The sequence below is a fragment of the Nostoc sp. genome (assembly GCF_036919595.1).
Taxonomy (GTDB): Bacteria; Cyanobacteriota; Cyanobacteriia; order Cyanobacteriales; family Nostocaceae; genus Nostoc.
This window is the reverse complement of record NZ_JBALCO010000157.1, coordinates 57,672-115,342: the sequence shown is the minus strand read 5'-3', so window position 1 is coordinate 115,342 and position 57,671 is coordinate 57,672. Positions and strand designations below refer to the sequence as shown.

At 40.8% G+C, this 57,671-nt stretch carries 49 protein-coding genes and 3 pseudogenes (2 of these 52 cut by a window edge); 22 read left to right on the top strand and 30 right to left on the bottom strand.

Going from position 1 to position 57,671, the window contains the following annotated elements; all coding sequences use genetic code 11:
• Both V7K21_RS24505 and V7K21_RS24500 read left to right on the top strand, forming a co-directional pair.
• Positions 1–1,078, top strand: the 3' end of a protein-coding gene (locus V7K21_RS24505; RefSeq protein ID WP_335177827.1) for a GAF domain-containing sensor histidine kinase. Its footprint begins 1,673 nt before the window's first position; only the last 1,078 of its 2,751 coding nucleotides appear in the window; the start codon falls outside the window, past its left edge; it ends in the stop codon at positions 1,076–1,078.
• 479 nt (positions 1,079–1,557) lie between these two features.
• Complete coding sequence (locus V7K21_RS24500) at positions 1,558–2,328, top strand: hypothetical protein (protein ID WP_335177825.1); 771 nt, start codon at positions 1,558–1,560, stop codon at positions 2,326–2,328.
• Between the two features lie 284 nt (positions 2,329–2,612).
• On the opposite strand, the gene V7K21_RS24495 is transcribed toward V7K21_RS24500, so the two are convergent.
• On the bottom strand, positions 2,613–3,467 hold the full coding sequence (locus V7K21_RS24495) for a phosphate/phosphite/phosphonate ABC transporter substrate-binding protein (protein WP_335177863.1): 855 nt from the start codon (positions 3,465–3,467) through the stop codon (positions 2,613–2,615).
• Between the two features lie 181 nt (positions 3,468–3,648).
• Between V7K21_RS24495 and V7K21_RS24490 the strand changes: the two genes are divergently transcribed.
• Entirely contained in the window at positions 3,649–4,557 is a 909-nt protein-coding gene (locus tag V7K21_RS24490; RefSeq protein ID WP_335177823.1) for a Tll0287-like domain-containing protein, read from the top strand.
• A gap of 147 nt (positions 4,558–4,704) precedes the next feature.
• Here V7K21_RS24490 and V7K21_RS24485 read toward each other — a convergent pair whose 3' ends face one another.
• Complete coding sequence (locus tag V7K21_RS24485; RefSeq protein WP_335177822.1) at positions 4,705–6,084, bottom strand: serine/threonine-protein kinase; 1,380 nt, start codon at positions 6,082–6,084, stop codon at positions 4,705–4,707.
• A 543-nt stretch (positions 6,085–6,627) separates the two neighbouring features.
• Here V7K21_RS24485 and V7K21_RS24480 point away from each other — a divergent pair.
• Positions 6,628–6,882 carry a hypothetical protein gene (locus tag V7K21_RS24480; protein WP_229463410.1) on the top strand — a complete coding sequence of 85 codons (255 nt, stop codon included), beginning with the start codon at positions 6,628–6,630 and terminating at the stop codon, positions 6,880–6,882.
• A gap of 3 nt (positions 6,883–6,885) precedes the next feature.
• Positions 6,886–8,145: a murein transglycosylase A gene (mltA, locus tag V7K21_RS24475; protein WP_335177861.1), complete on the top strand. Its 1,260-nt coding sequence runs from the start codon at positions 6,886–6,888 to the stop codon at positions 8,143–8,145.
• 129 nt (positions 8,146–8,274) lie between these two features.
• Here the strand turns inward: mltA and V7K21_RS24470 are convergent, their stop codons facing one another.
• A complete protein-coding gene (locus V7K21_RS24470) occupies positions 8,275–9,144 on the bottom strand; it encodes a DUF5895 domain-containing protein (RefSeq protein WP_335177820.1) in 870 nt (289 codons plus the stop codon).
• 383 nt (positions 9,145–9,527) lie between these two features.
• Here V7K21_RS24470 and V7K21_RS24465 point away from each other — a divergent pair, with 383 nt between their 5' ends.
• The 4 genes from V7K21_RS24465 (at position 9,528) to V7K21_RS24450 (ending at position 12,468) form a co-directional block, all read left to right on the top strand.
• Entirely contained in the window at positions 9,528–9,659 is a 132-nt protein-coding gene (locus tag V7K21_RS24465; protein ID WP_334963899.1) for a hypothetical protein, read from the top strand.
• On the top strand, positions 9,656–9,928 hold the full coding sequence (locus V7K21_RS24460) for a hypothetical protein (protein WP_335177818.1): 273 nt from the start codon (positions 9,656–9,658) through the stop codon (positions 9,926–9,928). Before V7K21_RS24465 ends, V7K21_RS24460 begins: the two co-directional genes overlap by 4 nt.
• Before the next feature lie 708 nt (positions 9,929–10,636).
• A complete protein-coding gene (locus tag V7K21_RS24455; RefSeq protein WP_335177865.1) occupies positions 10,637–10,831 on the top strand; it encodes a hypothetical protein in 195 nt (64 codons plus the stop codon).
• A gap of 215 nt (positions 10,832–11,046) precedes the next feature.
• Positions 11,047–12,468, top strand: a complete 1,422-nt coding sequence (locus tag V7K21_RS24450) for a pyridoxal-dependent decarboxylase (RefSeq protein ID WP_335177816.1) — start codon at positions 11,047–11,049, stop codon at positions 12,466–12,468.
• A gap of 145 nt (positions 12,469–12,613) precedes the next feature.
• Here V7K21_RS24450 and V7K21_RS24445 read toward each other — a convergent pair whose 3' ends face one another.
• From V7K21_RS24445 to V7K21_RS24420, 6 genes are all read right to left on the bottom strand, one after another.
• Positions 12,614–13,801 carry a zinc-dependent alcohol dehydrogenase gene (locus tag V7K21_RS24445; protein ID WP_335177814.1) on the bottom strand — a complete coding sequence of 396 codons (1,188 nt, stop codon included), beginning with the start codon at positions 13,799–13,801 and terminating at the stop codon, positions 12,614–12,616.
• An 88-nt stretch (positions 13,802–13,889) separates the two neighbouring features.
• Positions 13,890–14,294 (bottom strand): L-dopachrome tautomerase-related protein, encoded by a 405-nt coding sequence (locus V7K21_RS24440; protein ID WP_335177812.1) that lies wholly within the window; start codon positions 14,292–14,294, stop codon positions 13,890–13,892.
• A gap of 22 nt (positions 14,295–14,316) precedes the next feature.
• A complete protein-coding gene (locus tag V7K21_RS24435; RefSeq protein ID WP_335177810.1) occupies positions 14,317–15,117 on the bottom strand; it encodes an SDR family NAD(P)-dependent oxidoreductase in 801 nt (266 codons plus the stop codon).
• A gap of 260 nt (positions 15,118–15,377) precedes the next feature.
• Positions 15,378–15,566 carry a hypothetical protein gene (locus V7K21_RS24430; protein ID WP_335177808.1) on the bottom strand — a complete coding sequence of 63 codons (189 nt, stop codon included), beginning with the start codon at positions 15,564–15,566 and terminating at the stop codon, positions 15,378–15,380.
• Between the two features lie 538 nt (positions 15,567–16,104).
• Positions 16,105–17,760 carry a B12-binding domain-containing radical SAM protein gene (locus tag V7K21_RS24425; RefSeq protein ID WP_335177806.1) on the bottom strand — a complete coding sequence of 552 codons (1,656 nt, stop codon included), beginning with the start codon at positions 17,758–17,760 and terminating at the stop codon, positions 16,105–16,107.
• A 143-nt stretch (positions 17,761–17,903) separates the two neighbouring features.
• The gene (locus tag V7K21_RS24420; RefSeq protein WP_335177804.1) at positions 17,904–18,062 is read right to left on the bottom strand and encodes a hypothetical protein; all 159 of its coding nucleotides are present in this window, start codon (positions 18,060–18,062) and stop codon (positions 17,904–17,906) included.
• Positions 18,063–18,081: 19 nt separating this feature from the next.
• On the opposite strand from V7K21_RS24420, the gene V7K21_RS24415 reads away from it, so the two are divergent.
• A complete protein-coding gene (locus V7K21_RS24415; RefSeq protein ID WP_335177802.1) occupies positions 18,082–19,701 on the top strand; it encodes a cyclic peptide export ABC transporter in 1,620 nt (539 codons plus the stop codon).
• 132 nt (positions 19,702–19,833) lie between these two features.
• On the opposite strand, the gene V7K21_RS24410 is transcribed toward V7K21_RS24415, so the two are convergent.
• Positions 19,834–21,606 carry an iron uptake porin gene (locus tag V7K21_RS24410; RefSeq protein ID WP_335177800.1) on the bottom strand — a complete coding sequence of 591 codons (1,773 nt, stop codon included), beginning with the start codon at positions 21,604–21,606 and terminating at the stop codon, positions 19,834–19,836.
• 1,365 nt (positions 21,607–22,971) lie between these two features.
• Positions 22,972–23,415 carry a TOBE domain-containing protein gene (locus V7K21_RS24405; RefSeq protein ID WP_335177798.1) on the bottom strand — a complete coding sequence of 148 codons (444 nt, stop codon included), beginning with the start codon at positions 23,413–23,415 and terminating at the stop codon, positions 22,972–22,974.
• 92 nt (positions 23,416–23,507) lie between these two features.
• Between V7K21_RS24405 and modA the strand changes: the two genes are divergently transcribed.
• Positions 23,508–24,302, top strand: coding sequence for a molybdate ABC transporter substrate-binding protein (modA, locus tag V7K21_RS24400; RefSeq protein ID WP_335177796.1), 795 nt, complete (start codon positions 23,508–23,510; stop codon positions 24,300–24,302).
• A gap of 178 nt (positions 24,303–24,480) precedes the next feature.
• On the opposite strand, the gene V7K21_RS24395 is transcribed toward modA, so the two are convergent.
• From V7K21_RS24395 to V7K21_RS24385, 3 genes are all read right to left on the bottom strand, one after another.
• Entirely contained in the window at positions 24,481–25,038 is a 558-nt protein-coding gene (locus tag V7K21_RS24395) for a peroxiredoxin (RefSeq protein WP_335177794.1), read from the bottom strand.
• 51 nt (positions 25,039–25,089) lie between these two features.
• A complete protein-coding gene (gene sipA, locus V7K21_RS24390; RefSeq protein ID WP_335177792.1) occupies positions 25,090–25,338 on the bottom strand; it encodes a regulatory protein SipA in 249 nt (82 codons plus the stop codon).
• A gap of 408 nt (positions 25,339–25,746) precedes the next feature.
• Positions 25,747–26,265, bottom strand: coding sequence for a Spy/CpxP family protein refolding chaperone (locus tag V7K21_RS24385; RefSeq protein WP_335177790.1), 519 nt, complete (start codon positions 26,263–26,265; stop codon positions 25,747–25,749).
• Between the two features lie 382 nt (positions 26,266–26,647).
• Between V7K21_RS24385 and V7K21_RS24380 the strand changes: the two genes are divergently transcribed.
• Both V7K21_RS24380 and V7K21_RS24375 read left to right on the top strand, forming a co-directional pair.
• Entirely contained in the window at positions 26,648–27,913 is a 1,266-nt protein-coding gene (locus V7K21_RS24380; protein ID WP_335177859.1) for a sensor histidine kinase, read from the top strand.
• Positions 27,913–28,575: a response regulator transcription factor gene (locus V7K21_RS24375; protein ID WP_335177857.1), complete on the top strand. Its 663-nt coding sequence runs from the start codon at positions 27,913–27,915 to the stop codon at positions 28,573–28,575. The genes V7K21_RS24380 and V7K21_RS24375 overlap by 1 nt, the downstream gene beginning before the upstream one ends.
• Before the next feature lie 245 nt (positions 28,576–28,820).
• On the opposite strand, the gene V7K21_RS24370 is transcribed toward V7K21_RS24375, so the two are convergent.
• Positions 28,821–29,246, bottom strand: coding sequence for a nucleoside deaminase (locus tag V7K21_RS24370; protein ID WP_335177855.1), 426 nt, complete (start codon positions 29,244–29,246; stop codon positions 28,821–28,823).
• A gap of 88 nt (positions 29,247–29,334) precedes the next feature.
• On the opposite strand from V7K21_RS24370, the gene V7K21_RS24365 reads away from it, so the two are divergent.
• Together V7K21_RS24365 and fghA are read left to right on the top strand one after the other, a co-directional pair.
• Positions 29,335–30,126, top strand: a complete 792-nt coding sequence (locus tag V7K21_RS24365) for an ion transporter (protein WP_273764347.1) — start codon at positions 29,335–29,337, stop codon at positions 30,124–30,126.
• A 197-nt stretch (positions 30,127–30,323) separates the two neighbouring features.
• Positions 30,324–31,163 (top strand): S-formylglutathione hydrolase, encoded by an 840-nt coding sequence (gene fghA, locus V7K21_RS24360; protein WP_335177788.1) that lies wholly within the window; start codon positions 30,324–30,326, stop codon positions 31,161–31,163.
• A 241-nt stretch (positions 31,164–31,404) separates the two neighbouring features.
• Here the strand turns inward: fghA and V7K21_RS24355 are convergent, their stop codons facing one another.
• Entirely contained in the window at positions 31,405–33,018 is a 1,614-nt protein-coding gene (locus V7K21_RS24355) for a DUF1565 domain-containing protein (RefSeq protein ID WP_335177786.1), read from the bottom strand.
• Positions 33,019–33,221: 203 nt separating this feature from the next.
• On the bottom strand, positions 33,222–33,389 hold the full coding sequence (locus V7K21_RS24350; protein WP_335177784.1) for a hypothetical protein: 168 nt from the start codon (positions 33,387–33,389) through the stop codon (positions 33,222–33,224).
• On the opposite strand from V7K21_RS24350, the pseudogene V7K21_RS24345 reads away from it, so the two are divergent.
• Positions 33,343–33,637: pseudogene (locus tag V7K21_RS24345) on the top strand (IS701 family transposase); the annotation flags it as partial. The gene V7K21_RS24350 and the pseudogene V7K21_RS24345 sit on opposite strands and share 47 nt — an antisense overlap.
• 38 nt (positions 33,638–33,675) lie before the next feature.
• Here the strand turns inward: V7K21_RS24345 and V7K21_RS24340 are convergent.
• The 3 genes and pseudogenes from V7K21_RS24340 to V7K21_RS30870 all read right to left on the bottom strand — a co-directional run.
• A complete protein-coding gene (locus tag V7K21_RS24340) occupies positions 33,676–34,020 on the bottom strand; it encodes a hypothetical protein (protein ID WP_335177782.1) in 345 nt (114 codons plus the stop codon).
• A gap of 124 nt (positions 34,021–34,144) precedes the next feature.
• On the bottom strand, positions 34,145–34,600 hold the full coding sequence (locus tag V7K21_RS24335) for a hypothetical protein (RefSeq protein WP_335177780.1): 456 nt from the start codon (positions 34,598–34,600) through the stop codon (positions 34,145–34,147).
• Between the two features lie 145 nt (positions 34,601–34,745).
• Positions 34,746–35,069, bottom strand: a pseudogene (locus V7K21_RS30870) (TRCF domain-containing protein); the annotation flags it as partial.
• A gap of 106 nt (positions 35,070–35,175) precedes the next feature.
• Between V7K21_RS30870 and V7K21_RS24325 the strand changes: the two are divergent.
• The gene (locus tag V7K21_RS24325) at positions 35,176–35,646 is read left to right on the top strand and encodes a DUF29 domain-containing protein (RefSeq protein WP_335177776.1); all 471 of its coding nucleotides are present in this window, start codon (positions 35,176–35,178) and stop codon (positions 35,644–35,646) included.
• Positions 35,647–35,653: 7 nt separating this feature from the next.
• On the opposite strand, the gene V7K21_RS24320 is transcribed toward V7K21_RS24325, so the two are convergent.
• From V7K21_RS24320 to mfd, 8 genes are all read right to left on the bottom strand, one after another.
• Positions 35,654–35,863 carry a type II toxin-antitoxin system HicA family toxin gene (locus tag V7K21_RS24320; RefSeq protein WP_104908348.1) on the bottom strand — a complete coding sequence of 70 codons (210 nt, stop codon included), beginning with the start codon at positions 35,861–35,863 and terminating at the stop codon, positions 35,654–35,656.
• Positions 35,860–36,063, bottom strand: a complete 204-nt coding sequence (locus tag V7K21_RS24315; protein WP_334820094.1) for a type II toxin-antitoxin system HicB family antitoxin — start codon at positions 36,061–36,063, stop codon at positions 35,860–35,862. Before V7K21_RS24315 ends, V7K21_RS24320 begins: the two co-directional genes overlap by 4 nt.
• Before the next feature lie 190 nt (positions 36,064–36,253).
• Positions 36,254–37,075 carry a hypothetical protein gene (locus tag V7K21_RS24310; protein ID WP_335177774.1) on the bottom strand — a complete coding sequence of 274 codons (822 nt, stop codon included), beginning with the start codon at positions 37,073–37,075 and terminating at the stop codon, positions 36,254–36,256.
• A gap of 72 nt (positions 37,076–37,147) precedes the next feature.
• On the bottom strand, positions 37,148–37,498 hold the full coding sequence (locus V7K21_RS24305) for a DUF5615 family PIN-like protein (RefSeq protein ID WP_335177772.1): 351 nt from the start codon (positions 37,496–37,498) through the stop codon (positions 37,148–37,150).
• A complete protein-coding gene (locus V7K21_RS24300; protein WP_335177770.1) occupies positions 37,495–37,824 on the bottom strand; it encodes a DUF433 domain-containing protein in 330 nt (109 codons plus the stop codon). Before V7K21_RS24300 ends, V7K21_RS24305 begins: the two co-directional genes overlap by 4 nt.
• A gap of 41 nt (positions 37,825–37,865) precedes the next feature.
• Positions 37,866–38,003: a hypothetical protein gene (locus tag V7K21_RS24295; protein ID WP_335177768.1), complete on the bottom strand. Its 138-nt coding sequence runs from the start codon at positions 38,001–38,003 to the stop codon at positions 37,866–37,868.
• A gap of 26 nt (positions 38,004–38,029) precedes the next feature.
• Positions 38,030–38,293 (bottom strand): hypothetical protein, encoded by a 264-nt coding sequence (locus V7K21_RS24290; RefSeq protein ID WP_335177766.1) that lies wholly within the window; start codon positions 38,291–38,293, stop codon positions 38,030–38,032.
• Positions 38,294–38,416: 123 nt separating this feature from the next.
• Positions 38,417–41,935, bottom strand: coding sequence for a transcription-repair coupling factor (mfd, locus tag V7K21_RS24285; RefSeq protein ID WP_335177764.1), 3,519 nt, complete (start codon positions 41,933–41,935; stop codon positions 38,417–38,419).
• Between the two features lie 240 nt (positions 41,936–42,175).
• Here mfd and V7K21_RS24280 point away from each other — a divergent pair, with 240 nt between their 5' ends.
• Positions 42,176–43,504: a hemolysin family protein gene (locus tag V7K21_RS24280; protein ID WP_335177762.1), complete on the top strand. Its 1,329-nt coding sequence runs from the start codon at positions 42,176–42,178 to the stop codon at positions 43,502–43,504.
• A gap of 183 nt (positions 43,505–43,687) precedes the next feature.
• Here V7K21_RS24280 and V7K21_RS24275 read toward each other — a convergent pair whose 3' ends face one another.
• Both V7K21_RS24275 and V7K21_RS24270 read right to left on the bottom strand, forming a co-directional pair.
• Positions 43,688–44,869, bottom strand: a complete 1,182-nt coding sequence (locus V7K21_RS24275) for an aldo/keto reductase (RefSeq protein WP_335177760.1) — start codon at positions 44,867–44,869, stop codon at positions 43,688–43,690.
• A 509-nt stretch (positions 44,870–45,378) separates the two neighbouring features.
• A pseudogene (locus V7K21_RS24270) lies at positions 45,379–51,288 on the bottom strand (amino acid adenylation domain-containing protein); the annotation flags it as partial.
• Positions 51,289–52,999: 1,711 nt separating this feature from the next.
• Here V7K21_RS24270 and V7K21_RS24265 point away from each other — a divergent pair.
• The 4 genes from V7K21_RS24265 to V7K21_RS24250 all read left to right on the top strand — a co-directional run.
• Entirely contained in the window at positions 53,000–54,442 is a 1,443-nt protein-coding gene (locus V7K21_RS24265; protein ID WP_335177756.1) for a sugar transferase, read from the top strand.
• A gap of 424 nt (positions 54,443–54,866) precedes the next feature.
• Positions 54,867–55,964 carry a glycosyltransferase family 4 protein gene (locus V7K21_RS24260; RefSeq protein ID WP_335177754.1) on the top strand — a complete coding sequence of 366 codons (1,098 nt, stop codon included), beginning with the start codon at positions 54,867–54,869 and terminating at the stop codon, positions 55,962–55,964.
• Positions 55,965–56,112: 148 nt separating this feature from the next.
• Complete coding sequence (locus V7K21_RS24255) at positions 56,113–57,339, top strand: O-antigen ligase family protein (protein WP_335177752.1); 1,227 nt, start codon at positions 56,113–56,115, stop codon at positions 57,337–57,339.
• Between the two features lie 173 nt (positions 57,340–57,512).
• On the top strand, positions 57,513–57,671 hold the 5' end (the start) of the coding sequence (locus tag V7K21_RS24250) for a glycosyltransferase family 4 protein (RefSeq protein WP_335177750.1). The gene runs 900 nt beyond the window's last position; the window shows 159 of its 1,059 coding nt (coding positions 1–159); its start codon is at positions 57,513–57,515; its stop codon lies beyond the right edge, outside the window.

The following is a 57,671-nucleotide window of genomic DNA, read 5'->3' as shown; positions in this document are numbered from 1 at the left end:
ATGGGGGTTACTAATTGCCCATGAGTGTAAGGCTCCCAGAAATTGGCAGGATGCAGAAATTGATTTATTGCAACAGCTAGGAGATCAGGCTGCGATCGCCATTCAACAAGCAGAACTCTACAAACAAACCTGTGATGCCGAAACTGAAGCCAGAAATCAAGCTGCACATTTAGAGCATACCCTACATGAACTCCAAGAAACACAGACAAAATTGATTCACACCGAAAAAATGTCTGGCTTAGGACAGTTGGTAGCGGGTGTCGCCCACGAAATCAACAACCCCGTTAACTTTATCTACGGTAACCTGTGCCACGCCTGTGACTACACCGAACAACTGCTAGAAATTTTACGCCTTTACCAGTTACACTATCCCCTCCCACATAGTGAAATTCACGTTGCGATCAAAGCGATCGATTTTGAATTTTTGGTAGAAGACCTCCCGAAAATCATGAGTTCAATGCAAGTAGGAACTGAGCGCATCCGCTCAATAGTGCTGTCGTTACGAAATTTTTCTCGCTTGGATGAGGCTGAAAACAAGCGCGTTGACTTGCATGAAGGCATTGACAACACCTTATTAATTTTGCAACATCGCCTGAAAGCAAATGCTGAATTTCCAGGTATTCAGATAATTAAAGACTATGGCAACATCCCCAGGGTGGAATGCTATGCCGGCCAAATGAATCAGGTATTCATGAATATTTTCAGCAATGCCATAGATGCCCTGATAATGGGGGCTGAGGACTGGAGACTAGGGACTGGGGAACTGAAGACTAGGGACAAGGTGGACAAAAGGAATACCTCATGCCCAATACTGACTATTTATATTTCCACTAAAATCTCAGTAGACAACTCTCGTCTGTTGATTCGTATTTGTGACAATGGCCCCGGAATGACTCAAGAGGTGAAAAAGCGAATTTTTGACCCGTTTTACACTACCAAACCTGTGGGCAAGGGTACAGGACTGGGACTGGCAATCAGCTATCAAATTATTGTCGAAAAACATGGTGGAATAATGGAGTGTATTTCAGAACCTGGCAAAGGTACAGAATTCTGGATTGAAATTCCCGTCAAGCCTTAAACCAAAATCAATAGACTTCTTGCATAAATAATTCATGGTACAATGATTAAAAATTCTTCAAAAGTAAAGTTTCGTTGCAAAAAAAATTCCTCCCATCCCCAAATGATAATCTAATAGTTAAAGCCACTAAATAAGCATTCACTAGCAGATATAACAGCTACATTTGAAATGTAATAAGAGGTAAAAAAAGCTGTTTAACTTATTACATCTGTCTCGTAAAAAGACAGCAGCACCCAACGCGAAAACTGCTATTTCCTCAAATATGGAAGATTAGGGGACGCCGTAACTGATTTTCATTACTTGTTTACAGAAGCGATGAAAGTGATTACATCCCTGGATAGAATAAAGAAGAGGAGGAAATAGTTCAGCATTTAAAGGTTTGGGTGTTGTTGTATTTAAAGAAAAGTCTGAGCTAGGGTCTCCTCTGGGTGTAAGATTATACGAAGTTGAATAGTGAGAAATAGTTTAAATAGCGCCTTATGTCAATTATTGCGCTTAGAGCGTGGTATCTACAGGATTACGAGCCGATTCCAGAACTGGAAAAACGTCTGCCAGACATTCGCTTAAGCAAAAAAAGCCTGTTGAAATCAGCATTGCGAGCAGACTTTTTGGAAGAAAGCGACGAAGTTAAGAAATCAACTTGGTTTGGACGCTATTTAGAAGGGGAAAATATTGAATTTTATATTGAAGGTAGTGGTGGCTATTGCGTAGCTAACATTGACTTAATTAGTCATGAAATTTATTTCACCAAGCAGGCGGTGTTAGCTCAGTTAGAACCAACGATTTTTTTGTGCTATCAAACTGAGTATGCCGCAGCGACGAATGTTTTAAGAGAAGAACTGCGAAAAAGTTTGGACAGTTTAAACAAGCGATCGCGCTTTCCCCTAACATTAGTAGAATCCTCTCGTCCCAGCGGTGCGCCTGTACGGATTAACCGGACAGTCATGCGAAAAATCCGTAAGAGTTTGTTATTTATCGCTGACACCACGCCCATTGCTAGTATTGATGGTAAAGAAACTCCCCAACTAATTCCCAGTCCTAATGTCTGTATTGAGATTGGCTATGCTATTCAAAGTAAGCGGTCTGAACAGATTTTACTAGCGCAAATGCAACGCCCAGAGTTTGAAGGGGAATTTTCCTTCGACTTACCCACACAGCAAATTTTGCAATTCCAAGACATCACAGAATTAAATAAAATCCTCACAGGAACCATTGAAAATCAGCTAGCACGATTCAAATTGTTTTTTTGAGCAAGATAATATTACTTACCAAAAATCGAACTATAGCACTCCTCACTGAACTGTTTTGACTTATCAGGAGCTTTTTATATTTAGAGTTTTTTATAATTATTTCTTTTTATCCTTATCTAGCTTTTCTTGGATAGCTTGACGGCAAAACTCTGGCGGGTCTTCTTGTGCCTTCACCTCTTCCTTCATCTTTTCAGTAGCACGAAAACTAATTGAGAAGCAGGATTTTGAGTATTATTTGAGGATTTAAATAAGAGTAAACGCTAAAAAGGTTGATTTTACGTTGATTAAAATAAACGAACAGGTTTTTTTTGTAGCTGAGAAGTAATCGAACTCAGCCGATCAACCACAGAAATCATGTATTTGTAATCTGGTACTTGTCCATTGGATATATACCCTACTTCTTGAGCTAAACCTGAAGGTGCATCACTCATAACTTTGCGGATGAATTCTTGACGGTTACGTTCTACATTCGGTCCAATCAAGACCACACCTAATGGTACATAGTGAGGGTCTTTAAATAATATGCGAAATTCGGTTGGGCCCAACTGTGAACCGTAGAGAGCCAATTCCGCCTCCGAGACAGCACAGGCGATCGCTTTTCCTTGGGCAACCAATTCCAGCCCGGCTTTGGGTGTGGGTGCAAATAGGATCTCTGCTAGTGTTGTACCATAAAGATTGTAAAGTGGGAAATAATATCCTGTTGCTGAACCTAACTGACCTAAAGCCACTGTTTGACCTTGCAGCTGTTTTAAGTCAGATATTGGATTGTCTTTGCGAACAACGAAGATTGAACGCAAATTACTAATACCTATTAAAGGAAACAGGGGAACATATTGATGACGTGCGATCGCAATAGCCGCTAAACCTGGTGGAGCAAATACCAATGACCAAGCACGAGCCTGAAGGCGCTCAACCGCTCTATTTTCATTAAAAGCAGGCTCTAGCTGAATATATGAGTTTGTCTTTTCACCCAAGTAACTATTGAATTTAGCATATTGGCTAATTATCTGTTCGCCTCCACCATAGTTGATAACACCAATAGTTAACGTGCCTTCAAACTCCTTTGGTGATTGGCAGGCAGCAAATGTAAAACCTAGCAGATTAAATAGAAATAAACGACGGGGAAATCGCAAAAACATCATTAATTATGGTTAAAGATATAACTTGGCTTTCAGGACTAATTTAGATAAGTTTGACTGCTGCCTAAATAGGTTACATTGCAACAAAAAATTAATATTTATTTAAATATTGTTGAGATGCTTTCTAACAGGTATAAATAAATATTAGACAAACTCAGATCCCACCTTCGTTGCTTAGGTTATGTTAAACAACATTACATTAAAAAACTTAAAAATAGGTGCTAAATTTAACTTACTTTTAATATTAGTTTTCATAGTCAGTATTGTGGGAAGTGGTGTTGCCTTATCCAGTGTACTTCAAGGGAGAGCGCAAAATGAAGTCGCTTCTCAAGCACAGACTCTCATCCAAATGGTGAACGCAGTTAGAGATTATACACAAAATCGGATAGTTCCTCTATTGGAACCTAGACTAGATACTAACCCAACGTTTATGCCTGAAGTAGTACCAACTTTTTCCTCTAAAGAGGTTTTTGAGAATTTTCGTAAAAAGCCGGAATATAAAAACTTTTTTCATAAGGATGCAACACTTAATCCAACTAATTTAGCAGATAAAGCCGATAGTTTTGAAACTCAACTTGTAGAGCGTTTTCGCAACGAACCAAAGACTTTAGAAATTACTGGCTTTCGCACCTTGTCAGAAGGTGAAGTATTTTATATTGCCCAACCACTCAAGATTACACAACAACAATGTCTGCGATGTCATACTACACCAGATCAGGCTCCTAAGAGTCAACTGGTAACTTATGGATCGGAAAATGGTTTTGGCTGGAAACTGAATCAGATTGTTTCTGCCCAAATAATCTCTGTTCCCTCTCAAGAGATTTTTGCCAATGCCAAACGGACTTGGATATTGATAATGGCAATTTTAATTACTATCTTTGCGCTCGTACTTTTCTTAATTAACTTCTTAATTAAAAAATATGTTATTCAGCGGATCAGAAGAATAGAGAAAATAGCCCAAAAAGTTAGTGTGGGTGATATGAACGCTGATTTTGAAGAAAGCTCTAATGATGAAATTGGCGGGTTAGCAGAAGCATTTAATCGAATGAAAGCTAGCTTAAAAATAGCTCTGGAGATGCTGAATAATTAGAGCTAATTTCATTTTTGATTTTAGATGGCAATTCTTAGAGACGCTCTTGCGTTCGCTCAGTCAAACTATTTTGGATTATGAAAAAGTCAAGCTAAATACAACCTACCCATTTGTTGCATTTTTTAAAAATTGGTATCAACTAAAAATTTAAGAAAGTAGACGTTGCTGAAATTGCAAAGCTTTTTGAGGATCGGGAATTTGTAATGCTAAAACTTTCACAAATTCTGCACGAGAAATCTGCCCAGAAGACTTAACAGCTTTTTGGACTAATAACTTAGCTATTGGCCCAATTAAATTAGCCAATTCCCGTTCGCACTGATGCACAAAGCTATCACTGATTCCTTGAGGTTCTTGGCTTGGGAAATTATTTGACTTAATTTCCGATTTAACAGTAAGTTCCTGTAGTAGAGTAGGTTTCTCTAATAGAAACATTGTTTTCTTCTTAAAATCAATTTGTTGATTTACTCGAAGATGAAGGGCCAATTGACTAATTAATTCTTCGGGGTTGGGCGCTGATGCCGCAACTTGTCGTAGTAATCTTGAGGCAACGGGGCCGACAAATTCCAAAAGAATTGGTTCCAACCGACTGTAATTGTCTGAAGACAGGATAGAAACAGGCGAATACCCAATTGAGTTTTGTTGAGAAAGTGAAGCTTGAGGCGGTTGTGTAAAAGATAGTGGTTGAAGTGATTGCGCTTCTATTTTAGTATCGAGATCCTTAAGCGCCTGTAGAACTTCAGCCGCAGACTGATAGCGTTGTTTGAAGTGGTGTAGTACCATCTTAGATAGTACAGATGCTAACCCAGAACTGACGTTAGCCTGACGCTGCCAAGAAATTTCTCCTGTATCTGGGTCTTCCTCAAAGTTTATCGGATGTAACCCCGTCAGCGATTGAATACCAATAATGCCCAAGGAATAAATATCGCTGTTGGGGCGGGGCTTACCTTGCCCCTGTTCTGTAGACATATATCCTGGAGTACCAATGATAATAGTAGCCCCCATCTGCCCTAGAACTGTAACCAGTTGAGTTTGGACTTGTTTAACTGCGCCAAAGTCAATCAGCACTAACTTGCCGTCTTGTTGCCGCCTGATTATATTGTCCGGCTTGATATCTCGATGAATAACGTTGTGGCTGTGAATAAATTGTAGAATACCCAGAACCTGTTGGAGCAGTTGAATTACTTGATCTTCTGTCCAAGGTTGATTGGGGAATAGTTCTGCTTTGAGAGTATGCCCTTCAATGAACTCTTGCACCAAGAAGAACTCTTGGTTGTCTTCAAAATAGGCTAAAAGCCGAGGAATCTGGTCATGATTGCCCAGTTGTTCTAGTGTTTCTGCTTCACTTGTAAATAGCCGTCTAGCGGTTTCGAGAAATTCAGGGCTACGAGTGACGGGCTTAAGGTGTTTGACAACGCATTTCGGGAAACCTGGGCGATGGGTATCTTGGGCAATATAGGTTTGACCGAATCCACCTCCACCTAAGATTTCAAGGACTTGGTAACGTCCGTCTAATAATTGTCCTAACATTGTGTCACTTGCCTAAGTCCTCAAATTAATCTTGGCACAACTACCAGCTTTGGCAAGGTTTGTTGAGAAATAAATTAGGTAGGTAGTGCTGAAATACCAAAGTTTTTTGAGGATTGTACTACAAGTTCATGACTTCCTAAACTCCAGATCGGCTTGTAGCCATATTATTGTTGAAGTTTTAATTCCTCATAAATCGGTAGTGTCGCAACTTTTGAAGTACTAGTCGGTTGAGAGACTACGGTAACTTCTCCCTGTGCAGTTTTATTTATAAAGTAGGTGATTCCCCTAAAGCTCAATTTATAGGCTACTGGTGGTAGAGGAAGTTTCGCCGTTATGCAACAGCTAATATAAACATTACACTTTTTAAGGAACTGGTTAAAGGATTAGGCGTCTACAGTGAAGAGTCATGCAACATTGGTCATTGAGCATTAGTCATTTATTTCCTTTTGCCTCTCTGCTCCCCACCTCCCGTATGCTTACCCTTTTCATTCGGGGGTTACGTGGTTAACAATGGGTTGAATGTTTTTCAAACGATCCAACCTTATGCCTAGAACTGCAAATGAATATGCCGTATACCTCCTACTGGAAAGCGGTCACCGGGAAGAAGTACGTTTTCCTACTATTCAAGAGTTTCAGAAGTGGTATAGTGGCGAACTTGTGCCAAAGTCTGCTTCTAATGACTTTATTAGCGTGCCGATCAAAAATATTCAAGGGGAGTATATGGTCATCCGCCCTTCTCGGATTGTGGCAATCCGGGTAGAACCCGTTTTTAGTTCCAGTGTTGAAAGATTCAACTAAATGATGAGAAAAACCCTTGCTTTGCTTTCCTTGAGTTTGGGAATTGCCCTTATAAACCCTCTCTGGTCGGCTGTTGCTCAGGTTCCTTATTTACTGCCGTTGCCAGTACCCACAACTCCTGATCTTCCACCTCTACCAGTACCAATTACTCCTGAGTTAAGGCCACCGCTAAAACCAATCGCTATTGCAAGCGATTGTGCGTTCGGGCAGACTTGTTTGGGTTGGGATGACCAAATTTGGGGTCAAACAGGTAAAATAGGCGATCGCAATGCGTTGTTGGCTTCCATTGACAATAGTCTGCTTTACCTAACAAAGAAGGAGGCGATCGCAGCATATCAAAATTATCCAGTTAAGGAAATTACCCTTGATCGCGTCCGCACGAGTTTGCTACGTTTCCGCGAACTGGTTATCGGTTCTAAGTCAGCAGCGCAACTACAAGCCGCTGTCCGCCGTGAGTTTGTCTTTTACCAGTCTGTGGGCAACGATGGCAGAGGTACTGTTAAGTTCACTGCTTACTACGAACCTGTTTACACTGCTAGCCGTGTCAGGACTTCAATATATAAGTATCCTCTTTATCGGCTACCACCTGATTTCAGCCAATGGCGTAAACCCCACCCAAAACGAATTGATTTGGAAGGTAAGGATGGTTTACAAGGAAATAAGGGCAAGTTGCGCGGTTTAGAACTGCTTTGGTTTCGCGATCGCTTTGACGCATACATGGTACATATCCAAGGTTCTGCCCAAATTAAATTAACTAATGGCAAAACAACGTCAGTTGGCTATGCAGGTGGAACTGATTACCCTTGGACTAGTATCGGCAAAGAACTAGCCAAAGATGGCAAACTTCCACTAGATGGATTGACACTGCCACGGATGACTGCTTTCTTCCGGCGACGGCCGCAGGAGTTGAGCAATTATCTGCCACGCTGGAAACGATTTATTTTCTTTCAAGAAACTGGTGGTACCGCAGCTACAGGCTGTATTCGTGTGCCAGTGACAGCAGAACGTTCCATTGCTACAGATAAGTCTCTCATGCCACCGGGAGCGCTAGCCCTGATTCATAACTCATTTCCTTATCCTGCCAGTGGTGGCAAACTAGAGAGACGTACTGTCAGCCGCTTTGTGCTAGACCAGGATACAGGAAGCGCCATCAAAGGCCCAGGACGGGTAGATTATTTCATGGGGTCTGGTAAACTAGCAGGCGATCGCGCTGGCATCACAGGCGGTAATGGTTCACTATATTATTTGCTGCTCAAAGAATAAAGTTAATAGAGATGCGATTAATCGCGTCTGTACAGGAGTTAGGAGAGACGCGATTAATCGCGTCTGTACAGGAGTTAGGAGTTATTAATTCAAAACTCATCATTTATCACTCCTCACTCCTCACTTTTTTTAGTACGGCGGATAAGCAAAATCATCTTCATCAGCATAAACGTAAGAGTTGGAAACTCCTGCCATCGCCAATTTAGGCGTTTCTGATTTTACAGGTTCCTTCCCAAAATCTTTGTATTCTTCAAAAGTCTTGCAAATCATTGCAGACTCAAGAGAATCGGAAGCAATTAAGTATTGTGTTAAAGCTCCTACTGTCGGATGTTTATAGTCTACAGTTGAAGCTACCAGAACTGTATTTGGTTCAATACCTCTTTCTTCACACTCAATTATCGGGCAAAAAATCCCGTGAGCGTGGAACAAAGGGCCTTTTGGTGTCAAGGGTTGCTTGCGGTAAACAGCATAAGCCTTTTCTAGTTCAGCAACGAATCCACTAACTACTTTACCTTGTTGATATTCGCAGTAGGTTTTGCTGAAACTCGCTCCGGCGGCACCATTAAGAGTTAGTTGTAGTGGTGATTCATGTAACAACTTTTTATTCTCACCCACTATAAAAATTAGATAGCGAGTAAAGGTTTTAAATTTAAGTTTGTCGGCCAAAAAAGCATCATAATTTTCTTTGAGCGTACCCAGTTTTAGACCACTTTCTCGGTCTTTGACAGACAATGGCCCTCGACGCACTAAAACCAAGTGTGGACTAGTGCTAATAAACACCGTTTCGACTCCAGAGCTAAATTCATGCTCTACCTGCTGCCAATTATCATCTGGCACAAAGCCGACAGCATTGGCATTATCTAGCTTAATCGCCAAACCGTGGGATTGCATACCATCTGTGCCATACCGAGGATTAATCATCTGACACCAGGGGATGACTTGAGAAGGCGGTGCATTAAATTTCTCGTCTTCAAAGTCGAAATTAGCAGATGCTTTCATCGTTTTAGGCTATCAAAGTGTTTTATTGAACAAGTTTATCAGCACGCTGATCCTGGAGAGCCAGAAGGAGAGCGTTGGTTCGAGCGTCACCCATCCTTTGCACGTCGCGCTCAAAAGAAGGGCGAACGTGGCATCAAACTGGCGTAGTAGTTTTTCCAGATTAAGGCAGAATCAATCTATGTTGCAATCCCTGTTTCGTTTTGTAACAACAAATCCTCATCGAAATAGTGCTAGGCACTCAGCACTTATTGCTCAGTATTGTTAGAGTGAAACTGCATTACTGACCGAGAAGTAATTTAGCCTAGTTTGTGCCTATTCCTCTTGCCATTATTGCTCCCAATAACGGAATCAAACCAAAAAGTGACCAATAATTCAGATTTTCATTGACTACGAACCCACAATCATTAGCAGGGGTTGCTACTGCATTCCCTGGTGATTCCAGCTTTGACTCGGAAGAATTGGCTGGTATCAGCTTTGTTGTGGCCTTTGTTTTAAAGTTTGATGGTTGTAGATGAATATAGGAATAATCGAGCCTTACAGTAACGGGTTTTTAGAAGTTGTACCAGAGGGTGAAGACAGCGATTATTGGCAGATTGCAGCTATACATATCAATGGCCAAGCTTACTGCCCTACCCCTCGGCTTTATCGTTCAGAAAGAGCGGCATTAGCAAAAGCTACACAAATTTATGATTGGATAGCTGCCCACGAAGGAGAAATTAGTAATGGGGCTTGCAACTGCTCTGAATTGAAACTCATCCTATGGCAGCAACCAAAAGTATCTTAGTTGCGCTATGTTTTCGAGATTGTCCAGAAATACTTTATTGAATCGAAGTAAAGGCATACAGAAATCTATCTGTCCCCTTGGAAATAAAATGACTTGCAAGAGTGTTCAGCAACCCAGGTCTAATTCACTTTAACAAGGAAGAATGATTCAAAGAATTAGTCATATCACATTCATCGTCAAGCGTCTCATAGAGAGGAAATCTAGCAGTAGCGCGATCGCACAATTGGAAGTAATAGTTCAAATCCACTGAAGTTAATTCGCTAATTCTAATGTAAAGGCGATCGCTCCTTACCCATTAGTATAATTTATGCACTTGTATGAGGAATTGAAGAAGTTTTGCTTGCAGCGATCGCCTCATCACCCGAAGCATCCAGCCAAAAGGTTTTTTGTTTGGGGTAGGATACAGGGAAGGGATTAGAAGTCGGGGGTTAATTCGCGGTGAAAAATTGGCGAAAGAAAAGTTGCTGCTAGAAAGAGCGATCGCTTCTTGCGTGCAACTTTGACTCGCTTGTATTTTCTAAAGGCAAACTGTTAGCCCAAACTTTCCTCCCTACGAGACGCTGAACGCTAACGCTTGTATATTTTTAGCTGAAATACTCAGTCTTAGTGAGGAGCAATAAAAGTAAAATAATAAACTAGTATGCCTTGCTAAGAGATACAGCCAATCAGTATTGAGATTCTGATCATCGCTTCTAACTAACTTGTAAAATGTCAACCGCAAAAAATCCCTCCACCCTTATGACTGTAAAAATCCAGACCGAAAAAGACTTTTTTACTGCAAGCACTAATATAAATATCAATCAAGAAACAGAAAACGAAAAAGTTTTATGTTCTCATTGCCAGCGCACAGCTACGAACGGTATTAAATGTAAAGGAATTTGTGTGGCTGACAATGACTATTAAGGGATGATTTTCTGACAACGCATACGCTCGTGAATTGTGTGAACGGATTGCGAGGCTTGATCACTAAGCTGAAAATTTTCCTTCATATTACGTTATGAGAGTAACAATCCTCTCCTTTTTTTCACTGAGCTTGATGCAGAAACATAAATATTAAAGCTTCAGGTAACATATAAAATATGTAGTGTTAAATAAATTTTTTTATCCTGGATAAAAATATGGAAAACAATCAAGAATACCATATGTCCTCAGATGAATTTCGTCATTGGGGATATAAAACTATTGATTGGATAGCTAATTATTTAGAAACAGTAGAGCAACTGCCTGTTTTATCTCAAGTAGAACCTGGAGACATTAGAGCCAAACTACCAGAAACAGCCCCGGTAAAAGGAGAGTCTTTTGCAGACATTTTACAAGATTTAGATGAAATCATCGTACCAGGATTGACTAATTGGCAGTCTCCAAACTTTTTTGCTTTCTTTCCTACAGGTATTTCTGCACCATCAATTTTAGGAGAATTAGTCAGTGCGGGACTTGGAGTTCAGGGGATGTTGTGGGCAACTTCTCCAGCTTGTACTGAGTTAGAAACTCATGTTTTAGACTGGTTAGTAGATATGTTGGAACTTCCCTCACAGTTTAAATCTTCCACAACAGGAGGAGGAGTAATTCAAGACTCAGCCAGTAGTGCTTCTTTAGTAGCTTTGATAGCAGCTAGAGAACAGTTAAAAGTAGATATTAATCAACTGGTTGTCTACACTTCTATTCAAGCACACTCTTCAATTGAGAAAGCTGCCATCGTAGCAGGAATTAAGCGAGATAATTTCCGTTTAATTGAGGTTGATGCTGATTATAGAATGCGTCCAGAATTACTACAGCAGCAGATTATTTCAGACATTGAATCTGGGTTAATCCCTTTTTATATTGCTGCTACTGTAGGGACAACCTCATCTCATGCCATAGATCCATTAACAGAAATAAGTGCGATCGCTCAAATACATAACATTTGGCTCCATGTTGATGGCGCAATGAGCGGTACAGCAGCTATATGTCCTGAGTATCGGTGGATTCATCAAGGATTAGAACTAGCAGACAGCTATTGTTTTAATCCTCACAAATGGATGCTAACTAATTTTGATTGTACCTGTTTTTATGTGAAAGACCGAGCTAAACTAATTGATGCATTATCTATCATGCCTGAATTTCTCAAAAATCAAGCTAGCACGTCTGGTAAAGTTATTGACTATCGAGATTGGCAGATTTCTTTAGGACGTAGATTTAGAAGTCTCAAACTGTGGTTTGTAATTCGGCACTATGGTATAGAAGGCTTACAGCATTATATTCGCAAGCATATTGCTTTAGCACAAGAATTTGCTGAATGTGTAAAATCTCATCCTAGTTTTGAACTGGTTGTGAATCCCCGGTTAAATTTGGTATGTTTTCGCCATAAATTAGGTGATGCAATTAACCAAGAAATCATTAACAATATCAACTCTTCGGGTAAAATCTATCTCACTTCCACCAAGCTTGAGCAAAAATTAACTTTAAGAATGTCAATTGGACAAGCAACCACAGATAAAATACACGTACAGCACACTTGGCAATTAATTTGTGAAACTGCTGAGAACATAGAAAATCATTAACTCACTTTTCGCCACACACGCTCAACAGTTAAACCATTAAGTATACGTTGAGCGTGCAGCTTGTCTGTTGGCTGCTAACGTGTAGAAGACAAGCACGGAATACAGCGCTAACGTGCTTGTTTGTCAGAGGTTTTCCGTATTTACCTTATAAGGTTTCGGTGGACTCACCAGGCTTAAGGACAATCTTGATACAGTTGTCCTGCTTGTCCTTGAAAATTTGGTAGCCGTGGGGTGCTTGATCTAGCGGCAGACGATGGGTAATCACGAACGATGGATCGATATCGCCATTTTGAACGTGATCGAGCAACGGACGTAAGTACCGATGAACGTGTGTTTGTCCCGTTTTCATCGTCAAGCCTTTATTCATGAAAGCCCCCATAGGTATCTTGTCTACAAAACCAGTGTAAACACCGGGAACGGACACGGTGCCGCCTTTGCGACAGGCAACGATCGCTTGACGCAGCACATTGGGACGATCTGTCTCTAGACGTACTGCTTGCTTGGCTTTGTCATAAAAGCCTTCCAAACCCAAACCGTGAGCTTCCATGCCCACCGCATCCATTACCGAGTCGGGGCCACGCCCACCCGTCATTTCTTTTAGGGCTTCACCCACCTCGACTTCTTCATAGTTGAGGATTTCTGCCCCACCGGCTTTTGCCATTTGGAGGCGTTCGGGAACGCGATCGATTGCAATCACCCGCTCTGCACCGAGAAGAAAGGCGCTTCTAATCGCAAATTGCCCTACAGGGCCGCAACCCCAGATCGCCACAGTATCTCCAGGCTGGATATCACAGTTTTCCGCAGCCATGTATCCGGTGGGGTAGATATCAGTCAGAAACAAAACCTGTTCGTCTGTCAGTCCATCTGGAATCTTGAATAAACCAACATCGGCAAAGGGAACGCGGGCATATTCAGCTTGACCTCCGGCGTAGCCGCCTGTGAGATGGGAGTAGCCGAAAAGACCCGATGGGGAATGACCCAGCATTTTTTCTGCCATCCAAGCGTTGGGATTGGAGTTATCGCAAAGCGACCATAAATCTCGATTGCAGAAGAAACATGATCCGCAGGAAATAGTAAAGGGGACGACAACGCGATCGCCTATATTTACATTCTTGACAGCCTTCCCTAACTCAACGACTTCTCCCATGAATTCATGACCCAGGATGTCGCCCTTTTGCATCGTCGGGTTGTAGCCATTATAAAGATGTAAATCAGAACCACAAATCGCCGTTGAGGTGATTTTAACAATAGCATCACGCGGATTAATAATTTTGGGATCGGGTACGGTTTCGACCTGCACATTATGGGTACCTTGCCAGCAAACTGCTTTCATATGTTGAATTTCCTGAAGTTAAGTTGTTTGTTAATAGTGAAAATCATCTACCAGGACTTTTGTCAATTACCTTTCGGTGAAGCCGGGTTCACCGCAGTAGAACTGGTTGAGCGTCAATGCGGATGCGGAATAGCGTATAGGGCTTCTGACGCAGGTCTATTCCGTTTTGGTATTTCGCCTGACGATGCAACTGGTTTGCAGTAACGTAAAGATACCCATCTGCCGCAACCGAGAGCGGATCTGTCCACATAAGATACGGATCATGCACTACCGTTTCCCACTCTCCACCGGAACGGCGGCGGAGGATTGCCTGGTGTTCGTAATTTGTCGCGTAAATATATCCTGCTGCATCCGATTCGAGTCCATCTGCACCACCGCCTTTATCTCCCTCATCAGTTACCGTTGCTGCAACGGCGCTATAGTGGAGCGATCGCTCCACTAGTACGTCGGTGGCAACGCTGTAGAGCAGTCGGCTGGCAAGTGGACTGAACATATTCGATTTTACGTGTAAATTACTAGTTGCCTGATCCCGGCTCACTGAGCTTGCGATGCAGTTCAGCGCTTACGGTATCAGGTAAGACCTTGCTCACTGTGCCCAGAAGCTTCGTCTTGAGTGAACCTGCGATGATCTCATCCCTACCTGCCATCAAGGCGTCGAAACCCTGCTTGGCGACCTCAGCTGGATCGTCCTTTTCATCTGCGCCTACCTTGGTATCGTCCATATCCGCACGGTGGAAGAAGTTGGTATCGGTCGGCCCGGGCATGAGCGCGGTGACGGTAACACCTGTATCCTTCAACTCACTGCGTAGCCCCTCTGAAAAAGAATGCACAAACGCTTTTGAGGCGGCGTAGACTGTCTCGAACGGCCCGGGCATCAAAGCGGCGATCGACGATGTGAAAAGGATTCGACCCTTGCCAAGCTCAACCATATCTTTTACAACTAGTTTGGCAAGATGGACGGATGACACAACGTTCAGATTAATTAGATTGAGTTCGTCCTTCAGGTCGGTTTCACGGGCGAAGTCGCCGCTAACACCGACACCGGCGTTAATGGCGATCGCATCCACTGGTCGGCCAGTCGCTTTAATCTGGTTATAGAGCGTCTCAACACCGTCATAGTTAGCCAGATCAGCCTGCACCGTCTCAACCTGAGCACCTAGATCCTTGAAAGCTTGAGCAGCTTCATTGATACTCGATCCGGTGGCTGTGACTAGAAGATCAAAGCCGTTTTGGGCAAACTGTTTGGCAAGTTCGTAGCCAATACCGTTTGAGGCACCCGTCACGACAGCAAGGGGTCGGGTCAAAGAACTGTTCATAACCGTTCGTTCAAACTCCTATATAACTGCTCCACGCTCGTAAGTATTGGCAAGCTTCTGTCTCATTACCAGACCGTCTGCGTGGACTGTAGGCTTTCAATTCTTATAATTTTAGGGAGACAGCAGTGTAGTTACGTCTTTCCCAGGAAATATCGCTCCTGTGTCTTTAAGGTTACTTTTATGGAATTTTGGATATATTTTTAGCCTTCATTTAGTCGGATAGTCTGTGCTTAACTTCTACCTCTAGCAAACCTGAGATTTTAAAGGACTAAGTACAGGTTTGCATAAAATCGTATTTTAAATGCAGAGGGACGCAATGCCATTGCACAGAGACGCATTGCCATTGCAGAGGGACGCATTGCCATTGCACAGAGACGCATTGGCATTGTAAAGGGATGCATTGCCATTGCACAGGGACACATTGCCATTGCACAGGGACACATTGCCATTGCCAAATTTAATTCGTTACAAATTAATGAAATGCTCTACTAATACAATTTTTTGGTGAGGCTGCGCCAAATTTTCTTAACTTCTTATTTCTTTCTTTCTTTGTGTTCTTCTCTACGAGACGCTGCGCGTAGCTTGCTTCTCCGTAGGAGTATGCGGTTCGTTCCTCATATAGGGCGCATCTTCATATAGAATTGGTATAATATCAGGTTGGGTTAAACACTTATAATATCTGTAGGTTGGGTTGAGGAACGAAACCCAACATTAACAATAAGTATTTGTTGGGTTTCACTGGCGTTCAACCCAACCTACATTGATAGATTTTATTATAAGTAATCACCCGAACTTCATATAAGTAGTGACAGTCACATAGCAATGCTGAAATAGGACTTTTAGCTAGCTTTAATAGTCTATTTTTTCCAAAATATCTAAACAAAGCCTCAGCCCTATTTGCAACAAAATTCAGCTGTATTATGCGTGAGCTATCAAATTTAGATGTAGCACTTGTAGCAACCGATGGTTACTACCTAATATTGATAGTTAACCACGAACTTTGGTAAGGATTTTTTGAGAATAAAAGGAAGCTGATTCTTCATTTTTGGCGCAATCTTGAGCAAACTTAATCAGATGGTGTCCCACAAGTCCAACGTGAACCAAGTTTTCAATATCACCTGCTTTCAGGGCTGGCTTGGCCATTTTCCAAAAAGTTTGACGATAGTTACTAAATATGCCTATCCGCAGCAAAATATTGGTTAAATAAGTTAAACCTTTGCGAATATTAGCCCCAGAAGTGCGAGCTGGGCTATTGGGTACTTCGATGCGGTTTGGGTAGGTGTGTTCCATATTGTAGGCGAACCGCTCATATAAAAATTCTGGCTCATAAGCTGTTGTAATGCAGCGCCGCCACATCTCAATAACTTGCTCGTAGGGCATCAAAAATTCAACATTTGATTCGCGGCTTTCATCAAAGACAATTCGTCCTTCTGCTTCTAACCTCCGCCATAAAGGAGTTCTAGGTAATGCATGAAGTAGGTTAATTGTCAACATGGGAATTTGGGATGCCCGAATAAATTCGATAATTCGGTCTGCTGTTTCTGGTGTATCTGTATCTAACCCGATGATGATTCCTGATACTACTTCCATGCCATAGCTATTTAAAACCTGAATCGCTTTTAAGATTGGCATACTCAGATTTTGGTCTTTGGAAATAGCATGGAGAGCATTTGGTTCAGGTGTTTCAATGCCGCAAAAGATTGTGCAGAAATAAGCTTCGCGCATCATCTCTAGCAATTTTGGACTTTGAGCTAGGTTGAGCGTTGCTTCACAGGCAAACTGGATAGGGTAGCCATTGCGTTTTTGCCAGTCAATCAGGTGAGGAAGCAACTTCATGGCAGCGCGGCGATCGCCAACAAAGTTATCATCGACAAAATACACTGCCCCCAAATTGCCAGATTGTCGCATTGCATCTAGCTCCGCGACTACTTGCTCTGGTGTTTTCATCCGGGGACTGTTGCCGTAGAGTTCTGGAATATCACAAAACTCGCAGCGATAAGGGCAACCACTGGAAAACTGGACATTTGCCAGGAAATAATCATTGATATTCAGCAAATGATAAGCTGGAGTGGGAAACTCTGTGAGGGGCAAACGTTCCTTGGTTTCAAAGCGAATTTGCGCTTGGGGACGTTCCACGTTTTGGTCGAGATATTCGATCAGGCGATCATTCGCATCTCCCAATTCACCCAAACTTAAAATGTCAAACTCAGGATAATATTCTGGACACCCAGATACCGAGGGGCCACCCACAACTGTGATTTTGCCGGCTCGATGGGCAAGTTCATTAATTTGATTAATCTGTGGTTTCTGGATATGCATTCCACTGACAATCACCACATCAGCCCATTGGTAATCGGCCCGAGTTGCTGATTTGACATTCTCATCAATAAACCGCACTTCCCATTCTTTAGGTAAGTAGGCAGCCACAATTAAAATACCTTGGGGTGGCATAAAAGCCCGGACATTACCCATAAGTGGGTAGGCGTAATGAAAAGTACCAAAAGAGCGGCTGTATTTAGGAAAGATACACAGAATGCGTCGATGGTGCGAAGGAACGTAGCGGGTTCCTTGATTGACAGGAGCGGTTTTAGAATCGGCCGCGACATTAATTTGTTTATCCAAAGACTTCATATTCACAGTCATCGTAAATTTCACCCCGGAAAACTGAGCAGCTAAGACAATCTACTGGCAGAATCAGTTGTAATTGCAACTAGCTTACCGTGATATTTCAGAAGTTTTTAACTGTAAAATATAAAATCTCCCCTAAAAGCGCAAACTAAATTGATTTACAAGCTACTGTGATGGAAATGGGGCATTGGGGAGCCACCACTGAACGCGAATGTGTCTCCCTTAGGAGTAGACGGGTTTCCCTTATCTAGTTGGCGTTCGGGCAATGCCCAACTTGTACTCCTTTGGAGAACCCGTAGGATAGCAACTGGCGTCATGGGGGTATGAGCGTTTGTTATGAATTTGATTTACTTTGTTTTGCGTTCTTCTTGGGGGATGGTAGCGATCGCGATCGCTACCGGATTCCTGAGTGGCGGTAGTAGTGCTGGCTTGATTGCCCTAATTAGCCGTACTGCTAGTAGCAGTTCCACTTCTAGGCTGACATCCATAACTTGGGGTTTTGCGGGGCTGGCAATAGTTGCACTGATTACCAGTATCATTTCCCAAGTGATGCTGATTCGCCTTTCTCAGAATGCTGTTTTGCAATTACGGATGCGTTTGAGTCGCCAAATTCTCGCTTCTGAGTTGAGTCATCTGGAACGCTTAGGGAATCCTCGATTATTGGCAACTCTAACAGAAGATATTCAGGCGGTTGCCAATGCTGTTTATCAGCTGCCTTTCATCTTTATTAATTTAGCGATCGTCTTGGGTTGCATAGCGTATATAACTTGGCTCTCTTGGTTAGTACTGCTGATGGTTTGTGGTGTTACAGTAGTAGCGATCACTAGTTGTCAGTGGCTACTCAACAGAGGCGGAAAATTGCTAGCCCTAGCTCGTGAAGATGAAGATCATCTGTTTAAACATTTTCGCACCATTACCGAAGGAGTCAAGGAACTCAAGCTAAATTATAGGCGGCGTCAAGACTTTTTAGAAGAAAAACTGCAATCAACTGCTAACGAATTTCGTGATCACAACGTTAACGGTCTAACCCTTTTTGCCATAACTTCAAGCTGGGGTCAACTCGTATTCTTTTTTGCCCTTGGTTTTGTCCTGTTCGCGTTGCCCCATCTGCTTATCATCAATCCCCAAACTCTCTCTGGCTACATTTTGACGTTGACTTATTTGGTGTTACCAATGGATAACATCATCAGCAAACTTCCCCTATTAAGCAAAGCCAGCATTGCCTTGCAAAAAATAGAGTCACTTGGTTTATCTCTAGCTAGTCGAACTGAAATATCTACTGTTCCACCTGCCCTAAAATCTGACTGGCACAGCTTGAAATTTAAAAATGTTACCCACACTTACTATACAGATCAAGAAGACAATAGCTTTATCTTTGGGGCTATCGACTTGACATTTTATCCTGAAGAATTAGTTTTCATTGTCGGCGGTAATGGTAGTGGTAAATCTACATTAGCCAAACTAATTACTGGACTTTACATCCCTGAAAATGGCGAAATTTGGTTTGATAGTGAGTTAATTAGCGAACAGAACCGAGAATGGTATCGCCAGCATTTTTCCGTGGTATTTTCCGACTTTTATTTATTTGAAGAACTTTTGGGATTAAAAAATTCTAACTTAGATACTCAAGCGACAAAATATTTAAAACAACTACAACTAGACCATAAAGTTAAAGTTGAAAATGGGCAACTTTCCACCACTGCACTTTCTCAAGGACAACGGAAACGACTAGCTTTACTCACAGCCTACTTGGAAGATCGACCAATTTATCTATTTGATGAGTGGGCAGCGGATCAAGATCCAATATTCAAAGAAATATTTTATACTAAACTACTCCCAGAGCTGCGATCGCGGGGTAAAACAGTGCTAGTGATTAGCCACGACGACCGCTATTTTCATTTAGCAAACCGAATTATCAAACTTGACTATGGACAAATAGAGTACGACAAAACTTAACCCAAGCGGATTGGGGTAAACGACTTACTTATTTGATTTATGAGAATTGCAACATCCAGCTCCCCGACTTTTTTAAGAAGTCGGAGAGCTTCTTTCTCACGAATGATTCAAGATTGCTATAGTTTTTTAAAGTTAAAATCTGAAGGTAGTGCGGAGCCAAGCAACTACACTATCAGGATTGTCAGCATCAAAGTCAGGTGCAGTAATCCATATTACACCGGGCGTGATCGCAATATTGTCATTAAGTTGATATTGGTAAAAGCCCTCAATATGTAAGGAGGTATCTTTGTCTACTTGACCAAGGCCCGCTCCTAAATTGATGTTCTTACTCAGAGTAGTCAACTTTGGCTCCATGCCCACAAAAATACCTCCCAAACTACCTTTGTGGAATAAATCGGGAAATGAGAGTCCGGCACCCCAGTCCCAGACTTCTGCATCACCGCTCCCTAAGTAACGGTGCGCGGAATAACCTACCCATCCATTTAATGCTATAGATGGATTAATCCGATAAAGCGCTTCTACACCATAAGTATTCGCTAAAGTTCCTCTTCCAGCCACTGTGCTGTTTGCTAAGTTACTGCCGATAACTGGGCCGAAGTTTGTGCCACTTATACCTGTAGTGTTTGGTGGACTATAAGTATTGGCGTAAGTCAAAGCTAGCCGGAAATTATTCTTGGGGCTAGTGTATAGTAATTGTCCTAAAGCTACATACCTACCTGAAAATAAGCCATTATTTTCTGTAGGATTGTTACCGTTAATCGAGGTGTACTCCAACCCTAATTGAAACTGTTTACTAAAGTCATGGAGAATGGCAATTCCGGCTCCGGTATCTCCGTAGTCATAGACCATATTTCGCCGCGAATATCGTGAGATCCCATTCGCTGCTGACCCCTCAAAATACGGGTTGATGGTTCCACTCAAGCCTAGTTCAAAGGCTCCATCAGATTGAGCAAAAACATTAATTGCAGTATTACTACCAGCTAAAAAACGATAGCGCAGACCAGAGAGGAAAAATTGATTGTTGGGGAAAAGTGGACTGGCGTAATCAGAAGTTTTACCATCATTAGTTCCAAGTGTTCCACTTCTTGTTCCTCCGGAGGCGGTAATATTTCCTCCTGTGAGTGCTATCCGCAGTTGATCTGTACCGGTGAAACTGGTGTTTAAGCGCAAAATAACCCGGTCTTGAAATGTGAAGATGTTAGGTGCGGGTTGCTTGGTGACGACGTTATTGCCTGCTACAATTCCTCCAATCACAGTCTCAACTTCACCAACAAGTTTAGTTGTAGTGGAAAACTGCTGTGCTTGAAGAGTCGCTGTTCTTGCTTCCAACGAATCCACTTTCCCCCGCAGTTCGGCGAGTTCTGGCGCAAATTGAGTTTGGAGTTTTTGCAATGTTTCTAAATCTTCTTTTCTCAGCAGATCGCTAGTTCCTGCACTTACCAACTCATTGATTCGAGCCAGCGCTGCGTTTAGTCCAGCTGCAAACTCGTAACGAGTCATTGCCCGATCACCTTGAAAGGTTTGATTGGGGTAGCCTGCAATCACCCCATACCGTTCCACCAAAGATTGCAAGGCTTGAAACGCCCAATCAGTAGGTTTGACATCTGATAACTGCGAAACAGAAGTTACCTGTTCTTTTGCTGTATTGTCATCTGGCGATCGCACTTGATGCCTGCTCACTGTGGGATCGTTAGTCTTAAAAGTAGGTAATGGTTTAGGTGAGAGTAATTGTGAAATAGGTGTAACCTTCTCAACCACATAATTGTTGCGATCACGAAAAAATACAGGTGACTGCCCAGAAGCAGGAACAAGGGTGGTATCACTCACAGTAGATGCAACATCAGGTATATTAGCCTGACTTTTTGCAGGATTAATAACTGAGATAATTGAAATATTTACCAACAAAAGTAAGCACAATCTAAACCTTGAATTACAGTGAACAATCGACATGACTCCTCAACCTTAAAAGTGAAATAACTGACTAAAAATTGAACAACAAAAGCCGCAGAAATATTTATCACAATACTTCTACTTAAATGCCAGATTATTTACTAGCAAATATCTAGCTGGCTATATATCTGAAATCTCAGAGTCTCAAACCAGCAATCCAGTGATTGAATATGAAAGGAAAGAAAATCACATCCTATTATTTTATATTTAAATACTGTAAATCGATAGACTTACAGTACTTTAGCAACCTATTTTTGCATAGAGGTTTGTAAAATGCAAGCATCGTTACTCTAAGACAGTAAATTTTAATTCAAGATTTGCCATGCCCGAATTGCCAGCATCGTACTTGTAAAAAGGTACGTTGCCTGATATTACACAGCACTATTTTGCGATCATTCTGGCAGTGAACAAGACTAAGGTGGTTACTTTGCGTCTGAAAGGTAAATAAGATTAGTAGCTGTAACCTGCAAAATAATCGCTTTCTTCAACAACACACACATTGTTAAGAGCAATGTTTATAATGTCAATTGCTGTTTAAAAGTTAACTACGTAGATAATTTTTCGCTCATCGGTGTCTCAATATTATCTCAGGATAATTTTCTGTATAAAATAATTATCTGTAGCAGCAAAAAATTGTCAGGCTTTTATCAAGTCATATCTTCTGCCGCGCTAGTCGCCAAAAATTAAAAAAAATTAACTCAACTTTAAAGGCCAGCAGAACAGAGTTATTCCACTTCGCTGATTACAGAAAATCAGGTAATCGCTTTGAGGCTTGGAAAATAAATCAAACGAGAAATGCTGATTTTTTGGTTAGTTCTTAACCTTGGTTTTGGTCAAAACTAATTTAGATGCGATCGCCCTGCTTGTCTCTCCCATCAGGACAATCGTCTTTACTAGCAAGCGCATTCACATTTTTGACACAATTATGTAAGAAGTTTGTCAAAATCATGTGTTATACATAGTGAACACAATATCAATTAATTATATAAGTTAGGTAATCCTTGTCTTTTTTTGTAAGTAGTTTGGGTACAATCAAGTAATATTGTCACATTTTTGACATTAGCTCATCATAGTGCCAAGACAAAGTGCAGTATTTAATCCATTAACTGGGGTTTTTGTCAAGACTCATTTATATACGCTTATCCTCAGCCGAGCAACACCATTACAAGCGTCCATAGCAAAAATTCAACATCTCAACAGTCATTGATTAAGAAGTTTATACAGCAATCTGGAATCAAACGCGCAGAAAATTTTGATCGTTTTTCTTGAGTGAATAGCAAAGCGATCGCTAAAGTAATTGTTCACAGACATCACCACAGTCTATTCTCTAGCAATAACTATATCATTGGACTTAATAACGGCATAAGCCTCTTTCCCCTCAGACAAATCCAACTCTTCTACCGATACTGTGGTGATAATCGAAGTTAACTCAACTTTGTAAACAATCTCCAGCGTCACCTCACTATTAACGGCTCCAGTGACAACTCGTTTAACAACACCCTTGAGAATATTGCGGGAGCTAACTTTGAGTGGTTTCTTTTGAATACTAATTTTTATCTCAGGCTGTTGAGTGTAGATATCTTCCTCTTCTGTGTTTATGGTTGGTTGGGAGTTGGATAGTGAAGAGTGTTGATTGAGACCACGTACCAGTTCTCGGAGAATCTCGGTTTTAGTTCGCTGAGACTGGTCGCAGAACTCTTCCAAAATCTTCCGCTCCTCTTCAGAGGTTTGGAATGTGACCCACCCTTGTTCTTTTTTAGGCATAAATTTACTGATATAGTTGGGAAAATATTGGTATTATTGTTACGATTCTACCTAACATCAATTTTAGAAAAAACCTCTCTAGCACCTTTTTTATGAAAAGAAGACAAATACTTGGCTTCCTGGGTATAGCAGTTGCAGGCTTGCTTCTGGCAATTGGTTTACCATTGGTTACTCCTTCTGTTGTAATAGCACAGTCAAACACCAGCATACTCGTGTCCGCAGCCGCCAGCTTAAAAGAGACACTAGAAGAAATTAAGCCTCTATACCAACAAACTAAATCAAATGTCAACATTACTTATAATTTTGCGGCTTCTGGTGCTTTGCAGCAACAGATTGAGCAAGGTGCGCCAGCAGATATCTTTATTTCTGCTGGCAAAAAACAAGTGGATGCTTTAGAAGAAAAAGGACTTTTAGTACCAGGTAGCCGTACTAATCTGGCAAATAACCGTCTAGTCTTGATTGTGCCTCAGGATGTTGTTGGCATCAGCAGCTTTTACAATTTAACAGATAGTAAGATTAAAAAAATTGCGATCGGTGAACCCAGGAGTGTACCTGCTGGGCAATATGGGGAGCAAGTCTTAAAGAAATTGAAACTTTATGATCGAGTTAAGTCCAAATTGGTCTTTGCTAACAATGTACGTCAAGTCTTGGCAGCAGTAGAAAGTGGCAACGTCGAAGCTGGTTTAGTTTATGCCACTGATGCCAAAATCTCCAACAAAGTAAAAGTTGTAGTCGCTGCTGACGATAAGTTTCACTCACCAATTGTCTATCCAATGGCAGTAATTAAAGGTAGTAAAAATATTCCCGCAGCCAAGGAGTTTATCGAGTTTTTATCTGGCAGTCAAGCGAAGACTGTACTCAAAAAATATGGGTTTATTGTAAGTTAGTCAAAAGTCAAAAACCCTTTTATTCTGAGTAGAAAATGTGTAAGGTGTGTTAGCGATCGCGTAACACACCGAAAGCATTCTTAATGGTACGTTAGAAACGCAACGCACCCTACAAAAGTTACACATTATTATAAAAATCCATCAGAGGACTTTTCAAACATCCTCTGAGGCTAATCGTCTAAGAAGCTGTGGACTGTAATTTTTCTAGTCGTGCTAGCACTTCTGAACTGTGAATGCTTGGGTTGACTTTGACAAAAGTCTCGCGCAAGATGCCCTGAGGATCGATGAGAAAACTGTGGCGCATCGATAAGAAACCGAGCCACGAACCGTAAGCTTTACTCACTGAACCATCAGTGTCAGCCAACAGGGGGAATTTTAGTTTCTCTGAATCACAAAATTTGGCGTGAGAATCAATGTCATCAGCACTTACGCCAATAATCTGGGCGTTTTTTTCGAGGTATTGCGGTAAGTCTTGCTGAAAACGGCGAGCCTCTATAGTACAACCAGAGGTGAAGTCTTTAGGATAAAAATAGAGGACTAACCACTTACCGCGCAAGTCAGAGAGGGAAATTTGGCCATCCCCTGTATTGGTTGGCAAAGTAAACTCTGGTGCGGATTGATTAATTGCAGGAAGTTTACCACCAAGAGCATCAGCAGCAGGGGTAAAATTCAGCCAGCTGATCACAGAAATACAGCTGACAAATAATATGCTTAAAAAAGTGCGGCGGAAAATCATAGTGCAAACCAGAATTACAACTTTACACAAGTTTACAATTCTTGGTTGCTATTAGTCTCGCTCTGAGTGAGATTCGGGAGGGGTATCTGTACTTTCGATGTATTGGCTATCTAGGAGAAAGGCTCCCTTAGCGAAGCGAATACCCCAATATCCACCGGGACGACGGTCAATGACTATACCTTCCTCGCCAATGTGAATCACATCGGGGGGGCGCAGCATGGGCATAGGTTCAGCAGTTTTGACGTAGAACGGTAGTGCCACAACCCGGACTTTACTACCAATAGCGAATTCTTTAGACATTTTGAAACAGCTAGGAGTTATGAGTTATATGATGTCCGGCAAATTACCTGTAATATGTCATTGCGACTGAAACGAGGCAATCACAGGGTTTTTGGGATTGCTTCCCTTCTCGACGCTCCTCGAACGATCGCAATGACGGTTATTTAAGCGGACTTGATATTAATCAAAACTCATAACTCCTAACTTTTACTAGGGGTTATCCAATTTTCTATTTTGGTATCAAAAAAGAGGGAAAGGAAAAGGGGAAAAAATTTCATCCCTTTTCCTCATCTTCTGCAAGAAGTCTATTAATTTTTAACTATGGAAAACAATGCCTGGACATCAGTCAAGGGGAAATACCACAGTAATTATGGTTACTAAGTATCTGGGTTAAAGCCCCAGACTTATTAACTATTTTTTGAAAGATTATTATTGAGGATTCCCTTGTTGACGGCGCGAAGGGGCATTTTGACGGAATTGCTCCATTTTTTGCCGCTGTTCGGGTGTTAAGACTGCTTGAATCTGTTGTTTCTCAGACTCTCGGATTTGTCGGATTTGGCTTTTCTGTATTTCACTCAGATTTAAGTCAGCAAAATCACCTTTTCCGCGACCATGATGTTGACCTGGTTGCCGTTGACCTGTTTGTCCCTGAGCCTTACGCGCTTGCCACTCAGCCCGATGCGCTTGTTTCGCTGCCTCTAACTTGGCCTTTTGTTCTGGCGTAAAAACTGCCTCCATTTTGGTGCGGCTATCGCGGCGAATTGCTTGAATTTGGGTTTTTTGGGCATCTGTTAGATTCAAGTCTTTCCAAGGGCCCCTTTCTCTTTGTGGACTTTGTGCAAGTAACACGGGTGAAGGAGAGGCTGTTTGAGCATCAACAGCAAAGGAGGTTGCAGTTAAAGTTAAGGCGATCGCTCCAGCGACTAACGATAATGCTTTGAGTTTCATTACTTATTTGGTGGTTTTTTCCTGGTTGGATGCCACCATCATAAGAATTTATCTCCAGTAGTCACATGAGGAGAAAGTCATGGTTTTACCCATGACTAAAGTCATGATGGAATTTTAACAAATTTGACTGACAATAAATAATTAGGAGTTAAGAGTTAGAACTGATAAGTTATGATTCATGCCGATTTTGATTATGATTAATTTATAAATCATTATTTTGCGTATTATCTAATTTTTTGGACATTGCACTTGCTCTTAATTGCTCATTCAGCGATAGATTTAAGCATTTGCTGAAGTTCTAATCGTTGGATGCCGCTCAAAAGTTCTAAACTCATAACTCCTAATTCATAACTCATAACTCATAACTGGAATGAAGCGACTAATGAATCGCCCAATTGAAATTAAGAAACATCCTTTTCCATCTCTGCTTTATCTTGAGTGGATATTACTGGCAATCACTGCATTGACAGCAGTTATACCACCTCCGTTACGGCGATTTGGTCCCAAACCTCCAGAACTATCAATTTGTAGTATATTTCCAGACTTATCAATTTGCAATCTCTTGCCAGAACTGTCAATTTATAGTCTAATTATTTTTGCCTTAATGGGCTTAAGATTACCCAAAAATAACCAGATAACTAAGGTAATATATACAGTAATTGAAATTATATTAATTTTAACAACTGGGCTTTTTGGTGAGAGATTTGCTCGCCTTTTCCCAGTTTTATACATAATCTTAGTTACTCGTAGTTGCTTAATTTTCAAGTTACCTGGACGTTTATTCATTACAACTTTATCATTTACCTTATTTTTATTTACTACACAACTAAAATACCAGTTATTCAATTATCAAGCATCACCACAAGCACAAGAACGAGCTCGCTTTTTTAGCTGGAATTGGTCGTTAACATTTGGCTTAAGTTTAGTTTTTGTGTTGTTGATGATGAATGCAGTATTATCTGAACGGCACAGTCGAGAAAAGCTAGCGATCGCTAATGAAAAACTCCGTCAATATGCCATGCAAATTGAAAATCAAGCTACCTTGGAAGAACGTAACCGCATTGCTCGTGAAATTCATGATTCATTAGGACATTCTTTGACTGCTTTAAATCTGCAATTAGAAACTGCTTTAAAATTGTGGCAATCTAATCCAGGTAAGGCAGAAACATTTCTAGCAACAGCAAAAGAATTAGGTTCAAAAGCGTTAAAAGATGTCCGTCAATCTGTTTCTACTATGCGTTTTAATCCCTTACAAGAGCAATCTCTAGAACGTGCCATCGCTAGTCTTTCAGAAAGTTTTTATCGCTCCAATGGCATTTTACCAATTTATCAAATCAATCTGGAATCTTCTCTCCCACTTGAAATCAACACCGCTATTTACCGGATTACTCAAGAGTCGTTGACAAATATATCTAAATATGCATTAGCAACAGAGGTAAAACTAGAACTTACTGAAATCAGAGGAAATTTACGATTGATAATTCAGGATAATGGTAGAGGTTTTGATTTAGGGCAAAATACTACTGGTTTTGGACTTCATAGTATGCGCGATCGCACTCTAGCACTTGGAGGTGAGTTTAATATTAATAGCGCTCCTGGTTCTGGTTGCAAAATTACAGTTAATATTCCTTTAACAAGGTTGACATGATGATTAAAGTGTTGTTGGTAGATGACCAAGGTTTAATTCGTCAAGGATTAAGAGTGTTATTAGAATTGGAACCAGATTTAGAGATAGTGGGAGAAGCAGAAAACGGTGAACAGGCGATTAATTTGGTTGCTAAATTTCAGCCAGATGTAGTATTGCTGGATATCAGAATGCCCATTATGGATGGAGTTGCAGCTACGCGAGAAATTCAAAAACGTTTTGCAAAAACTAAAATTTTAGTACTGACGACTTTTGATGATGATGAATATGTGTCAGCAGCCTTGCAAAATGGGGCAATGGGTTATTTATTGAAAGATACACCCTCCGAAGAATTAGCTGTTGCTATTCGTGCCGTTCATAAAGGATATACTCAATTAGGCCCAGGTATAGTTAAAAAACTATTGACTCAGTTTTCTCATGTTGCACTAACCCAATCACCGCCTGTACCATCTAGTTTAGCTGAACTTACTCCTAGAGAAAAAGAGGTTTTGCAGTTAATTGCTACAGGCGCTAGTAACCGAGAAATTGCCCAGCAACTCTACATTTCTGAGGGGACTGTAAAAAATCATGTTACAAATATTTTAAACAGGTTAAATTTGCGCGATCGCACTCAAGCTGCGATTTGGGCAAATACATATTTATCCTATTTGAATGAGCCTAGTTAAGTAATTCGTAATACTCGCCATTCGCGTAGCGTCTCGTAGAGAAGGCGAGAAGCAAGCTACGTAATTCGTAATTTTGACCTCTAAATTAGCTGTAGCGGCTGTTTCCAATATTTTTGGCAAACGGGCAGCTTGTGCTGAAACAATGGTTAGAGCTTCCACTGTTCTAGAGCTTTTAGCCTAAATTCCAGCACATCATATTCTAATTATTTGCGCCTAACTACTGAAAAACTTAAATTTGTTGCAGCTTATTTAAATAATTCTAAACATTCATTTTTTAAAACGTCTTTTGTGACTTTAATATTCCTAAATGACTTAGCGATTACCTCTTCACAAGATATACTAATTTGTGATTGATTTACAGTAATTAAATCTTGAATTGAAGCACCATATACAATTTCTGATAAACCACTCCAAACACAAGCAGCTGCACACATCGGACAAGGTTCGCCAGTTGTATATATGCTATAACCTTCTAAAGAAGGGTTTTTAAGTTTAGCTGTTAAACTACGAATGACGTTGATTTCCGCATGAGCTGATGGATCGTTGTCTCTCCTTACAGTATTATGAGCTACTGCCATGACTTCCTTATCTTTAACAATCACTGCACCGTAAGGCGCATCGCCTTTTTTTGCTTCTGCCAAAGCTAAATGCATAAAATATTCTGGGTTCATATAAGCTGAGGTTAACATAAGGATAATGATTAATAATATTGGATTTCTAATGCTATAACTGGGAATTAAGATTAGTTAGTGGTCGAATATGTTACTGAGCAGACAAGAAACCGAATTTTACTTAACAGACCTGGAAACACCATTAGGGAAAGCAATTAATTTAACACTTGCTGCGATGGTGCTACTATCATCAGGAATTTTTGTGGCAGAAACTTATAATATTCCTGATTCTGTGCGGTTTCAATTGCATGTAGCCGATACTGCGATCGTTATCATCTTTGCGGTGGAATATTCACTCCGTCTGTGGAGTGCAGAAAATAAAATTAAGTATATTTTTAGCTTTTATTCGATTATTGACTTAATGGCGATTTTGCCATTCTTTCTAGGAATGGTGGATATCAGCTTTATCCGCCTACTGCGATGGTTTCGGATTTTAAGATTAATCAGATTTATAGATAGAAAATTTTTATTCGCCACTATCAGCACCGAAGATGGCATGATTTTTGTGCGAATCTTATTTACATTATTTGCAATTGTTTTTATTTATTCTGGCTTAATTTATCAAGTAGAGCATCCGGTTAATCCTCAAAATTACAGGACATTTTTTGATGCATTTTATTTCTCTGTTGTCACAATGACAACTGTGGGATTTGGCGATGTTATTCCAATTTCTGAATTAGGGCGTTTGCTAACAGTACTGATGATTTTTACAGGAATTGCGCTGATTCCTTGGCAAGTGGGAGATTTAATTAAGCGAGTGGTGAAAACTGCTAATCAAGTAGAAACAGTTTGTTCAGGTTGTGGTTTGGCTTTCCACGATGTAGATGCTGGGTTTTGTAAAAGGTGCGGTACTAAGTTACCTAGTCGCAGGGTTGATTGAGAGAGTAAGTGGTGGCGCTGACGACGCGTAATTTTAGTGTGTGCTACAAAGTCCAGACGTGATGAATTCCCAAGCAGCGATCGCTACCTGCATAGCAGAGATATATAGTTGTCAAATAATGGCGTGCCAATTACAGGTTTTCATTTACGCTAAAATAATCATCCTCCGGTAGCCGCTTAGGAAAGAGAATATAACCAATGCCTAACCTCAACCTCATTTCAAAATATAAAAGCTTCGGTGGCAAACTTGGCTTTTATAGTCATCCCTCCTCAACCTGTAACGGTGAAATGCGCTTTGCTGTTTATCAACCACCACAAGCAACTCATCAACCTGTGCCGATTCTCTATTTCCTCTCTGGTTTAACTTGCACTGAAGAAAATTTTATGGTGAAGGCGGGGGCGCAGCGCTACGCAGCTGAGTATGGTTTGATGCTGGTTGTGCCAGATACTAGTCCTCGGAACACAGGTATTCCTAGTGAGGATGATGATTGGGACTTTGGTACAGGTGCGGGCTTTTATATTGATGCTACAGAGGAACCGTGGCGTCAACACTACCAAATGTATAGTTATATTGTCCAGGAATTACCTGCTTTAATTACCGCAAACTTCCCTACGCAACCGGAGAGACAAGGTATTTTCGGTCATTCAATGGGGGGACATGGAGCCTTAGTTTGTGCAATGAGAAACCCGAATCTCTATAAATCAGTATCAGCCTTTGCACCGATCACCGCACCCATGCGTTGTCCTTGGGGACAAAAAGCATTCAGTCGTTATTTTGGCAGTAATCAAGAAAGTTGGCGTGCTTATGATGCTAGTGAATTAGTTAAGGAAATAGGATATCACAGTCCAATTCTTATTGACCAAGGAACTGCTGATAAATTTTTAGTTGAGCAATTAATGCCAGAAGTGTTTAAACAAGCTTGTGCAGATGTCAAGCAACCCCTAAATTTGCGTTACCAAGAAGGCTATGACCACAGTTTTTATTTCATAGCCAGTTTTATTGAAGATCATATCCGCCATCATGCGATCGCTTTATGAATTACAGGTATCTAGAATAAGCGTGATCGCCCCTTTCCCCAAACCACGTTGCAGGGCGATCGCACTTGAGGAAATTACTTCGATTCAAATACATTGTTTTTGGTTTCAGGTTTTCACTGCGTAAGTCCTAATTAAGTATGAATTTGCTCTGCCTCTAATTTTGAACCCTTTTTGTAGTGGCAATTCATGAATTGCCCTTACGAGAATCATCTGATGGGAGCAAAACAAACTATTTTGTCAATTAAGCAGTCACAATATCAGGCGAGTCAATCGCCGCTACACTGCCAGCATCTACTAAGGCTTGGTATACCATCGCCGCTACTTCAGCGCGTGTAGCATCGCGGGTAGGATTAAGTTGTTTGAGGTTCGGGTGATTGACGATAATCCCCTTGTTTATAGCCTTTACTACCTCATCCTTGGCATATTCAGGAATCTTTGCTTGGTCATCAAAAGCTTTGATAGTTGCTGTACCATCGCCAGATAACTTCAATCCATTCACCAGTGAGACAATCACTTGCACACGCTGGATATTTTTGTTGGGGGCGAAGGTATTGTCAGGAAAACCAGAGAGAAATGAACCTTGATATGCCTGCTGAATTACCTTGGATGCCCAGAAGTCTGCTGGTACATCTTTGAATTTGATCACGGGGCGGTTTGGCGATGGGTTGAAAGCTTTTACCAGTAATGCCGCGTATTGCGCCCGTGTCATCGTCGCATCAGGTTTAAATGTGCGATCGGGAAAACCATTAACTATCCCCAATTTGACTAATTCCCGAATAAACCTACCTGCCCAATGATTACTAATATCGGTTAATTCGATAGTAGGAGTAGGCGTGGGCGTAGGAACAGGCGTGGGTGTGGGTGTAGGAGTAGGCGTAGGCGTGGGAGTAGGCGTGGGTGTAGGAGTAGGCGTAGGCGTGGGTGTGGGAGTAGGCGTGGGCGTGGGTGTAGGAGTAGGCGTGGGTGCAGGAGTAGGTGTGGGAACTGAAGTATCTGCAAACTCTACGTTTCCCGTGACTTTAGACGCATTTATTTTATTTCCCACAGAAACCAGCTTGTTGGAACTGGCATTTTGCAAATCAAATTTACCGTTATTTTGTAGAGTATTGCCGCCTGGATTATTAATGCTGCCGATATCCGGTAGGGCACTTCCAATTACTGTGATCCCATCGTCAGTGTTATTCTCACTGACATTGTTACGCAATACAGGACGAGTACTGCCAGAGATGACAATTCCAGAACGGTTTTCGGAAATTTTGTTATCTCGAAGGGTGGGTGATGCAGTATCACTAATAGCAATGCCAAAACCTGTTTTGAAGAAGGTATTACCTTGAATTTGACCTTTGGAATTTTTAGCGATCGCAATTCCATTGGCTGCATTTTCACTGAACACATTACCTAGAATAACTGGGTTAGCATCGCCTGTAGCAAATACTCCCTCACGCTTACAGTTAATGAAGGTGCTATTAGCAACAGTAGGGGCAGTTGATTCAATCCACACACCACTACCACGGCTAGCCATATTTGTTACAGTTACTCCCCGTAGTTCAGCTTTACCGAGCAGCACAAATGTGACATTTTGAGCAGCAAAAGTACGGCTCAGATAGCTACCACTCCCTTCAATCAAAATACCATTGCCTTTATTGGTTTCATTACCCACGACTGTCACCCCAGATGCAACCGTTAGCGGAAAGACTTCCCCGCTAGCAGCATTGTAATTACCACCTGCTAGTTGAATTTTGGTGTTATCTGTAGCTACCTTGAGCGCTTGGGTAATAGTTTTGAACGGGGCTTGTTGGCTACCAAGGTTGGTATTGCTACCTGATACTGGATTTACATAAAAAGTTTGAGCCATATTTATACTTCCAAAAAATACATAGCTATCTTAGCGCTAACCATAAAAGTGAGTAGTAGTTGATGCATTAAGTTACTTAAAGTACTTGTCACTGCAAAGTTAAAAAATTATCCAATAGTTAAAAAGCGTACTACTACTTCACGTAAAGCCGCGCCAAAAACCGCTTAATTTGTGATTTTTCTAATTTTTTGCTTTGGCAGAACTTACGCATTGACAGATGAGACAATAGATGCATTATGAAAAGCAGAAAATAATAGGCGATCGCTAGCAGTAAGGGACTGGAAAGATGGATAATTTATACTGTCTCTATTGAGGGTATGGGCAATCAGAGTAACTACCAAGCCATCTACGGCAAAGTGTGATATAAACACTTACACTTTGTTTTTATTGGCAGCAATCAAAGTATTCAGGCTGCACACGTTTAGCAGATATTATGGAAGATTTGTCACATGATAGTGTCAACAGATTTTTGCTACGTGAGCGTTATAAGCCAAAGGATCTATTTGATGAAGTCAAGCCATATATTAACTTAGTAGGCGGCACATTAAGTGGAGAGGATACAGTAATTGATAAGCCTCATAGTGATCCAAAATTAACAGCAATTTTTTGGTTACGTTATTTACTTATCTTCACATAGTTTGATTTTTTTGCGCCGACTTACTTAAGTCCGAATGCAATTACCCAAGATAAAACCCGCACTACTCTATTAGCACAACTAGCTCCGGCGCGATGAGCAAGTTCAACAGCAATCACAATGAATAGCGATACAACCAAATAATGTAATAGAAAGCGTAGCATACTGAGAGTTTTCAAAAGCTCTCCTTCACCAATTAGACTTCCTATTGAAAGAATGAGATTGTCATAGCTAATGCTCACTAGCACTATAGGCAATACAATCATTGCGAGGCTGGTTGATTGCTGCCACAAACGAATTGCCCAACTTATTAACACCCATTCGATCAAGGCAAGACTGAAATGTGTTACGGGATAAATTATTGACATAAGTAATGTATTCACATACCAAAATGTATTCCAAGCACAAATACTGACTAATTTGTGCCTGGAATAAAAGTTAGAGCGACTTATTCACTAAACTTGTGGCTGTAATTATGGTTGAAACTGGTGTCTAAAAATCATCTGATAAAACCACTTTTAGCTTAGTGTTAAGTTTTGGTGCAAAACCACTTCCTTCAGCTACATAAGTAATCGCTCCTCCAGCTTCTAAAACAGCAGGCCCACCACAGGCTTTAATTAAATCAACACCGTTCTTCACCTTAATATCTTGACAACCAAATTCAAGTCCATTTGGGCCAGTAATTTTAATATTATTAATTGTTCCAGTTTCACCAGCCGGTAAAAAAAGTTTAGCAGAGCGAATAACTGTTTTATCTGGCAAAGGAGTTGTTGTTGTGTCGATACTGAACTTTCCTTCAGTAATTGGCGCTTTTTCTGTGATAATTAACGTAGCAAGGGTGCTTGGCGCTGCGATCGCCTCTGTAGAGAAACAGAAAACCAGAAATGATAGAGCAAATGCTAAAATCTTGGTCAAGCGCATCGACTTTTTGAGTGAATTCATAATCATTTTTTGTTGAACCTGTAATTTTTAATGCCAGCTAGAGGAAAGAAAGATTGCTTCCATCGCTGTACTTAAAAGCTACGATATCAACTAAAAAATGTATCTAATAGTACCCTTGAGGGTACTATTATAGAAACTTGAGCAAAACTGATCAAACAATAGCTGCCTCTGGAATCGCACCCTGCATTCTCCCGAAAGCATCAATCAAATTCTGCAATTGTTGATCTGCTTTAAAAACTCCTAAACCGCGCACTGTAACTTTACCAGGAGAATACACAAACCACGTCTTGAAATTCTCTGGTAAATTAGCCGCCAATAAACTCCAAGCGGATTCTTTCATCGGTGTTTCTAAAACGATGTGCTGCTTGTTTTCTGGTTTAATCTAGCTAAATCCAAGTTTTTTCGCTAGCTGTTTGAGTTCCATGACTCGCAAAAATTGATTCGCCGACACTGGTAAAGTACCATAGCGATCGCTCTCAATAGTAGAATTAGTAGAGTTTGAGACAGTTATACAATAAAGGCAAAGACGTTGAGGTTGAACTAACCTAATGCGTGTACCTGAAACAAACCCAAAGATACCAATGCCTTCAATAAGCCTCTACGAAACTGATTTTTACGCTTGGACACAGGAACAAGCAACTTTACTTCGTAATGAGCAGTGGAGTCAGATTGATTTACAAAATCTGATTGAGGAGATTCAATCTTTGGGTAAACAGCAACGTCAAGAACTGCGAAACCGTCTGAGTGTCTTGATTGAACATTTACTAAAATGGCACTACCAGTCAGAGCGTCGTAGCCGTAGCTGGTTAGCAACACTTCGGATTCAACGCTTAGATATTGCTGAACTGCTTGAAGACAATCCTAGCCTAAAACCCTACCTTGAAGAAGCACTTCGCAAAGCCTACCTTAAAAGTGTCGAATTGGCTATTGGAGAAACAGATTTGCCCAAGCGGACTTTTCCGGTAGAGTGTCCTTACAGTTTAGTAGAGATTGTGGACGATGATTTTTACCCAGGTGAACCAAGCAAGTTAATAGATGAATCAGAGCAGTAATTTGAAATTAAAGTAAATCTTCTTCAGATAGCTGGGCTATTTTCATCAAGGCTTTCAAGGTTCCAACTTTCAAATCTTGATTGCGGTGAACAGGAATTGACAGAATTTTTTCTACTTCAGGGTTTTCATAAATATGATGACTGCCAGTAATTCTTTGCAAAACCCAACCTTTTTGCTCCACAATCTTACAAAGTTGCTTGCCAGAAATCGATTTCATACAGCAATTTCGACAACTTGATCTGTTGACTCAATTGCATTACGACTGTTGGCAACTTCAAGCCAACCTTCAATAGCGTCCTTTAAATTAGCTGTTACCTCTTCTATGGTGTCTCCTTCGGTAATACAACCGGGAAGCGCGGGAACCTCTGCCCAATAGCCGCCTTCTTCTGCTGGATGAATGATTGCTCTGATTTTCATAAATCTGTTGAGCTAGTTTGTGAGAATATACTAATAACCATAACTGTTTGCTCTTAACTGTGGCTGATTAAATTAATAATGTTGCTACGGTTTAAACAACAAATGCTTCTGCGATCGCTCTCAATAGTAGAATTAGTAGAGTTTGAGTACAAGCAAGTGTCGGGTTTGGTGGTGTCAATCTAAACTATTGCTACACAATTTGATGATAAATAATTATACTTTCTGCCTCATCTTGTGGGTCTGCAAGCCAGATTTGATCTACACTAAGTGGAATAGTTGCATTTTCGATGATTTTTACAATTACTTCGGGCGCAGGGATGGACAAAATATCACCACATATTTCTATAACTAAAATTTTTAAACAGTTGGCATATTCATTAAACTTTATATCTGTCTGGGATAAATGTTTAGCTAATTGCTTGGTTATTTCCTCTTCGGCTTCCGTTAATGTTTCAAATCGATACAACAAGGGTTTTGCTGAACCAGATAACCTTAGTCCTGATTTGTAAGATTCGTCATCACGTTCATTTTCTGGAACCCTGCGAAAGCACCAAGGAATAGGCTCTGTTGAGGAGATTTTATTAGAGATATGAAACTCCTCAATATGCTGCAATACATGAGATACTATCTGCTTGCATATTAAAGGTAATTTTCGTTTAGTATTTTGATACAGAGCATTTTCGTTGATGCCAATTTCATATATATCTTGAGATAAAACAGGTTTAAAATTGCGTACATAAGAATCTTCAAAAGAGTTAAAAAAGTCGTGAAAATGCCGATGGTTCTCATAATAATCGGGAGGATAAACTATCTTTTTAGATTCAATGACCATAGGTTTATTGCCCAAAGCCTCTAATAGTACCTCTGGTTGTTTACTGTCTCTGTTAGAAATATCGAGGCACTTGGAAAGACTGTAGTCTTTGCCAAAAGCTTCATTAAACTGAATTGCAAAATCTCTTAAGCCTTTTCCCCATTCACATTTATCATCCCGAAAACAGTGGAAGGATACCATAGTTTTTTTAAGTACATTGTTTTTTAATTAGTTGATCTGTGCCGATACGTTAATAAACTATTCCAGCACATCTTAGAGAGGCAGCTTTGCAATCCGATCAACCCACTCCTCTGCACTGGATATCGCCCAAATCATCAACAGTTCCTTGATCGCGACTTCAACTAGTAGTTTTTGGGAAACAATGATCACTCCTGCACTATGATTAGTGGTGATGAACTCGGCAAATTCTGATGGCATTGTTTTACGATCATGACTAACGAGGATACGTCCCTGCTGTGCTGCGATCGCCAATACTTCAGAATCTTTTACACCTTCTAATCCAGCAGCCAAGGCTGTTTGGAAGTCAATGGTGGGTTCTTGTCGCAGAACTCCCGTGACGATCGCTTGATTCAAATCAGCATCGGCTTGGTAACTAACATTCACGATTCGACTTGTTGTCTTGCTGCTTTGGCTGCCATAAGCTTGTTGTACAAAGCAGGATCAGCGGTTTCTAGCGGTTGAGGCATAGTATTAAATGCTGCTTCCTCAGCTTCTAAATAAGCATCAATATCAGCACGATTGGCTAGATAAAACGCGATCGCTCCATAAACTTGTTCAAGTGTCAGTAACGGAAAATAATTAACAATGCTTTCAGGCGATAATCCTTTTTGGAAAGCATAGACGATCGAGTCCAAGGAAATCCGAGTTCCTGCAACCCAATAAGCATCTTGACGATATTCTACGTAAGATTTAGCTGTTACAACTGACATATAGATTTGTTTTGACTTTATTTATGAGGTTAAATTACAGTTTAAACAACAGCCGCCTCTGGAATTGCACCCTGCATTCTCGCGAAAGCATCAATCAAGTTTTGCAATTGTTGATCTGCCTTAAAAACTCCTAACCCACGCACCGTAACTTTACCTGGAGAATCGATAAGCTTGCTCAATCTAAGCTTCCGCAATTGAGGTAATCTCAACCTGAAATGCTATACTTTTGCTGCATTTCTAGGGCTAAATCCCCTATAAGGCAAGTTTTACCAGCGTTGAGTTCCTCAAAACCTTGTCCAATACCTGCAATTGTCTCCAACTGATCAATCAGTTGACGTAATTTGGTGGGGTCGATTTTGCCAGGATCTAGAAAGGTGACAAGGACTTGAGAGCGATCGCTAACATCTTGCGGTAGCTGGGTGAGGTGAATTTCCCCATCCTGATAAATGCCTTCGATAGTTTTTATCATGAGTTGAAGTTGGGTTGGTATTTCCTTTAATTCTACTAACTAGTCTCAAACGGCTGGGTTTGGAATTCCCACCTGCTCAAAATGACATAGGTTTTCACTTGATGACTAATTTTTTTCTAACGATCAAACAACAGCCGCCTCTGGAATCGCACCCTGCATTCTCCCGAAAGCATCAATTAAATTCTGCAATTGTTGATCTGCTTTAAAAACTCCTAACCCGCGCACTGTCACTTTACCTGGAGAATACACAAAGCGCGTCTTGAGATTTTCTGGTAAATTCGCCGCCAATAAATTCCAAGCTGGTTCCTCCATTGGCGTTTCTAAAACTACGTGCTGCTTGTTTTCTGGTTTTATCCGGCTAAATCCAAGTTTTTTCGCTAGCTGTTTAAGTTCCATGACTCGCAAAAGTTGATTCGCCGACACTGGTAAATTACCATAGCGATCGCTCCACTCGGCAGCAATCTGCTTTAATTCTGATTTAGATTTAGCTGTCGCCACCGCCCGGTATGCACTCATCTTTTGATCCAAATCGGTAATGTAATCTGCTGGGATAAATGCTGTGAGGTTGAGATCAATCTGGGTATCCTCGACTTTCGGAATTTCTTGGCCTCGGATTTCCCGAATTGCTTCTTCCAGCATTTCCATATACAAATCAAAACCGATGGCATCCATTTGGCCGGATTGTTCTGCACCTAGCAAATTACCTACACCCCTGATTTCCATATCGCGCATCGCCAGTTGATACCCAGAACCTAACTGAGTAAATTCCTGAATTGCTCGTAATCGTTGCCGGGCCGCATCAGATAATGTCCGCTGCTTCGGATAAAATAACCAAGCATGAGCTTGGATACCAGCACGTCCCACACGACCGCGTAATTGATACAGTTGTGCCAATCCAAAGCGATGAGCATCTTCTATCAAAATTGTATTTACTCGCGGAATATCTAAGCCAGATTCAATAATTGTCGTACAAACGAGGATGTCTGCATCGCCATTACTAAAGGTGAGCATGGTTGACTCTAACTCGCTTTCATCCATTTGACCGTGAGCGATCGCAAACCTGGCCCCCGGTAACACTTCTCGTAAATTGGCTGTTGTCTCTTCAATCCCGTCTACTCGTGGAACTACATAAAATACCTGTCCACCTCTGTCTAATTCTTGACGAATTGCACTGCGGATACTTTCAGAATTTATCGGTGAAAGATGGGTTTTAATTGCTCGTCTAGTTGGCGGTGGTGTAGTTATCAAACTCATTTCCCGAATTCCCGACAAGGACATATACAAAGTACGGGGAATGGGAGTTGCAGAAAGGGTAAGCACGTCCACTTGAGTTTTCAGGCTTTTGATTTTCTCTTTCTGGTTCACCCCAAACCGCTGTTCCTCATCCACCACCAACAGTCCTAAATCCCGAAATGTCACGCCTTTACCTAAAAGTTGATGCGTACCAATTACTACATCTAATTCACCCGTTGCCAATCGCTTTTGAATATCGCGGCGTTCTTCAGCAGACCGAAAGCGGTTGAGTAAGCCGACATTTACGGGGTAGGGAGCAAAACGTTCTTTGAGTGTATGGTAGTGCTGCTGTGTTAAAATAGTCGTTGGCGCAAGGAGTGCCACTTGTTTACCGGCGATGACTGCTTTGAAAATAGCACGAATCGCCACTTCCGTCTTTCCGAAACCGACATCGCCACAAACTAAGCGATCCATTGGGCGATCGCTTTCCATGTCTCGTTTCACATCTTGCACAGCTTTGAGCTGATCCGTTGTGGGTTGGTAGGGGAAGGAATCTTCCAATTCTTCCTGCCAAGGCATATCGCCTGGGAAGCTAAAACCTTGTTGTTGCGATCGCGCTGCATACAGTTTCAACAAGTCCACCGCCAACTTTTTGATCGCTTTGCGGACTTTATTCTTGGTATTTTCCCAAGCTTTACCAGTCATCCTGTTGAGTTCCGGCGCTTTATCACCCGCGGCGCGGAACCGGGATAAAGCACCTACTTGATCGGCTGCGACTCTGAGTAACCCGTCAGCATATTGCACCACTAAATAATCACGGGTTTCGTTATTAATCGTCAAACTTTCCAGCTTGACAAATTTGCCAACACCATGATTTCTGTGAACCACATAATCGCCTGGACGCAGCTTATTGGGATCAACTTGTTTAGAAGTAGCTTTGTGGCGCTTGCGGATATAGCCGGGAGTTGCCAAGGAATGCTGCCCAAAAAATTCCCGATCTGTAACGATTACTAATCGGTATGTAGGCAGGATAAAACCTTCTAGTTCGGCAAGACCGGAATATTTTAGGGCTATGGGAGTATGGTTAATTTGGAGCTTATCGATCGCTTGGTAGTCGCGAGGATTCGGGATAAATTGAGCCGGACAGTCATGTTCTTGCAATAGCGAGACAGAACGCGAAGGTTGAGCAGAAAGCAGCCAGATAGAGAAATTGCGATCGCGTTCTTGACGGATTGTTTCAGCTAGTTTAGCAAACTGGTGCGGCGTGACTGGAACAGGTCGGCTGGCAAGATTGATCCCACTATTTTCCTCTGACAGTTCCGATAAATATAATGTTTTAAATTTGGCAACGTCAGCCAGACACTCATCAAAAGACCGATGAATTTTCGGCAATGTTAGGGCAGTAGATTCTTCCCCATGCGCCATTATCCACTGTTCCTCAGCATTTTCCACCCAGCGATCGCTATGAGCATGACACTGTTCTGGCTCATCAATGGCAATCAGGGTATTTTCCGCTAAGTAGTTTAACAGAGATGCTGGTTGCTCGAAAGCTAACCCCAAAAAGCGACGACTACCCTCCAAGAGTGATGAATTCTGAGTGCTAAGTTCTGATTCAGAATTTAACTCATGATTCCTAACTCCTAACTCAGAACTATTCTTGAGTGCCGCCATCACCACGGGAGAAAAGCTAGTGGGGGTAAGAATTAACCGATTAACTTTGTCTAGGGCGGAACGTTGAGTTGCTGGGTCAAATTCCCGCATTTGCTCGATTTCATCGCCAAACCATTCCAGCCGGACTGGAAACTCAGATGAAACTGGGAACACATCAACAATATCGCCCCGCCGGCTCCACTGTCCTTCTGTTTCCACCAGAGGGACTCGTTCGTACCCCAGAATCGTTATTTTCTCACTGAAGGCATTCAAGTCTAATTCCATCCCCCGCTTCAGGGTAAGACAGAATTGTTGAAAAACTGCTGGTGGTGGTAAGTGGGGTTGCAACGCTCCTTGGGTAGCCACAATCGCCATCTTAGGTAATTGTGAGGGATTGGGAATCTGGTTTTCTTCCCCATGCCCCATGCTCAAATCTGCCAGTACCTGCATTTGTCCCCAACTCATTTCAGTTTCCGGGTCAAAAGGTTCGTAGGGAGAAGCCTCGGAGGTGGGGTAAAAATGTACTGTTTGCCATCCCATTGCCTCCAGTTGCGCGTAAACGCGTCCAGCTTCTTCCAGAGTGGCACAAACCACAAACAAATCCTTGCCCGTAGCCCGCGCTAATGCCGAAGCCACCAGAGCCTTGGGCAGCCTGGGAATGCCATTTAACCGCAATTCTTGTTGTCGGTTTAGCTTAGAAATAAATTCAGTGGTGAGCGGCGATCGCGCTAAGGCACGCACAATAGAAGAAAATGACATAAGTACTACTTGCGGTGGGAGTCTTTGTGGGTCAGAAAATCTTGAAGCAGTTTATGTCAACTATTTTAAAAGTGTTAACAGTCTTCTTATTCTTTCGGCGGAAGAATATTGCACAGCAACTAATAAACTTAAAAACTATAACTACTACTTTGTGTACAGTTAAAGCATTTATAGATGCACCTTTAATACTAGATACTAAAAATTGAGCTACGTTCGCTCTGATAAGCGGCAATTTTAAACATGTCCTCCACAACTTTTGAAATTTTAATCATTTTGGTGCTAATTATTGCCAACGGCGTGTTTTCTATGTCTGAGATGGCAATTGTCTCAGCCCGGAAAGTTAGACTACAACAGCTTGCTAATCAAGGAGATCCTAAGGCAAAGGCAGCATTGAAACTAGCTGAGTCTCCAAATCATTTCCTGTCAACTGTTCAAGTGGGTATTTCCCTAATCGGTATCCTGACTGGTGCTTTTGGAGGAGCAACAATTGCCAATCACGTGGCAGTCTATATAAAACGTGTCCCCTTATTAGCACCTTATAGTGACCCGCTTTCCTTCGGAATAGTGGTTTTGATCATTACCTATTTCTCACTCATTGTTGGCGAATTGGTACCGAAGCGTCTGGCATTAAATAACCCAGAAAGGATTGCATCGATTGTAGCTATTCCAATGCAAGCTTTGGCGGCGCTCGCTTCTCCAGTAGTCTATCTCTTAAGTGCTTCTACAGATTTGATCCTGCGAGTGCTGGGAATTACAGCTTCTAGCGAGCCGCAAGTCACTGAAGAAGAAATTAAAATCTTAATTGAGCAAGGCACCGAGGCGGGAACCTTTGAGGAAGCCGAACAGGATATGGTGGAGCGAGTCTTTCGTTTAGGCGATCGCCCTGTCAGCTACTTAATGACACCCCGTCCCGATATTGTCTGGCTGGACTTAGAAGACACTGCTGAAGAAAATCGCCAAAAAATGGTTGATAGTGCCTATTCTCGGTATCCAGTTTGTCAGGGGGGACTTGACAATGTGCTGGGTGTTATCCCAGTTACCGACTTATTAGCCAGGAGTTTCCGAGAAGAACCGCTAGACTTGACAGTGGGATTGCGACAGCCAGTATTCGTGCCAGAAAGCACCCGTGGTTTGAAAGTTTTGGAATTGTTCAAGCAAACTATCACTCACATGGCGCTAGTAGTCGATGAATACGGCGTGATTCAAGGATTAGTCACTCTTAACGACATCATGAGCGAAATCGTGGGTGATGTTCCTTCAACAGATGGGCAGGATCAACCACAAGCTGTGCAACGCGAAGATGGTTCCTGGCTTTTGGATGGGATGTTGCCTGTAGAGGATTTTTTGGAACTTTTCGGTATGGAAGAGTGGCAATTTGAGGAACGCGGCAGTTATCAAACCTTAGGCGGTTTTGTGATCACCAATTTAGGTCGTATTCCTGCCGCAGCAGATTATTTTGAATGGCAAAGTATGCGAATTGAAGTGATGGATATGGATGGTAACCGCGTTGATAAGGTGCTAGTCGTACCAAAAGGAAATAAATCATCGGATACGACAAAATCTGATTAGTGTTGGGCACTTGTACTGAGCGAACGCAAGAGCGTCTAGTAGAGAAGCCGTAAAGCCTGCGGCATAGCTACGCTTAGGGCGCAGCCTTTCCAAGAGTTGTGTTGGGGATCGGGCATTAGGCATTGGGCATTGATAATTATTGTTTACTATTTCCCATGCCCAATGCCCTATTTATGCAATTTGTCAAGTCTGAGATAGACGTTTAACCGCTTCACCCGCTAATAACTGATGGGCTTGTTCCAAAACTTGGGGGATTTTATCGGCGTGGGGATTGCGGGCGAGACATTGCCGCAAGTCTAATTCTTCTAACCGATCAGCTTTGTTACCAGGAAACCAGTGGCTGGCATTGCCAAGCAGGTTGTAGCGCATTTTAGCGTAGTCTAGCAGATCGTAGGCGATCGCTAGATTCTGTAGCCACAAAATCACCCGAATGTTTACCTCACCAGGAGTTTTGTCAAAGGTTGGTAGATTTTTTTCCCAGGATTTTACCCAATCTTCTCCCAAAGTAGCGATCGCTTCTGATTCCAACCTTGCTAAAATTGGTGGCAAAATTGACCATGCCCGGTCTACTAATTCTAAAGTCTTCAGGTGTTCATCAAAATCTTCTGGTTTTGCTGCTCCTAAACTTAGAGTATGCACCTCTTGATGACTCAAACAAAACAAATCATTAAACACCATTGGACTCAAAGGGGCGCAGAGATTTACTAACTTTTCTGGAGGTTTATATAATAAACCTCCTTTATCAGATGGGCTAATAATAAACACACCCATATCGTAGCGTTTAGCTGCTTCAATTGCCTCCCAATTCCATTGATTAATGTAGTACCAGTGCAGGTTCACGTAATCAAATTTATTAGTATTAATTGTCTGCACAATCATATCTGTTGAGCCATGTGTAGAAAAGCCAATAAATCTGACTTTTCCCTCAGCTTGCAATTGCTGCGCTACTTCCAAACAGCCACCAGGACGGATACTGTAGTCGAATGACTCAGCATGATTGATGCCATGCAACCCTAAAAGGTCAACATAATCTAGTTGGAGATTTTTCAATGATTGTTCAAATTTATTACGGAATTCTTTCGCATCTGCCTCTGGGTTTACTTTGGTCTGAACAATCAACTTTTCGCGGGGAAACTGGGGCAATATTCTCCCCAATTGCATTTCGGAAGAGCCATAACCACGGGCAGTTTCAATATGATTAATCCCAACCTCAACTGCCCTTATAATAGTTGCTTCCAGATTCGCCTGGTTATCAGCAGGAATTTCGTTATTGGGAACATCTTCCCATTTGAACTGATATCTCATGCCACCGCAGGAAAACACTGGCATCTGTAATTCTGTGCGTCCAAATCGTCTATATAGCATTAGTGAATTGTGGATTGCTTACAACTTAAAATCTAAAAACGATAGTAATTCAAGCCTACTGTGCGACAATAATTACCTCTGTTCAATCTGTGACACTAGCAAGATTTATCAGATTATTAAATCGGTCATACCAATTTTGTATGAAGATGCGCCATATATGAGGAACGAACCGCATACTCTTACGGAGAAGCAAGCTACGCGCAGCGCGATGCCCTGAGCTTGCCGTAAAGCCTGCGGCATAGCTACGCTTAGGGCGCAACCTCTTTAAGAGTTGGGTCTCCAAGAGTTGGACACAAAGTAAGAAAGAACAAGCCAAAAAAATTTGGCGCAGCCTCACAAAGAAATGGTATCAGGACTTAGCAGGAGATTTTCCACGGGATTTGAGCGAGTGTTCTAATCACCGCTAAAATTACTCCTATAGACTGAGCAACTCTTCCAGGAATCAACAAATAATTATCAATTGTTTATCAGACGGTTGACTTCTTTTGCGAAGGTAGCAGCTTGTCAAATTAATTCTTTAGAGACTGCGCTTGGATTAAGCAATTTCTCAATGTTTCGGCTAACACCTGTACCTGCGGCTCATTAAGTAGGCCATGGTGAGATCCGGGAACGTAATGGACATCTAATTCTCCAGCAACTACGTCGCCCCACCCGAATTGAGGATCGTATTCTATGCCTATAGCTTCGTCCCGACTTTGATCCTCTGTTCGCAAGAGGATAACTTGACCAAGGTAAGGTGAAAAGATATATTCACTGATGGCTTGAGTGTTAACATCTATAATTTTTAAGTGCTTGTCAGTTTCAGGTAAATGAACTACCTCTTGCAAGTAACGGTTATATCTATTTTTGAGACGGTGCTTACGCCAATAACTCCATCTCACAGCCATTTGCCAAAGGTAGGTAGGCCCTTGTTGAACAATTTTATTTAAATGCAAAAAAACTCGTTTAAGAAATGACGCCCGCCAGCTATAACCTGGACGACAACTATCAACCATAACTAAAATACCAACTTGTTCGCCTTGTTCTTGGAGTTGTTGAGCCATCTCGAAAGCAACTATACCCCCAAAAGAATAACCTCCTAGAAAATAAGGGCCATTGGGCTGAAGCGTCTGGATTTCTTGAATGTAGTGAGTTGCCATGTCTTCAATCCGCGTATGCAAAGGCTGTTTTCCATCTAGCCCTTGTGGCTGTAGTGCGTAGAATGGTTGATCTGATCCTAGATGCAGCGCCAATTCACGGAAACACAAGACTTCTCCACCCAGTCCGTGAATACAGAAAAAAGGTGGTTTTGAACCATTAGGTTGAATTTCTAACAGAGATGACCAACTAGATTTTGATTGGTCTAAGGTATTTACTAAAGCCAAATTTCTTGCTATATCTTCTTGGCAAATTATTTTGGCTAGAGCCTCTACAGTACCTGACTGGAACAGAATGGCAAGAGGCAGATTTTTACTAAATGTCTTTTCAATTTGCCAAAACAGTTTTACTGCTAATATGGAGTGTCCTCCTAGTTCAAAGAAGTTGTCCCTGACACCGATAGGCTGAATGCCCAGAACTTGTTCCCAAATTTTGGTTAGTTGGAATTCTAATTCATCACGGGGAGCCAGATAGGTGTTTGCTGAATCAAGCCTTGTTAAGTCTGGTGCTGGTAAAGCGCGGCGGTCGATTTTGCCGTTGGGGGTTAGGGGTAAGGTGTCTAGAAAAACGAAAGCACTAGGCACCATATATTCTGGCAGTTTCTGTTTGAGGAAGTGGCGCAGTTCGTCTGTGGTTGGTGTCTGCTCTGGGTGAGGAACGATGTAGGCGACTAGTCGCTGGTTTTCTGGATTATCAACTCTAGCTGTGACGACAGTTTGCTGTATATTGGGGTGTTGTGCTAATAAAGCTTCAATTTCTCCAAGTTCGATGCGGAAACCACGAATTTTTACTTGATTATCGAGGCGACCAAGATATTCGATATTACCATCACTTAGGTAACGGGCTAAGTCACCTGTTTTGTAAAGACGGCTTTCAAAGTCGCAACTGAATGGATTAGGAATAAATTTTTCTGTTGTTAATTTAGGCTGATGGAAATAACCCCGTGATAACCCTGCACCACCAATATATAGTTGGCCTGCAACACTTACAGGGACGGGTTGCAAATATTTATCTAAAATGTAAATCTGGGTATTGGCTATAGGACGGCCAATGCTCATTAAAGCTTCTTCCTGCTCAATCCGATGAATTGTAGACCAAACAGTTGTTTCTGTCGGTCCATATAAGTTCCAAACTTCAGCACCTCTTTGACGTAAGTGGTTAGCTAAATTTTCAGGTAAGGCTTCACCACCACAGAGAATTTTCAGTTGGGCATTTCCTTTCCATCCCGCTTCTAGTAACATTTGCCAAGTCACAGGAGTGGCTTGCATAACAGTTGCAGCAGAGTTATTGAGTTGTTGTAATAACTGTAAACCGTCGGCAGTAACTTCCCGACTGACTAAAATTACCTTGGCTCCTAGTGTTAGGGGAAGAAAAATTTCTAAAACCGCAATATCAAAAGATAGGGAGGTAACTGACAACAGACTATCAAGGTTGGTTAATTGTAGGTGCTGTTGCATCCCCGTGAGGAAGTTAAGGACGCTGCGATGGGTAATTTGTACACCTTTAGGTTTTCCTGTGGAACCAGAAGTATAAATTATATAAATTAAATTATCGGGATCAATGTAGCTTTGTGGCGAATTTTGCTGATGTGCGGCGATGTAATCCCTGTCGCTATCTAAACAGATAACTTGGGCTTGGTGGGATGGAAGAGTTTTTAATAAATGTTGCTGAGTTAATAAAATGGAAATTTGCGAGTCTTGCAACATGAACGCCAAGCGCTCTTGGGGATAGGCTGGGTCTAGGGGTACGTAGGCTGCACCTGCTTTCAAGATACCTAAAATTCCAACTATTAGATTTAGCGATCGCTCCACACAAATCCCCACCGGCATCTCTGGTTTGACCCCCAGTGATATCAGGTAATGCGCTAGCTGATTAGCACGGTGATTGAGTTGCTGGTAAGTTAGTTGCTGGTTCTCAAAGATTACAGCAATGGCGTTGGGAGTTCTTTCGGTTTGAGCTTCAAATAACTGATGGATGCAGGTATTTTTGGGGTAGTCAGTTTGGGTATTATTCCACTCTATTAGTAGCTGATGCTGTTGGGCTGCTGTTAACAGAGGTAAATTTGAAATATGCTGTTCTGGGTTGGCGACGATACCTTCAAGTAAAGTTTGGAAATGCCCCAGCATTCGAGCGATCGTTGTAGCATCGAATAAGTCTGTGTTGTATTCAATTCCACCTTTGATCCCTTCTGAAGTTTCTTTAATATCGAGGGTAAGCTCGAACTTTGCGGTATCATTATGGACTTCTAGAGGGGTAATGGTCAATCCCGGAAGTTCCCAGAGTTCGCTTGGGGTATTGTGGAAGGCAAACATTACCTGAAACAAGGGCGAGTGGCTCAAATCTCGTTCTGGCTGTAGTTCTTCTACTAGCTTCTCGAAGGGTAGGTCTTGGTGGGCATAAGCTCCTAGTGTTACTTCTCGAACTTGACTAAGTAACTGTTGGAAACTTGGGTTGCCGGAAAGGTTAGTGCGTATAGCTAGGGTATTGACAAAGAACCCAATCAACCCTTCGGTTTCAACTTGGTTGCGACCAGCAATAGGAGAACCGATGAGAATGTCTTCTTGCCCAGTGTAGCGGTGCAATATTATCCCAAAAGCCGCCAGCAATGTCATGAATAGGGTGACACCCTGCTGATGCGAGAGTTCTTTTAGGGATGCACTCAGCTTTTGGGGTAACATCAGGGATTGGACTGCTCCCTGATAAGTTTGGACTGGTGGGCGTGGTCGGTCGGTTGGTAATTCTAATACAGTATTAGCACCTGCTAACTGAGTTTTCCAATAATTAATTTGACTGGAGAGTATTTCATCTGATAACCATTGGTGCTGCCACACAGCAAAATCTGCATACTGAATAGGCAATTTTGGCAGGGGGGAAGGCTTACCGCTCAAAAAGGCTTGATAAACGTCTGCTAACTGCTGCTCGATAATGCCTATTGACCAACCATCTGAGGCGATGTGGTGCATAACCAACAAGAGTATATGCTCCTGTTCATCTATCTGGAGCAAAGTAGCTCTCAGCATCAAGTCAGATTCTAAGTTGAAGGGGCGTTGCGCCTCTTGATTTAGAAGACATTCCACTTGCTCCGGTGCTACCTTAATTATTTTGAATTCCACTGGCCGAGGCGTGCCAATTACTTGTATGGGGCTACCATCAAGTGATGTAGTAAAGTTTGTTCGCAGTGTCTCATGATGGACAACGATCGCATCTAATGACTGTTGTAAGACACGCGCATTTAACTTGCCCGTTAAGCGCTGTGCATTCGAGAGGATATATGCTCGGCTATTGGGTTGCAACTGCTGCAAAAACCACACTCGCTGCTGGGCAAAGGATAAAGGGGCTGACTCCCACTTGGCTATTTGGGGAATAGTTTGATTTTGGGGATCATTTTCTTGACTCTCATTTTGGGCCAACGCTTGAACTAAAGTAGCGATCGTTGGATTCTCAAATAAGAGTTGCAACGGTATTTCTATCCGAAAGGCTTGGCGAACCCGAGACATCACTTGAGTAGCCAGCAGTGAATGACCTCCCAATTCAAAAAAATTGTCGTGGATGCCTACTTGTTCCAGACGCAAAACTTTCGCCCAGATGGTAGCTAAAACTTCTTCTGTTGAGTTCTTAGGTGGAACAAAGTTAGTTGAGAGCCTAAAAGTAAATGTATCCGGTGCAGGCAAGGCGTGGCGGTCTATTTTACCGTTGGGATTTAATGGTAGGGTGTCCAAAAATACAAAGAAATTAGGCACCATGTATTCAGGTAGCCGAGTTTCCAAAAAGTTACGCAATTCAGACTGGCTAGGGATTTGCTCTGGACTGGCAACAATATATGCCACGAGTTGCTTGTCACCAGGAACATCCTCTCTAGCTATGACTAGAGTCTGTGTAAGTGCCGGATGTTGAACTAATATGGTTTCAATTTCTCCCAATTCAATTCGGAAGCCACGTATTTTCACTTGGTGGTCAATACGACCAAGGAACTCAATGTTACCATCGCTCAAATAACGTGCTAAATCCCCAGTTTTGTAAAGACGGGCCCCTCTTTTAGAACTAAAAGGGTCGAAAATGAACTTATCTATGGTCAATTCTGGACGGTTAAGATAGGCTCGCGCTAGACCAATACCGCCAATGTGCAGTTCACCTGATTCACCAAAAGGCACAGGCTGCAAATTTTCATCGAGGATGTGAATCTCTGCATTAGTAATCGGGCGACCAATGGGAGCAATGGCGTAATTAGTGCCGCGCTGGCAAGTCCAGAAAGTAGTATCAATGGAAGCTTCTGTCGGACCATAGCAATTATGGAGAACATTGTCCAAATTCAGTTGAGCAAAAAAGCGTTCTATGAGTTCGCTAGGTAAAGCTTCACCACCGCAGGTAATATGCTTGATGAATCGGCAATTCTCAATTCCCTTCTCTTCCAATAAGACACGCAATATAGAAGGGACTAAGGCCAAAACAGTGATTTGCTGCTCAGTAATCACCTTCACAAGGTAGGCAGTATCTTGATGTCCACCAGGGCGAGCCATGATCAATTGCCCTCCGAAGCACAATGGCCAGAATATCTGCCACACTGAAGGGTCGAAGCTAAAAGAAATAGTCAGTAAAACTTTGTCAGCCTGAGTTAATCCAAAAGTTGTTTGCTTCCAGTACAGTTGATTGCAAATCCCCCGGTGAGGGATCATTACACCCTTGGGCTGTCCTGTAGATCCTGATGTGTAGATTACGTAGATGAGATTATCAGCCGTTGTCTCATTTACAGGATTTTCTTGACTGTTTCGGATATTCCCTTGCCAGTTTGAGTCCAGACAAATTACTTGTGCTTGATGCGGTGGTAGATTTTTGACAAATTTTTCTTGGGTTAACAATACTGATGTCTGGGTGTCTTCCAAAATGAAGCCTAAACGCTCTGAAGGATATCCAGGATCTAAAGGTACATAAGCACCTCCAGCTTTAAGAATTCCCAGCAGTCCTACGATCATCTCCAAGGAGCGTTCTAGGCAGATGCCTACAAGTACTTCAGGCCCAACATCTAAAGCACGTAGGTAGTGCGCTAGTTGATTGGCCCGGTGGTTTAACTGCCGATAAGTAAGTTGTGTATTTTCAAATACTACAGCAATGGCTTGGGGCGATCGCTCTACTTGCATCTCAAACATTTGATGGATGCACAAATTGTGATGATGAACTGCTTGGGTTTCATTCCATTCCTGTAAAACTTGAGTGCCAATAATTTGACTTAAGGTATCTAACGGAATATTTTGCTTATATTCTGAAGTCTGGCTATTTATCTGCATTTTCTATATATCAACTCCATCAAGAAATAGCATTTTTTTAATTTATTTATTAATATGTATGGTGTGTTTATAACAAATTATTTATTATATGTAATGCTGCATATTAACGCTTTTAAAAAAAAGTCTAAATTTATACAAGTAAAGCCTACCTTGCTTTAAGAGCGGGACGCTGCGTGAATGGCAAAGCCGAACGTAGACCTATACGCATTTTAAAAGATAATTGGTATTTCAAGCTCCAGTTAATCGATTTATATTTAACATAATAATTCCCATATTTTTATTCGTAACTCTCTAATTAAAACTTTTAAATCAGATTAGAATCAAAAAATGCACTGTTGCATTGTTAAGATCCAGTCAGACAAAAGCATTTTATTTGCAACTTTACCTTTTTTTGGCAAATATTTTTTCACATACTTAGATTGACTAAATACAATACTGAAAAGACTTTATCGTTTTTTATAACAATTTGCTAAATGAAAAAATAATTATTACCGAATCTTCATTATGTTTCTTTATATGTAAAAATAATGTAAAGCTATAATTATAATTGGCTTAAATAATTAAGTAGCTCGGTGTAAAAAGTTATCATTAGAAGAATGCAGGAGGCTGGGAAAAAGAGGGTTTTAGCCTCGTTCATTTTTCTTGAGATAGTTATCTTTAATTTGTGCTTTCCTACTCATACCGACTCAGTGAAACCCTCATCACGTGGGTCTCATCTCACTATAGATAAAGCATATATGAAGCTAAAATTTTGCAGATGGACTTAACATATATATCAATGTGACGTAAAATACAAATAAAATCTTCAGTTTTTCTTGCAGCGAACACCCATTCAAGCCCTTTGGCTACAAGCTAAGACTTGCAGCAAGCAAATCCAATGTTAATTTTTTATGGTGATGCCATCGGCCCAATCCCTAAATTTTTGATAGTTCAAGATTAGAACGATCCAAAATGCAATGTTACAGGCACAAAAAAAATAGCTCTCTGCCAGAAGGAAAAATGTCTATAAACAAGATATGGCAGGACTTACAGATATTAAGCCTTGTTGATATGATTTCCAGTTCTTATAATTTTTTTCATTAATCTGTGAACAATTGTCTACAGATGCCCATGAAACTACCCAATAACCACAATCTTCAATATGTAAAGTTTTGTAACAATAATCAAATTTTTGATGCATTTTGTTATAAGTTATGTTTGTAAGTTTTCTTAATCAGTAATTATGCGTAAACAAAAAGAGAACTTCTCAGCAAGGCTAAATTAGTCTAGCTAAACATGCTACAGTAATTTAGGAAGGAATATCATTATTATTGTTTCATAGAAGTGCAACTATGCAATGGAACTGTAGTAATTCAATTAAACTATTACGCACCTTAAAAATCCTAATATTTATACCTGACCTACTTGTTATTAGGTTAGGGATTTTATTCAACTATTAAGTTAACTTACCAACAAATCCTTTTTTTGGCATTAAAGCTCAAAATTTCCAGACTAAACTGGATTTTACCCTGCAACAAAAGCTAAATATCTGGGTAGTAACCGCACTTAAACCGACCTTAGAAAATGCTTTTGCTTAAGAACTTAAAGTTACTCCAAACAAAATGGTTAATAGTAGACTACAAAGCCCAAGTTTCTTTTAAGGAAAAATGTGAGATTTCCTACTTGTCTTATATAAGTTTTCATAAAATAACTACATTAAGTGTTCCTAACTATGAGTAATCAAAGCATCACAACAAATAAATTCAGTGAAGTGCCTTTGGATTTACGTGCATCTGCATTTGTCCGGGTACGTAAGGGTTCGTGGTGGTTGAGATTAATAACATTGTTTTTAGTAGACTATACTCTTTTATCCTTAGCTTGGGTTTTAGCTGGATATCAATCTTATTATGGGGATTTTATTTGGTATAGACCGAGTCATTATTTACCGATTTTAATAACTATTGGGATTCAAATAGGATCACTAGCTGTCCAAGGTATTTATCGAGAAGGTCAAAAACGCTATGACTATTTCAATATCATCAAATCACTAACTTTTGCTCATGGATTAATTCTTCTTGTTTGTTCTTTGTATAAACCAGTTGTTGATATTACACGTCCCAGATTAATTTTATTATCTTGGGTACTAAGTATATTATTTATTTGTACTGGTAGATATGCTGTAAATATTGCTCTTGAATATCTGCGTAAGCAGAAAAAAATAGTTCGTTCTTCTGTATTCATTATTTGTGATCCTCAAGATCATGAACAGATTGCTAGTTTTATAAAAAAAGAAAAACATTACATTGTATCTGGAACCGCAAATGCTAATTCATTAGACAGATATCAACGTCAGCAAACCTTGAATCAACTTAATCAATTAGCTGTAACAGAAGTTTTTATATCTTGGGATGCTCTAAAAAACAGAATGTTTTTATGCTGGTTATTTCAAGCATCTGGCATCCAAGTCCATATTTTGCCAATGGAATTAAAACCGATTTATAAAAATGTAGAATTTAATAGAATAGGAGGAATGCCTTGTCTCAGCTTGGATTGTCCAATAATTACAGGTAAAGATTTTTGGATAAAGCGCAGTTGTGATTTTTGCTTCGCGGCTTTATTTGTAATGTTATCATTCCCTATTTATATAGCTATAGCCATAGCTATAAAACTGGACTCTCCCGGCACAATATTTTACAGACAAACCCGTATAGGTTTACATGGGCAACAGTTTAAAGTATGGAAATTCAGAACTATGAGGTCTGATGCGGAAAAATTACAGAAAGAATTAGAAGCATTAAATGAAGCGAAAGATGGGATTATCTTTAAAATTAAAGATGATCCTCGCATTACCCGTGTTGGAAAATTTCTTCGTCGTTACAGCTTAGACGAATTACCTCAACTTTTTAATGTTATCTTTGGAGAAATGAGTATAGTAGGACCTCGCCCTTTACCTACTAGAGATGTTGATAAGTTTTCTGAACATCATTTTATCCGACATGAAGTTTTACCTGGTATTACAGGTCTTTGGCAAGTCTCAGGTCGCTCGGATATTTTAGATTTTGAACAAGTGATTAATCTTGATCTTAGCTACATTGAAAATTGGTCGCTTGGGTTAGACTTTGAAATTCTGCTCAAAACAGTTATGGTAGTTTTGAAAAAAGAAGGTGCTTACTAAGGAAAAACAAAGCCAGGTATGTATATAACGGCTAGAAAAACTTCTGACTATATATATCTGAAAAAGTCAAGTTATGACATATATAAATATTGATAATTCAAAATAAGCGAATTAACTGAATTAATCATTTAAGAATAAACTTATGGCAAATTATAATTAGACCCTTAATGATAAGCGTTTTAATGCTAATTGTATTCATCTTATTGCAAAAAATTAGCTTATATTTTATGTTCACTCTAATTATTGCAATTTGTGCCTATGGTTTATTTGTAAGTTTTCTAGGTATTCGTGCGTTTGGTGGGTTTCATTTTTTGTGGATAAAACTTTTAATAGTTTTGTAAATTGTTTAAGAAAAAATCCTGCTAGTAATGCATCTAAATTTGTTGATTAAATAAATAATTTAAATGAAAATATAATTTTAATTATGATTAAGGTTGCTCTATTACATTTTGGCTTTGAAGACTACACCATCGAATTAGCAAACAGTTTGATTAAATATGTTGATTTAACGCTAATTCATCCAGAAAAAATCTCAGATGTATGTAGTAAGGTTCTCGATTCCAATATCCGCGTCATTAGTTTTAAAAAACCACGGATTCGCGATCCACGCAACCTCTTGTCTATGGGCAGTATGATGCATATCATCAAAAACATACAGCCAGATGTTTTACATGTGCAAGAAACTAACGATCCTTGGTACGATTGGACTTTATTACTCAACAAAATGCCACCATTGGTGACAACCATCCACGATATATTCCGTCACCCAGGGGATAACAGCACTGCATTTGGTTCCGAGTATACCAAACGTATTGGCTTCTACCGTTCCCAACAATTGATTGTCCATACTAATCAACTAAAAAAGATTTTAATTGAGCAATTTCGTATACCTCAAGAGCGAGTTAATGTTTTACCTCATGGGGAACTTGGTAGTTTGTATGAGCGTCGAAGTAGTCAAAATATTCAAGCCCGTGAGCCATGTACCTTGCTATTTTTTGGACGTATATTGCCTTATAAGGGATTGAAATATTTGCTTGAAGCTATGCCCTTAATTGCTGAATGTATACCTGAAGTTAAGTTGATTATTGCTGGAAAGGGAGAAAACATAAGGCAATATTTTCCTAATGGTTATGATGAGAAACGTTACAAGATTATCAATGACTTTATCCCCCTTGAAGAAGTAAGTAATCTATTTAAACGCAGCACGGCAACAGTTTTGCCATATATCGAAGCGTCTCAAAGTGGTGTGGCAGCTTTGTCTTATGGAATGGGAACGCTGGTTGTAGCTTCTGAAGTAGGGGGATTGAGTGAGATAGTTCAACATAAAAAAGATGGGTTATTAGTTCCACCCCGTGACGTTTCAGCTCTAGCTGATGCTATCATTTGTTTGCTAAAGGATCGCAACTTGCAACAAGGTATGCAAACAGCGGCACTAGCTCGCTCTCAGGAAGATTTAAATTGGTCAAATATTGCTGGTCAAACTGTGGAAGTTTATCAAAAAACTATAAAAATGAGATATTAATACAACTGTACTTATTAGTTTGGCATTTAACGAAAATAATAATTACAAATCTGATAAACAAAGTATTTCTCAAAATCAACTTAGACTACCAACTACGAATTCCTGACTTGCTTAATCTGTTTTCTATATGTATACATAATCATAAAAAATGAGGAAATTTTTAATTTCTGCTGAACAAATACTTACAGTAACTTGCTTGATGATCTACTCAGGAACTCCGCTAATCCCTCTTCTGACGGATGGCTTTACCGTAAAAGACGCTGATAGAGGTATATTTCGATTATTTTTTACTTTTACATATATAGTTAGCCTTTCGTTAATTGCTTTACGCTGGAAGAAGGTTACTTACGTTTTTAGCAGAGATAAGTTTATTTGGGCATTGATTGGAGTTTGTGCACTTTCTAGTTTTTGGTCTTTAGATCCAGATACTACTGTACGTCGCGTTTTTGCTCTGGCAGCAACAACTACCTTTGGACTTTATTTAGCTTCACGCTACACCTTAAAGGAGCAACTGAAGTTATGTGCATACATGTTAGGCTTCTCAGCAGTAATGTGCTTCTTATTTGTTATATTTCTACCACAATATGGTCTTGGAAACGATGTTGATGGAGCTGGTTGGCGAGGAATATACCCAAGCAAGAATAGTCTTGGCGAGACATTTGTATTAGGTGCAGCAATATTTTTCTTCCAAGCCATGACTAATCAAGAAAATCGCTGGATTTCATGGCTTGGGTATGTTACTTCTGGAGTACTTATATTCTTCTCAAAATCAACAACATCTATGGTTAATTTTATAATCATTACAGCAGCTGTTGTTATATATTATCGAATTTTACATTTAAAGTATAAAGTAATGATACCTATTTTGACCTTCATATCAACCATTGCTATAGCTTTTTATACCTGGTTTTTATCAGAAGCGGATACAATTTTAGGCTCAGTAGGTAAGGACACAACACTTACTGGACGTTCAGAAATATGGTCTGCTGTGTTGGAAATGATTGCGAAAAAACCGTTACTAGGATATGGCTATGGAGCATTCTGGATAGAGAATAATAGTGAGTCTACTATTGTTCAACAAACGATACAATGGAATGCTCCTAATTCTCACAATGGTTTTCTGGATCTCTGGCTACAGTTGGGTCTACTAGGATTCTCGGTTTTTTTAATTGGGTTCGTTATTAATTTATTAAAAGCAATATATTTAATCCGGTGGAATCAAACATCTGAAAGTTTATGGCTATTAGTCTATTTTACAGTTATTATTCTTACAAATCTTGCTGAAACTACATTTTTAGAGCAAAATAGTGTGGAATGGATACTTTATGTATCAGCAATATTATCAAACAAACTTTCTACACGCGCAAATCTGTAAAAATAGAATAAATAGACTTTCTCGGTTTTAGAAAAAGGCTTGGTAGCGCTTTGAATCTGGGAAAATCAATCAAACGATAACTTGTGATTCTTTAATTGATACATTAATCAAAGATAGACCAAATTATTAAAAAATTACAGCTTATGTGTCGAACTAATACTCTCAAGATTATCATGCTAGGCCCTAGTTTACTCCAGCAGGGTGGTATTTCCGGTTACGAGAAACTTTTTTTGGCGTATGCTCCTTCGGAAGTCAAAATATGTCATATTATTACTCATGAGGAAGGATCTATAGCACTAAAAGTCATGGTTTTTTTGAAAGCTATATGGAAA

Excerpts from the sequence above, each read along its gene's own strand:
- V7K21_RS24450 (WP_335177816.1), top strand. The coding sequence starts at position 11,047 with ATGGAAAACAATCAAGAATACCATATGTCCTCAGATGAATTTCGTCAT.
- V7K21_RS24420 (WP_335177804.1), bottom strand. The coding sequence starts at position 18,062 with ATGACGCCAGTTGCTATCCTACGGGTTCTCCAAAGGAGTACAAGTTGG.
- V7K21_RS24385 (WP_335177790.1), bottom strand. The coding sequence starts at position 26,265 with ATGAAACTCAAAGCATTATCGTTAGTCGCTGGAGCGATCGCCTTAACT.
- V7K21_RS24480 (WP_229463410.1), top strand. The coding sequence starts at position 6,628 with ATGCCTAGAACTGCAAATGAATATGCCGTATACCTCCTACTGGAAAGC.
- V7K21_RS24470 (WP_335177820.1), bottom strand. The coding sequence starts at position 9,144 with ATGAAAGCATCTGCTAATTTCGACTTTGAAGACGAGAAATTTAATGCA.
- mfd (WP_335177764.1), bottom strand. The coding sequence starts at position 41,935 with ATGTCATTTTCTTCTATTGTGCGTGCCTTAGCGCGATCGCCGCTCACC.
- V7K21_RS24395 (WP_335177794.1), bottom strand. The coding sequence starts at position 25,038 with ATGATTTTCCGCCGCACTTTTTTAAGCATATTATTTGTCAGCTGTATT.
- V7K21_RS24255 (WP_335177752.1), top strand. The coding sequence starts at position 56,113 with ATGAGGAAATTTTTAATTTCTGCTGAACAAATACTTACAGTAACTTGC.
- V7K21_RS24425 (WP_335177806.1), bottom strand. The coding sequence starts at position 17,760 with ATGACTGTGAATATGAAGTCTTTGGATAAACAAATTAATGTCGCGGCC.
- V7K21_RS24260 (WP_335177754.1), top strand. The coding sequence starts at position 54,867 with ATGATTAAGGTTGCTCTATTACATTTTGGCTTTGAAGACTACACCATC.
- V7K21_RS24485 (WP_335177822.1), bottom strand. The coding sequence starts at position 6,084 with ATGTTAGGACAATTATTAGACGGACGTTACCAAGTCCTTGAAATCTTA.
- V7K21_RS24280 (WP_335177762.1), top strand. The coding sequence starts at position 42,176 with ATGTCCTCCACAACTTTTGAAATTTTAATCATTTTGGTGCTAATTATT.
- V7K21_RS24495 (WP_335177863.1), bottom strand. The coding sequence starts at position 3,467 with ATGTTTTTGCGATTTCCCCGTCGTTTATTTCTATTTAATCTGCTAGGT.
- V7K21_RS24365 (WP_273764347.1), top strand. The coding sequence starts at position 29,335 with ATGTTACTGAGCAGACAAGAAACCGAATTTTACTTAACAGACCTGGAA.
- V7K21_RS24265 (WP_335177756.1), top strand. The coding sequence starts at position 53,000 with ATGAGTAATCAAAGCATCACAACAAATAAATTCAGTGAAGTGCCTTTG.
- V7K21_RS24275 (WP_335177760.1), bottom strand. The coding sequence starts at position 44,869 with ATGCTATATAGACGATTTGGACGCACAGAATTACAGATGCCAGTGTTT.
- V7K21_RS24460 (WP_335177818.1), top strand. The coding sequence starts at position 9,656 with ATGAATATAGGAATAATCGAGCCTTACAGTAACGGGTTTTTAGAAGTT.
- V7K21_RS24340 (WP_335177782.1), bottom strand. The coding sequence starts at position 34,020 with ATGTCAATAATTTATCCCGTAACACATTTCAGTCTTGCCTTGATCGAA.
- V7K21_RS24375 (WP_335177857.1), top strand. The coding sequence starts at position 27,913 with ATGATTAAAGTGTTGTTGGTAGATGACCAAGGTTTAATTCGTCAAGGA.
- V7K21_RS24440 (WP_335177812.1), bottom strand. The coding sequence starts at position 14,294 with ATGTTCAGTCCACTTGCCAGCCGACTGCTCTACAGCGTTGCCACCGAC.
- V7K21_RS24370 (WP_335177855.1), bottom strand. The coding sequence starts at position 29,246 with ATGAACCCAGAATATTTTATGCATTTAGCTTTGGCAGAAGCAAAAAAA.
- mltA (WP_335177861.1), top strand. The coding sequence starts at position 6,886 with ATGAGAAAAACCCTTGCTTTGCTTTCCTTGAGTTTGGGAATTGCCCTT.
- V7K21_RS24325 (WP_335177776.1), top strand. The coding sequence starts at position 35,176 with ATGCCTTCAATAAGCCTCTACGAAACTGATTTTTACGCTTGGACACAG.
- sipA (WP_335177792.1), bottom strand. The coding sequence starts at position 25,338 with ATGTCTAAAGAATTCGCTATTGGTAGTAAAGTCCGGGTTGTGGCACTA.
- V7K21_RS24490 (WP_335177823.1), top strand. The coding sequence starts at position 3,649 with ATGTTAAACAACATTACATTAAAAAACTTAAAAATAGGTGCTAAATTT.
- V7K21_RS24415 (WP_335177802.1), top strand. The coding sequence starts at position 18,082 with ATGAATTTGATTTACTTTGTTTTGCGTTCTTCTTGGGGGATGGTAGCG.
- V7K21_RS24405 (WP_335177798.1), bottom strand. The coding sequence starts at position 23,415 with ATGCCTAAAAAAGAACAAGGGTGGGTCACATTCCAAACCTCTGAAGAG.
- V7K21_RS24435 (WP_335177810.1), bottom strand. The coding sequence starts at position 15,117 with ATGAACAGTTCTTTGACCCGACCCCTTGCTGTCGTGACGGGTGCCTCA.
- fghA (WP_335177788.1), top strand. The coding sequence starts at position 30,324 with ATGCCTAACCTCAACCTCATTTCAAAATATAAAAGCTTCGGTGGCAAA.
- V7K21_RS24290 (WP_335177766.1), bottom strand. The coding sequence starts at position 38,293 with ATGATAAAAACTATCGAAGGCATTTATCAGGATGGGGAAATTCACCTC.
- V7K21_RS24380 (WP_335177859.1), top strand. The coding sequence starts at position 26,648 with ATGAATCGCCCAATTGAAATTAAGAAACATCCTTTTCCATCTCTGCTT.
- modA (WP_335177796.1), top strand. The coding sequence starts at position 23,508 with ATGAAAAGAAGACAAATACTTGGCTTCCTGGGTATAGCAGTTGCAGGC.
- V7K21_RS24455 (WP_335177865.1), top strand. The coding sequence starts at position 10,637 with ATGTCAACCGCAAAAAATCCCTCCACCCTTATGACTGTAAAAATCCAG.
- V7K21_RS24320 (WP_104908348.1), bottom strand. The coding sequence starts at position 35,863 with ATGAAATCGATTTCTGGCAAGCAACTTTGTAAGATTGTGGAGCAAAAA.
- V7K21_RS24430 (WP_335177808.1), bottom strand. The coding sequence starts at position 15,566 with ATGGCAATGTGTCCCTGTGCAATGGCAATGTGTCCCTGTGCAATGGCA.
- V7K21_RS24315 (WP_334820094.1), bottom strand. The coding sequence starts at position 36,063 with ATGAAAATCAGAGCAATCATTCATCCAGCAGAAGAAGGCGGCTATTGG.
- V7K21_RS24335 (WP_335177780.1), bottom strand. The coding sequence starts at position 34,600 with ATGATTATGAATTCACTCAAAAAGTCGATGCGCTTGACCAAGATTTTA.
- V7K21_RS24500 (WP_335177825.1), top strand. The coding sequence starts at position 1,558 with ATGTCAATTATTGCGCTTAGAGCGTGGTATCTACAGGATTACGAGCCG.
- V7K21_RS24445 (WP_335177814.1), bottom strand. The coding sequence starts at position 13,801 with ATGAAAGCAGTTTGCTGGCAAGGTACCCATAATGTGCAGGTCGAAACC.
- V7K21_RS24355 (WP_335177786.1), bottom strand. The coding sequence starts at position 33,018 with ATGGCTCAAACTTTTTATGTAAATCCAGTATCAGGTAGCAATACCAAC.
- V7K21_RS24310 (WP_335177774.1), bottom strand. The coding sequence starts at position 37,075 with ATGGTATCCTTCCACTGTTTTCGGGATGATAAATGTGAATGGGGAAAA.
- V7K21_RS24300 (WP_335177770.1), bottom strand. The coding sequence starts at position 37,824 with ATGTCAGTTGTAACAGCTAAATCTTACGTAGAATATCGTCAAGATGCT.